32 protein-coding genes and 2 pseudogenes (1 of these 34 only partly in view) are annotated in these 44,723 nt (G+C 71.4%); 13 read left to right on the forward strand and 21 right to left on the reverse strand.

The window, feature by feature from the left end:
- The 6 genes in view from ACIBK0_RS26770 to ACIBK0_RS26795 are tightly spaced (at most 38 nt apart) and all read right to left on the reverse strand, a layout consistent with a single transcriptional unit that may run on beyond the window.
- On the reverse strand, positions 1-232 hold the start of the coding sequence (locus ACIBK0_RS26770; protein WP_399084997.1) for a thioesterase II family protein. It extends 539 nt beyond the left edge of the window; only the first 232 of its 771 coding nucleotides appear in the window; it begins with the start codon at positions 230-232; its stop codon lies beyond the left edge, outside the window.
- A complete protein-coding gene (locus ACIBK0_RS26775) occupies positions 229-1,422 on the reverse strand; it encodes a Gfo/Idh/MocA family oxidoreductase (protein WP_399084999.1) in 1,194 nt (397 codons plus the stop codon). The genes ACIBK0_RS26770 and ACIBK0_RS26775 overlap by 4 nt, the downstream gene beginning before the upstream one ends.
- Complete coding sequence (locus ACIBK0_RS26780; protein WP_399085002.1) at positions 1,419-2,555, reverse strand: saccharopine dehydrogenase NADP-binding domain-containing protein; 1,137 nt, start codon at positions 2,553-2,555, stop codon at positions 1,419-1,421. The genes ACIBK0_RS26775 and ACIBK0_RS26780 overlap by 4 nt, the downstream gene beginning before the upstream one ends.
- Entirely contained in the window at positions 2,552-8,047 is a 5,496-nt protein-coding gene (locus tag ACIBK0_RS26785) for an amino acid adenylation domain-containing protein (RefSeq protein ID WP_399085006.1), read from the reverse strand. The genes ACIBK0_RS26780 and ACIBK0_RS26785 overlap by 4 nt, the downstream gene beginning before the upstream one ends.
- The gene (locus ACIBK0_RS26790) at positions 8,044-14,922 is read right to left on the reverse strand and encodes an amino acid adenylation domain-containing protein (protein WP_399085009.1); all 6,879 of its coding nucleotides are present in this window, start codon (positions 14,920-14,922) and stop codon (positions 8,044-8,046) included. Before ACIBK0_RS26790 ends, ACIBK0_RS26785 begins: the two co-directional genes overlap by 4 nt.
- A 38-nt stretch (positions 14,923-14,960) precedes the next feature.
- On the reverse strand, positions 14,961-16,256 hold the full coding sequence (locus tag ACIBK0_RS26795; protein WP_399085012.1) for a condensation domain-containing protein: 1,296 nt from the start codon (positions 16,254-16,256) through the stop codon (positions 14,961-14,963).
- A 109-nt stretch (positions 16,257-16,365) separates the two neighbouring features.
- On the opposite strand from ACIBK0_RS26795, the gene ACIBK0_RS26800 reads away from it, so the two are divergent.
- Together ACIBK0_RS26800 and ACIBK0_RS26805 are read left to right on the forward strand one after the other, a co-directional pair.
- Positions 16,366-17,355: a ferritin-like domain-containing protein gene (locus ACIBK0_RS26800; protein WP_399085015.1), complete on the forward strand. Its 990-nt coding sequence runs from the start codon at positions 16,366-16,368 to the stop codon at positions 17,353-17,355.
- Positions 17,356-17,360: 5 nt separating this feature from the next.
- On the forward strand, positions 17,361-18,506 hold the full coding sequence (locus ACIBK0_RS26805) for a class I SAM-dependent methyltransferase (RefSeq protein WP_399085018.1): 1,146 nt from the start codon (positions 17,361-17,363) through the stop codon (positions 18,504-18,506).
- Between the two features lie 259 nt (positions 18,507-18,765).
- On the opposite strand, the gene ACIBK0_RS26810 is transcribed toward ACIBK0_RS26805, so the two are convergent.
- The 8 genes from ACIBK0_RS26810 to ACIBK0_RS26845 form a co-directional block, all read right to left on the reverse strand.
- Positions 18,766-19,599 carry an alpha/beta fold hydrolase gene (locus ACIBK0_RS26810; protein WP_399085021.1) on the reverse strand — a complete coding sequence of 278 codons (834 nt, stop codon included), beginning with the start codon at positions 19,597-19,599 and terminating at the stop codon, positions 18,766-18,768.
- An 82-nt stretch (positions 19,600-19,681) separates the two neighbouring features.
- Positions 19,682-21,112 carry an NAD(P)/FAD-dependent oxidoreductase gene (locus tag ACIBK0_RS26815; protein WP_399085025.1) on the reverse strand — a complete coding sequence of 477 codons (1,431 nt, stop codon included), beginning with the start codon at positions 21,110-21,112 and terminating at the stop codon, positions 19,682-19,684.
- 6 nt (positions 21,113-21,118) lie between these two features.
- Positions 21,119-22,330: an FAD-dependent monooxygenase gene (locus ACIBK0_RS26820; RefSeq protein ID WP_399085028.1), complete on the reverse strand. Its 1,212-nt coding sequence runs from the start codon at positions 22,328-22,330 to the stop codon at positions 21,119-21,121.
- Positions 22,331-22,426: 96 nt separating this feature from the next.
- Positions 22,427-23,242: an ABC transporter permease gene (locus ACIBK0_RS26825; RefSeq protein WP_399085031.1), complete on the reverse strand. Its 816-nt coding sequence runs from the start codon at positions 23,240-23,242 to the stop codon at positions 22,427-22,429.
- Positions 23,239-24,030, reverse strand: coding sequence for an ABC transporter permease (locus tag ACIBK0_RS26830; protein WP_399085034.1), 792 nt, complete (start codon positions 24,028-24,030; stop codon positions 23,239-23,241). Before ACIBK0_RS26830 ends, ACIBK0_RS26825 begins: the two co-directional genes overlap by 4 nt.
- Positions 24,027-24,995 (reverse strand): ATP-binding cassette domain-containing protein, encoded by a 969-nt coding sequence (locus ACIBK0_RS26835; protein ID WP_399085037.1) that lies wholly within the window; start codon positions 24,993-24,995, stop codon positions 24,027-24,029. The genes ACIBK0_RS26830 and ACIBK0_RS26835 overlap by 4 nt, the downstream gene beginning before the upstream one ends.
- Positions 24,996-25,103: 108 nt before the next feature.
- Positions 25,104-25,382: an acyl carrier protein gene (locus ACIBK0_RS26840; RefSeq protein ID WP_399085040.1), complete on the reverse strand. Its 279-nt coding sequence runs from the start codon at positions 25,380-25,382 to the stop codon at positions 25,104-25,106.
- 7 nt (positions 25,383-25,389) lie between these two features.
- Positions 25,390-27,063 carry an AMP-binding protein gene (locus ACIBK0_RS26845; protein ID WP_399085043.1) on the reverse strand — a complete coding sequence of 558 codons (1,674 nt, stop codon included), beginning with the start codon at positions 27,061-27,063 and terminating at the stop codon, positions 25,390-25,392.
- Between the two features lie 220 nt (positions 27,064-27,283).
- On the opposite strand from ACIBK0_RS26845, the gene ACIBK0_RS26850 reads away from it, so the two are divergent.
- On the forward strand, positions 27,284-28,897 hold the full coding sequence (locus ACIBK0_RS26850) for a (2,3-dihydroxybenzoyl)adenylate synthase (RefSeq protein WP_399085046.1): 1,614 nt from the start codon (positions 27,284-27,286) through the stop codon (positions 28,895-28,897).
- Positions 28,884-29,759 (forward strand): 4'-phosphopantetheinyl transferase, encoded by an 876-nt coding sequence (locus ACIBK0_RS26855; RefSeq protein ID WP_399085050.1) that lies wholly within the window; start codon positions 28,884-28,886, stop codon positions 29,757-29,759. Before ACIBK0_RS26850 ends, ACIBK0_RS26855 begins: the two co-directional genes overlap by 14 nt.
- Here ACIBK0_RS26855 and ACIBK0_RS26860 read toward each other — a convergent pair.
- Both ACIBK0_RS26860 and ACIBK0_RS26865 read right to left on the reverse strand, forming a co-directional pair.
- A complete protein-coding gene (locus tag ACIBK0_RS26860) occupies positions 29,726-30,229 on the reverse strand; it encodes a winged helix-turn-helix domain-containing protein (protein WP_399085053.1) in 504 nt (167 codons plus the stop codon). The two genes, ACIBK0_RS26855 and ACIBK0_RS26860, sit on opposite strands and share 34 nt — an antisense overlap.
- Before the next feature lie 522 nt (positions 30,230-30,751).
- On the reverse strand, positions 30,752-31,957 hold the full coding sequence (locus ACIBK0_RS26865) for a cytochrome P450 (protein WP_399085056.1): 1,206 nt from the start codon (positions 31,955-31,957) through the stop codon (positions 30,752-30,754).
- Between the two features lie 186 nt (positions 31,958-32,143).
- On the opposite strand from ACIBK0_RS26865, the gene ACIBK0_RS26870 reads away from it, so the two are divergent.
- Complete coding sequence (locus tag ACIBK0_RS26870) at positions 32,144-33,364, forward strand: cytochrome P450 (protein WP_399085059.1); 1,221 nt, start codon at positions 32,144-32,146, stop codon at positions 33,362-33,364.
- Positions 33,365-33,428: 64 nt separating this feature from the next.
- On the opposite strand, the gene ACIBK0_RS26875 is transcribed toward ACIBK0_RS26870, so the two are convergent.
- Positions 33,429-34,805, reverse strand: a complete 1,377-nt coding sequence (locus tag ACIBK0_RS26875) for an FAD-binding oxidoreductase (protein WP_399085062.1) — start codon at positions 34,803-34,805, stop codon at positions 33,429-33,431.
- A gap of 189 nt (positions 34,806-34,994) precedes the next feature.
- Between ACIBK0_RS26875 and ACIBK0_RS26880 the strand changes: the two genes are divergently transcribed.
- Positions 34,995-35,342: a VOC family protein gene (locus tag ACIBK0_RS26880; RefSeq protein WP_399085065.1), complete on the forward strand. Its 348-nt coding sequence runs from the start codon at positions 34,995-34,997 to the stop codon at positions 35,340-35,342.
- Positions 35,343-35,444: 102 nt separating this feature from the next.
- On the opposite strand, the gene ACIBK0_RS26885 is transcribed toward ACIBK0_RS26880, so the two are convergent.
- Positions 35,445-35,885 (reverse strand): DUF6299 family protein, encoded by a 441-nt coding sequence (locus tag ACIBK0_RS26885; RefSeq protein WP_399085068.1) that lies wholly within the window; start codon positions 35,883-35,885, stop codon positions 35,445-35,447.
- A gap of 252 nt (positions 35,886-36,137) precedes the next feature.
- On the opposite strand from ACIBK0_RS26885, the gene ACIBK0_RS26890 reads away from it, so the two are divergent.
- Complete coding sequence (locus ACIBK0_RS26890; RefSeq protein WP_399085071.1) at positions 36,138-36,332, forward strand: DUF5999 family protein; 195 nt, start codon at positions 36,138-36,140, stop codon at positions 36,330-36,332.
- A gap of 150 nt (positions 36,333-36,482) precedes the next feature.
- Here the strand turns inward: ACIBK0_RS26890 and ACIBK0_RS26895 are convergent, their stop codons facing one another.
- Together ACIBK0_RS26895 and ACIBK0_RS26900 are read right to left on the reverse strand one after the other, a co-directional pair.
- Complete coding sequence (locus tag ACIBK0_RS26895) at positions 36,483-36,881, reverse strand: RidA family protein (protein ID WP_399085074.1); 399 nt, start codon at positions 36,879-36,881, stop codon at positions 36,483-36,485.
- Between the two features lie 22 nt (positions 36,882-36,903).
- Positions 36,904-38,394, reverse strand: coding sequence for an acyl-CoA dehydrogenase family protein (locus ACIBK0_RS26900; RefSeq protein ID WP_399085077.1), 1,491 nt, complete (start codon positions 38,392-38,394; stop codon positions 36,904-36,906).
- Between the two features lie 138 nt (positions 38,395-38,532).
- Here ACIBK0_RS26900 and ACIBK0_RS26905 point away from each other — a divergent pair, with 138 nt between their 5' ends.
- From ACIBK0_RS26905 to ACIBK0_RS26915, 3 genes are all read left to right on the forward strand, one after another.
- Complete coding sequence (locus ACIBK0_RS26905; protein ID WP_399085080.1) at positions 38,533-40,209, forward strand: AMP-binding protein; 1,677 nt, start codon at positions 38,533-38,535, stop codon at positions 40,207-40,209.
- A 15-nt stretch (positions 40,210-40,224) separates the two neighbouring features.
- The gene (locus tag ACIBK0_RS26910) at positions 40,225-41,067 is read left to right on the forward strand and encodes a PaaX family transcriptional regulator C-terminal domain-containing protein (protein WP_399085083.1); all 843 of its coding nucleotides are present in this window, start codon (positions 40,225-40,227) and stop codon (positions 41,065-41,067) included.
- Positions 41,068-41,265: 198 nt separating this feature from the next.
- Positions 41,266-42,324 carry an IS630 family transposase gene (locus ACIBK0_RS26915; RefSeq protein WP_399085104.1) on the forward strand — a complete coding sequence of 353 codons (1,059 nt, stop codon included), beginning with the start codon at positions 41,266-41,268 and terminating at the stop codon, positions 42,322-42,324.
- 102 nt (positions 42,325-42,426) lie between these two features.
- Here the strand turns inward: ACIBK0_RS26915 and ACIBK0_RS26920 are convergent, their stop codons facing one another.
- A complete protein-coding gene (locus ACIBK0_RS26920; RefSeq protein ID WP_095857391.1) occupies positions 42,427-43,164 on the reverse strand; it encodes an SDR family oxidoreductase in 738 nt (245 codons plus the stop codon).
- Between the two features lie 93 nt (positions 43,165-43,257).
- On the opposite strand from ACIBK0_RS26920, the gene ACIBK0_RS26925 reads away from it, so the two are divergent.
- From ACIBK0_RS26925 to ACIBK0_RS26935, 3 genes and pseudogenes are all read left to right on the forward strand, one after another.
- On the forward strand, positions 43,258-44,097 hold the full coding sequence (locus tag ACIBK0_RS26925; RefSeq protein WP_399085086.1) for a LysR family transcriptional regulator: 840 nt from the start codon (positions 43,258-43,260) through the stop codon (positions 44,095-44,097).
- A gap of 218 nt (positions 44,098-44,315) precedes the next feature.
- Positions 44,316-44,621 (forward strand): annotated as a pseudogene (locus tag ACIBK0_RS26930) (adenylyl-sulfate kinase); the annotation flags it as partial.
- 1 nt (position 44,622) lies between these two features.
- Positions 44,623-44,723: pseudogene (locus tag ACIBK0_RS26935) on the forward strand (phosphoadenosine phosphosulfate reductase family protein); the annotation flags it as partial.

Here is a 44,723-nt window from a genome sequence, read left to right on the forward strand (position 1 = left end):
GCTCCGCCATGTCGGTGATGTGAGGTTCCTCCAGGCGGTCCTCGCGCCCGGGGTACTGCACGATGAGCGGTTCGGCCGTGGCCAGGACCCGCTTGGCCAGGGTGCGGTAGAAACTGGCCGAGCCGCCGCCGTGCGGGAACACGACGATCCGTCGCCGCGCCCCCGGTCGTGGCCAGTAGCGGCGGAACCAGGTGTCGTAGGAGGAACTTCCGGTGGTCGTCGCGGTGTTCATGTACGGGTCCTCGGAGTGGGCACGGCGGTACTGATCCGTGGAGTGGGAGCGGCCGTTGCGGCCCTCCCGGCGGGCGGGCCGTCCGTGAGGTCCGCGGCGGCCAGGACCTGTGGTGCGGGCGTGTCGCGGTGCAGCCGGACCGGTCCGAAGCGGTCGGTGATGTCGCGGGTGAGCCGGCACAGCGTCAGGTGGTACTGGCCGTCCTTGCCGGGGTCCGCGCCCTCCTCGATGTCGCGGCGCAGTGCCTGGAGCGCGCGGGCCGCCCCCTGGGGCCACAGGTCGCGCAGGATCTCCCGGTAGTCCGGGGACGTCTCGGGTCCCAGCGGCCCGGCGCTGGGGAAGCCGAAGTGCGCGGCTGCGGACTCCTCCATGCGGACGGTGTCCCGCATGTCGTGCGGCATGTGGGGGCGGGGGCTCCACAGGAGCGGGCCGTGGGTGTTGAGCAGGGTGAGGTTGCCGCCCTCGGTGTAGAGGGTGATGCGATGGAAGAGGTGGGTGTGGTTGTCGGGGTCGGCGGGGTCCATGTCGTTCTGCAGCCGCAGCGTGCACGGCACCCCGGCGACGACCCCGTCCAGACTGCGGTGGACGGGCTCCGCCGACGCCAACTGCCGTATTTCTTCGGGCATTTCGGCGACATTGCCGAGAGCCCACGGGCGCACCCCGCCGAGTGTGCGGCCCAGAATGTCGAGCAGGGTGTAGAGCACCTGGAATGCGCACGCCGCGTCGATGTGCAGGGCGCGCTGCCGGGCGAGCAGCCGACGGCCCGTCGCGATGAACCGGCGTACGGGCTCGACGTGCACATAGTGGGTGTTCAGCCGGTACGCCACCCGGTGCTCCCGTGCGGTGCGCAGGCAGTCGGTCAACTCCCGTCCATGCAACGGATGTTCCTGGAGTACGTGATGACCGCGACCCATCAGCTGTGCGGCGAGCCGGGCGCCCGGGCCGCCGTTGATGCCCGCGCCGACCACCACGCAGCAGGCCTCGACGTCCTTGGGGATCTGCTCCGGGTCGGTGAACAGCGGTACGCCGTAGTGCCGGGCGATGCGCGAGGAGCGTTCGCTGCCCCGGGCCAGGACTCCGGCCAGCTCGTACGGCGAGTCGGGTCGGGCGGTGGCCGCCAGGTAGATCCGCCCGAACTTGGTGCCGCACACCACGACTTGGGGCCGGTTCCCGACCGTCGGCGGGCTCACAGCTCGCCCTCCTCCGTGCCGCACACCTCTTCGACCGGCCGGTCGAAGACGTCGAGGGCGGACACGGCCGGCAGCGCCCTGAGCCGTTCGACGACCGGACCGGGGTCGAGGACCTCGGCCGCGTAGTGCACTCCGCCGGGCACCCTCCCGGTGAGCACGGCGGTGGTGGCGACGGCGGCGACCGTACCGGTCAGCTCGTAGGTGTCGGAGCCGCGCAGCACCAGGCTGCGCACCGCGGGGCGGCCCGCGTGCCGACCGGTCAGCTCCAGCACGAACAGCTGGTACGGGTCCCGGCCGAACAGGTCGAGGGCGGCGGCCTCCATGAGCTCCCGCGCGGCGGGTTCCAGCGCGCTCTGTCCGGACATGGCGCCCTGAAGCCGGCCGAGGGCCTTCAGCATGCGCGAGCCGCCGTCGAAGACGTTGTACCAGTCGACCGTGGTCAGGCCGAGGGCGCGGGCCAACCGCTCGACCTCGTAGCTGAGGTAGGGGTACGCGCTCACCGTGCCGGGGAAGAAAGGCAGTTCGGTGTCGGCGAGCGGGACGAGAGCGCGCAGCACGCGGGCCCCGTCCCGCCATGCAGACTGGGCCTCGCCGTAGGCGCCGCCGAGGCTGAGCAGGTAGTCCCCCGCACCGGCGGGCGTGAGCCGGTCCATGGTGCCGACGTAGCCGAGCAGCCGTTCGGGTGCGTCGACGCCCTGGGCCGCGAGCCAGCGCGGCAGCAGTCCGGTGAGGCCGGGCATCATGCCCGCGGTCAGCACGGCGGTACGGCCCCGGGCGGCCAGGTCCCGTGCGGACAGCGCCTGGTGGACCGGCTCGTCGCCACCCGCGTCGACGTAGTCGGCACCGGCGGCGAGCGCCGCCGCGGCGACCGTGTCGAGCACCCGGTAGGAGGGCCCCGCGCAGTTGACGACGATCCGGCAGTCCGCGCAGAAGGCGGTCAGGGAGGCAGGATCGGTCAGGTCAACGGCGCGGGGCTCGGCCCGGCCGCCCAGGTGCTCGGCGTACCGGGTGGCCTCGTCGAGGCGGCGGCCGCCGATCCGCACCCTCGACTCGGGGTGGGCGGCGGCGATCTCCCGCGCGGCGACCGCGCCGACCGCGCCGTAGCCGCCGAGGACAGCGATCGTCGTGGTCACGTGTGGTCCTCCTGGTGTGCGGTGAGTACGGCGGTCAGATCCGGCACGTGCTCGGCGGACAGACAGCCGAAGTGATCCCCGGCGATGTCCCGCGTCCGGAGCCGGCCCAGGCAGAGGTCGCCCCAGTACCGGGTCATGTCCGCGCGCAGCGAGGGCCACAGCGGGGTCGCGTCCCGATGGACGAGCAGGGTGATGTCACCGGTGTAGGGGTCGGCCTCGTGGTGAGCGGCCGCCTCGGCGAGCCCGCGCTGGGCGGTGTACCGCGCCCGCACCGCGTCCGGGGTGAGGCCGAGGGCAGCGGCGATCTCGGCCAGTCGGTCGGCCGCCGGCAGCGCGGCGCGGCGGGCGAACACCTCGGCCACATCGGCCAGTTCGCCGTCGAGGCGGGCCGCCGCGTCGGCGGGAACACGGCCCGGGGTCAGGGCCAGCACCGCCGCCAGGGCCGCACCTGCGCGCTGCTGGTCCGGGAAGCCCAGGGTGCGCGGATCGAGTCCGCTGCCGAGGACGAAGAGGTACTCCGCGAAGACCGGGTCCTCGACCAGTGCGGGCAGCGGATAGCTGCTGATCACGGTGAGTTCCACGTCGGCGCCGCCCTCGGTGAGCTGCCTGGCGGTCTCGGCGGCGAGCAGGGCTCCGCTGTGCGCGCCGACGAGATGGAACCGGGTGTATCCGGTGCCACGCAGCAGCCGGGCGCGGTCGTGGGCGACGCGCGCGATCAGGGCGGACGGAGCGACTTCCCCGTAGGCCGTGAGCGGGTGCGCGGCACAGGCGTCGACCAGGGGCCCGGCGTCCTCCAGGGCCTCGCACAGCTCGGCGTAGCCGCCGGTGGCGGGGAAGCCCTCGCGCTGTGGTGCCCACAGCCAGTCGTCCGCGCCGTCGGCGGGCGCGACCGGACCCGGCGCGAGGACGGCGGACAGCGGCATGTCCCGCGTCGGCTCGGGAGCGGCGGGCGACGTGCTCAGCGTCTCGGCGAGCCGGGAGACGCCGGCTCCGTTGAGGAGTTCGCGCAGCAGCTCGTCGAAGAGGGCGTGTTCCGCCTCCGGGATCTCCTCGCGCAGGCTGCCGACCAGCTGCGCCGCGAGCAGGGAGTCGCCTCCGGCCTCGTAGAACGTCTCGTTCCTGCCCACGCTCTGGGTACCGAGGACCTGGCACCACAGCGTCATGATCCGCCGCTCCAGGTCGCTCATCGGCGACGGGTCTACGGTGCGGGCCGGCTGCGCGGCCCGGCGCGAGGCGAGCCAGGACCGCAGGGTGCGGCGGTCCACCTTGCCGTTGTCGGTCAGCGGCAGTGCGTCGACGACCTGGACCTGCGCGGGGACCATCTCCTCGGGCAGCCGCTGCGCCGCGTGCGCGAGCACGTCCGCGGGACGCACCGCGGCGCGGTCCGCCTTGAACCGGGCGGCGAAGACATGCATGCCGATGGCGGAGAGCGGGTCGTCCGCCCCGGGCAGGCACAGGACGGTCTCCCCGCCGGCACCGGTGATCAGGTCGAGCCATTGGTCCCGGGCCACGAATGTCTGGTCCTTGCCCTGGCGCACGTCCTCGAAGTCACCCGCGGTGGCGTCGAAGAGAAACTCCATCGAGGTCAGGATCTGGTAGTTGTCGCGGGTCGTCTCGATGAACACGAGCCAGCCGCCGGGGGCGAGCATCTGCCGCATCCGGTCCAGGACCGTGGCGGCGTTGCGCGAGTAGTGCATGACGTTGCCGCACAGGATGACGTCGAGGGAGTTGGGCTCGATGCCCTGGGCGCGGAAGTCGTCGTTCATGTCGAACAGGGCGTAGTGGACCCACGGGAAGTCCGTGAACCGCTCGGCGGCCTTGTTGAGGAAGAACTGCGACACGTCGGTGAAGAGGTAGGAGCAGTCGGTTCCGGCCAGCCGGGGCACCGCCTCCACGCTGACACCGCCCACGCCGGCGCCGACCTCGAGCAGTCGTACGGTGCCGCGGTGCGCGCGTTCGTCGGCGATGCGGCGGACCACGGAGGTGGCGATGCGGTTGAGGTAGGAGTTGAGGAATCCCTGCGTGTAGGCGGCTTCCTGGATGTCCAGGCTGCCCTCGGGGAAAAGGAGCTGGACCGGGTCCTGTTCGTCGCGCAGGAGTTGCGGGAGGTGGGCGGTGGCCTTGCGGAAGTACGCGAGGAGTTCCGAGCCGTCCTGGGCGGAGGGCAGCAGTTCGTCGACTCGGCGCCAGGCCCGCTCGACGTCGCCGGGAGCCGCCCGGCGCAGCGCGCGGTAGCCGCCCTCGCCCGGCCGGTGTTCGAGGAACCCCTCGCGCTCCAGCGCCCCGAGCCAGCGGCGTACCAGGCGGTGGTGCTTGGCGGCCACCTTCGCGGAGGCGAGGATCTCGGCGAGCGGATGGTGGGCCTCGGAGGTCGCGAAGAGCCCGCTGTCCTGCAGGACGTCCATCATGGCGAGCAGCGCGGCCTCGTCCAACTGCCGGGCGAAGATCACGACTTGCGTCGCGTCGACGCCGGAGCGGACCTCCTCGCCCTCCTCCGCGACGGCGGACACGAGCGCGGTGCCGTCCTTTCCGGGCTGCGCGCCGGTTCCCGTGCGAGCGGTCTCCACGAATCCCACCAGCCGCCGCTCCAGGGGCCGTTCACCCTCTGCGACGACAGCGCTCGCGGCTACGGCCGGGTGGGCCTGGAGCGCCGCCTCGACCTCGGCCGCCTCGATGCGGTGGCCGCGGATCTTGACCTGCCGGTCGTCGCGGCCGAGGAACTCGATCTCACCCGAGGGCAGATAGCGGCCGAGGTCGCCGGTGCGGTAGAGGCGTTCGCCGGTGCGCGGATGGATGACGAAGCGCTCGGCGGTCTTCTCCTCGTCGTGGAAGTAGCCCGCGGCGAGCCCGGCTCCCGCGATGTGGAGATCGCCGGCGACCAGGTCGGGGCAGGGTTCGAAGTCCGCGTCGAGCACATGGAAGCGCTGGTTGGCGAGGGGCTTGCCGTACGGGATGGACCGCCAGGTGTCCGGGACCTCGCCGACCGGGTGCAGGATCGACCAGATGGACGCCTCGGTCGCCCCGCCCAGGGACACGACCTGGAGTCCGGGCGCCTTCGCGCGGATCGCGTCGGGCAGTGCTACGGGTATCCAGTCACCGGACAGCAGGGCCAGGCGCAGCCTGGGCAGCGGGGTGGGGGTGCTGCCCAAGTACTCGTTGACCATGTGGAGTTGGGCGGGCACGGAGTTCCAGAGTGTGACGCCGTGCTCGGCCAGGAGGGCGACCCAGTGGGAGGGGTCGGCGCGCCGGGCCGGGTCGGGCAGGACGAGAGCGCCGCCGGCGGCGAGGACGCCGAAGACGTCGTAGACGGAGAGATCGAAGCCCAGGTTGGCGAGGGCCAGGACGCGGTCCTCGGCGTCGATCCGGAAGCGATGGTTGATGTCGTCGATGGTGTTGACCGCACCCCGGTGCGTGATCATCACGCCCTTGGGACTGCCGGTGGAGCCCGACGTGTAGATGACGTAGGCGAGGTCGTCGGGGTCGCGCAGCCGCTCCGGGAGCCGGTCCGGCACCGGTTCCGGCGCGAGGGTGTCCACGGCGATCGCGGTGATGTCCCCGGGCAGTTCGGTGGTGCCGGACCGCACCAGGGCGTGCCGGGTCCCGGCGTCCTTGAGCATGCGCTCGCGGCGGGCGGCCGGCTGGTGGGTGTCGACAGGGATGTACACGGCGCCCGCGATCAGGGTGCCGAGCACGGCCGCGATCTGCTCCCAGCCCTTGTCCGCCACGACGGCGACGCGGTCGCCGGGCGCGCATCCGCTCTCGCGCAGCGCGCGGGCCACGGCGGCAGCGCGCGCCGCCAGTTCACCGTGGGTGAGACGGTGGGTTCCGGCGATCACTGCTGGAGCATCCGGCATGCGCAGCGCGGCGGTGAGCGCGCCCTCGTGGAGCAGCGCCTCGGGCAGCGGAGCCTCGGTGGCGTTCGCCCGGGCCCGGCTCTCCGCCTGCGCGGCGGGCAGCCGCACGGGGGCCGCGAGGTCCCAGACCTCGTCGCCGTCGGCCATGCGCTCCAACAGGTCGCGGAACGAGGCGAACATGTCCTTGACGACCGAATCGGCGAGAACGCCGTCGCGCACGTCCCAGTTGACGCCGAGCGTCCCACGGTTCTCCATCGCCTGGCAGTCGATCCACACCTGCGGGGTCTGGCTGATGCCGTGCACCAACTCCCCGTCCGGAAGCGGCTGTTCATGGCCCTGCGCAGTTGCCTGCCCGTCACTGCCGCTGTCGCGGAGCCCGATGGCGCTGGTGAAGACGACCGGCATCAGGGCCGCCTCCTGGCCCCGGCGGCGGGCGAGTTCGCGCAGCACCTCCACTCCGGAGAACAGCCGGTGGTCGAGGTCCTCGAAGAGCTGCTCCAGGACGCCGGTGGCGCGTTCGGCGAAGCTGGTGCCCTGTCGGCGGTCGACGGCGAGCAGCTCCACCGAGGTGAAGTCGCCGACGAGGGAGCCGACTTCGGGATGCAGCGGCAGCCGGTTCAGCACGGTGAGGTCCAGGGTGAACCGCCGGCGCCCGCTCCACCGGCCCACCACCTCGGCGTACGCGGCCAGGACCGCGCCGGACGGGGTGAGGCCGCGCTGGACGGCACGCTCGCGCAGGGCGCGCCAGCGGTCCGCCGCGAGGGTCAGCTGATGGCGGTGGAAGCGGGCGGGGCCCTGTGCCTTCGGACCCTCGCGCAAGGGGAGGGCGGGGGCGGGCGGCAGGTCGTCGACGCGGTCCAGCCAGTAGGCGCGGTCGCGTTCGTAGCGGGGGCCCTTACGCAGTCGGCGTTCGGCGAGCAGATAGTCGCGGAAGGTGATGGACGGTTCGGGCAGGGTGGCGTCCGGGTCGGCGTACAGGGTGCGCAGTTCGTCGAGGAGCAGATGGATGGAGACGTAGTCGGCGATCAGGAAGTCGAGCGAGAGATGCAGCAGCGCATGGTCCGCGAAGTGGCTGATCCGCAGGTCGAACAGCGGCCAGGTACCGGTCGGCAGTACCTGGTTCTCCATCTCCTCGCGCACCGCCGCGAGCGCCGCCGTACAGGCGGCGCGTGGCGCGTGGCGCAGATCGGTGACCTCGATGCGGTAGGGCGGCACGGAGGGCAGAACCCGTTGCGCCCCCTCGTCCTCGACCACGGCGCGCAGCATGTCGTGCCGGTCGACCAGCACCTGCCAGGCGGCTTCGAGGCGGGCCGGGTCGAGGCCGGCGAACCGCAGCTCACCGTAGGCGTGGCAGGCCACCGAGCCGTAGTCGAAGACGTCCCTGCGCCCCAGCAGATAGGCGGTCTGCACATCGGTGAGCGGGAACGGCGTGTGCCGCTCGGCGGGGACCGGGGTCACCGTGGCGCGCTCGCGCTCGGCCCTGAGGTGGCCGAGCACGGCGCTCTTGTGGGCGCTGAGGGTGGCACGCTGTTCGCCGGTCAGTGTGCCCAGCGGCGCACGGAAGCGAAGCTTGCCTGATTCCTCCCACAATTCGACACCACTGGCCTCCAGTTCGGCCAAGAGCCCGGCGAGGTTCATAGGACTCCTTCTTCCATGGGGATCAGGGCAGTTGCGCTGCGTAGTTCCTCGATGAGCCGGGCGAGCGCCTCGACCGTCGGCGCCGAGAACAGCCGGCGCAGGGTGAGGCGGACCCCGGTGATGCGGTGCAGTCGCTCGGTGGCGCGGGTCGCGGTGAGGCTGTCGCCGCCGAGGGCGAAGAAGCTCTCGCCGCGGCCCACCCGTTCGACCCCGAGCAGTTCGGCGAAGAGGGCGGCGACGGCGGTCTCCAGCTCTCCCCTGGGCGGCTCGTCGGCGACCGGCACCTCGTCGCCGAGGGCGGCGGCCAGCGCCGTGCGGTCGACCTTGCCGTTCGCGGTGAGCGGCAGCCGGTCCACGATCTCGACACGGTCCGGGATCATGTAGCCGGGCAGCCGCTCGGTGAGAGCGGCGCGTACGACGGCGGGTTCGGGGGCCGGTGCGCCCGCGACGGCGAACGCCACGATGCGGTGGCGGGGCCGCTCCCCCACGGTGAGGGCGACGGCCCGGGCGATCCCGGGGTGGTCCAGGAGCGCGGCCTCGATCTCGCCGAGCTCGATGCGGTGACCGCGGATCTTCACCTGGTGGTCGGCCCGGCCGAGGAACTCCAGGATGCCGCCCGGGCGGTAGCGGCCCAGGTCACCCGTGCGGTACCAGAACCGTCCCGCGTGCTCCACGAAATGCTCGGCGGTGCGCTCCGGGTCGCCGCGGTAGCCGCGGGCCACCCCGGAACCGCCGATCCACAACTCTCCCGGTACCCAGTCCGGGCAGTCCCGGCCGAGACCGTTCACCACTCGGAAGCGCTGGTTGCGCAGCGGGTGCCCGTACGGGATGGACGGCCAGCCGGGGAGCGGCTCCGCCACGGGGTAGGCGTTGGACCAGATCGCGGCCTCGGTGGCGCCGCCGAGGGCCACCAGGCGGCAGCCGGGCGCCTGGGCCGCCAGCCGTCCCGGCAGGTCGAGGCCCACCCAGTCGCCGGAGACCAGGGCGAGGCGGAGGTCGGCGAGGGCCTCTGGATGGTTCCCGCCTCCGCCTCCCCTACCGCCCCCGCCTCCCCTACCTGTCCCGTACCTGGGGGCTGCCGCGCCCGGCCCCCCGGCGGCGGCCTCGACGGCCTCGTCCTCGAACGCCGGACGGGCTGCGATCAGCAGCATGTCCAGCAGCGCGGGGACCGTGTTCCACACCGTCACACGGTGCGTGTGCAGCAGGTCCAGCCAGCGGCGCGGTTCACGGCGGTCGCGTTCGTCCACGAGGACGAGGGCGCCGCCGGCCGAGAGGAGGCCGAAGATGTCGTACACGGAGAGGTCGAAGTCGAGGGCGGAGAGGGCGAGTACGCGGTCGTCGGGTCCGACGCCGAAGCGTTCGCCGATGTCCTCGACCGTGTTCACGGCGGCGCGATGGGTGGTCTCCACGCCCTTGGGTTCGCCGGTGGAGCCCGAGGTGAAGATGGTGTACGCGAGGTCCGTGTCCTTGACGGAGACCGGTGCGCGCAGGGCCGGTCCTGCCGTACGGGCGACCTCGGTGTCCAGGGTGCGCAAGCCGTCAGGCCATTGCGTACGGGCGATCAGGTCGGCGTCGGTCAGCACGGCCACGGCTCCGGAGCGGCGCAGGATGCGGTCGCGGCGGGCCGGCGGCTGGTCCACCCCGACCGGCACATAGAAGGCGCCCGCGGCGAGGGTGCCCAGCACGGCGGTGATCTGGTCGGGCCCCTTGGGCAGGGTGACCGCCACCGGGTCGCCGGGTTGTACGCCCGCGGCCCGCAGCGCACCGCCGACCCGCAGTGCCCGCCGGGCGAGCTCGCCGTGGTCCAGCCGGCCGCCCCGCCACAGCAGCGCGGGCCTGCCGGGGTCCGCCGCGGCCCGGGTGAAGAAGGGCTCGTGCAGCAGCCGCCCGCTCATGGGTGCGTCCGTGGCGTTCACGGCGGCGCGCACCACCGCCTGATCGGCGGGGAGTTCGGGGTGGTGGGGCCGGTTCCAGTCGGTTCGGGCGAGGCTGTCGAGGAGCCCCTCGTAGGCGGCGAACATGGTGGGCAGAAGACCGGCGGGGAACAGCTCCTCCACGGCGTCCCAGTTCACCGAGATGCCGCCGTCACGTTCCACGACCTGGCAGTCGAGCCACACCTGCGGCGTCTGGGACAGCCCGTGCACCTGCTCGCCGAAGGGCATGGTGAGATCCGCGAGCCGGTCGGACACACCGAGAGTGCTGGTGAAGACCACCGGCATCGCGACTTCCATGGTTCCGTCGCGCTGGGCGAGTTCGCGCAGCACCCACAGCGCCGAGACGGAGCTGTGCTGCAGCCCCTCCCAGATCTGCTGCTGGAAGCGGCGCGCCGAGCCCGCCCAGCTCTCCCCCGCCCGCGGCCGGTGGCCGACCAGCAGCAGCGAGGTGAAGTCGCCGACGATGTTGTTGATGTCGGGGTGGACCTCGCGTCGGTCGAACAGCGTGAGGTTGAGGGTGACGTCGGGCTGTGCGCTCCAGGCGGAGAGCACGTCGGCGAACGCGGTGGCGAGTACCGCCGAGGGCGTGAGTCCCGCGGCGCGGGCCGCTTCCGTGATCGCCCGCCAGGTCCTGGGCGGGACGATGAACTCCCGTCGGGTGAACCGGGGCTGGTCGATCCTCTCCGGGTCGACGGCGAGCGGGAGCGCGGGGGCTGGCGGCAGCGTGGGCAGCCTGCCGGTCCAGTACTCCTTGTCCCCGGCGAGTTCCTCGGGGTCCGGGGCGGCCTGGAGGACGTAGTCGCGGAACGAGACGTCGACGGGCGGGAGTTGGGCCCCGGGGTCCTCGTAGAGCCGGGACAGTTCCCAGAACAGGGTCATGATGCTCAGCGCGTCGAGCACGATGTAGTCGAAGCCGAACGAGATACGGGTCCGCTCGCCGTCGTAGCGGGTGGCCGCGACATGAAAGAGCGGCCAGCTGCTCACGTCGAAGACCCGGTGGTCGAGAGCCGCGCGCTGCGCCCGCAGGGCCTCTTCGGAGCGGCCGGGCGGCGCGTCGGTGACGTCGAGGACGAAGCGCGGGACCTCGGGCAGGATGCGCTGGTTGCCGTCGTCGTCGAAGACGGCCCGCATCATCTCGTGCCGCTCGACCAGCCGGTTCCAGCAGTTCTCCAGCCGCTCCAGGTCCACCTCTCGGCCGTCGAACTCCCAGTACCAGTACGACCCGACACCGCCCAACGTGAAGTCCGCGCCGCGGCCCAGCCAGTAGGCGCGCTGCACGTCGGTGGCGGGGAACGGCTCGTGACGCCGGTCGGGGTCGGCGGTGACGAGCGGCAACCGGGTGGGCCGGCCGAGGACGAGCCCGGCGGCGAAGTCACGCAGGGCCGGGGCGGCGAACAGTCGGCCCAGGTCGGCCCCGTGCAGCCCGGCCGCCCGCAGCCGGGTCAGCAGCCGGGTGGCGAGCAGGCTGTCCCCGCCGAGCACGAAGAAGCCGTCCGCGCGTCCCACTCGTTCGATGCCGAGCAACTCAGCCCACAGTTCGGCCACTTGCTGCTCCACCGGGCCCTGCGGGGCCTCGTGCTCGACGGCCGACTCGGCGCCGTCCCGGACCTCGCCGGCGAGCAGTGTCCGCAGGGCGCCCCGGTCCACCTTTCCGTTGGCGTTCAGCGGCAGCGCGTCCAGCACCTTGAACCGGTCGGGGACCATGGCGGACGGCAGACGCCGAGCGAGATGCTCGCGCAGGACCTCCGGCCATGGCTGCGGCGGGGGTTCCGCCGGCCGCACAGACGGCTCTGCCGCCCGCGTCGGAGACCCCTCCGCCGCCCGCCGCGCAGACGGCTCCTCGCCCCTCAGTACCACCGCCGCAGCCAGCCGTGGCGCGGGTCCGCCCACTGCGACCACCGCGGCCGCGGCCACCGCGGGGTGCTCCTTGAGCGCGGCCTCGATCTCGCCGGGCTCGATCCGGTGGCCCCGGATCTTCAGCTGGAAGTCGGCCCGGCCGAGGAACTCCAGGCAGCCGTCGGGCCAGTAGCGTGCCAGATCGCCGGTGCGGTACCAGCGCAGCCCGGCGCGCTCCACGAACCGGTCGGCGGTGCGCTCCGGATCCCCGCGGTAGCCGGCGGCCACCGAGGCGCCGCCGATCCACAGCTCGCCCGGCACCCAGTCCGGGCAGTCGCGACCGCGCGGGTCGACGACCCGGCAGCGCTGGTTGGGCAGCGGCACGCCGTACGGCACCGAAGTCCACTCCACGGGAGCCCGGGCGACCTCCTGGACCGTGGAGTGGATCGCGGTCTCCGTGGTGCCGCCGAGCCCGGCGAACCGTACGGAGGGGAACACCTGCCCGGCCCGCTCGGGCAGATCCGCACCCACCCGGTCGCCGCCGAGCAGGACCACCCTCACTCCGGCCGTGGCCCCGGCTCCCTCGGCCGCCTCCAGGAGCATCTCCAGCAGCGTCGGCACGCAGTTGACGACCGTGGCACCACGGCCGCGGACGAGGTCGAGCCACACCTGTGCGTCGCGCCGCTCCTCCTGCCGTACGCAGACCACGGCTCCCCCGGCCGAGAGGGGGCCGAAGATGTCGTACACGGACAGGTCGAAGTCGAGCGCCGAGACGGCGAGGCTCCGGTCGTCGGGGCCGATGCCGAAGCGTTCGTTGAGGGCCAGCACGGTGTTCACGGCGCTGCGGTGGGAGACCTCCACGCCCTTGGGCTCGCCGGTGGAACCGGAGGTGTAGATGACGTACGCGATCCGGGCCGGCGGCACGGCGCAGGGCTCCGGCAGCGGGGACGCCAATCGGGCCTGGCCGATGGTCTGTTCGGTCACGGTGAGGCAGGCGCCGCAGGACGCGGCGATCCTGGCCCGGCGGTGCTCGGGCTGGTCGACACCCACCGGGACGTAGGTACCCCCGGCCGCGAGCACGCCGAGTACGGCGACGATCTGGTCCGGGCCCTTGGGCAGCGTGACCATCACGGCGTCGCCCGGGCTCAGCCCCTGGGAGCGCAGCAGTCCGGCGAGCCTCAGGGCGCGTTCGGCGAGCTCGCCCCGGCTGAGCGAACCGTCCGCCCAGAGCAGCGCGGGCCGCCCCGGGTCGGCCGAGGCGGCGGCGAAGAAGGGGGCGTGCAGGGTCCGCGCGGGGTACGTCCGGTCGGTGGCGTTGACGGTGGCGCGGGTGTCGCGCTGGGCCGGCGGCAACAGGTCGGGCATCGGGTCGGTCCAGCGCGCGACCGGGTCGGTCAGCCGGTCGAGCAGGGTGCGACAGGCCGCGAACATGCCGTCCACGACGCCGTCGGGGAACAGCGCCTCGACGGCCTCCCAGTTGAGCTGGATGCCGCCGTCGTGTTCCACCACCTGAAGGTCCATCCACACCTGCGGGGTCTGGGAACCGAGCCACACCGGCTCGCCGAGCACCTGACGCACCTCCTTCTCGAACAGTTCGCCCATGCTCAGCGCCGAGGTGAAGACCACTGGGGCGAGCGCGGCACCGGGGCGGACGCGCGACAGGGCGCGCAGCACGTCGGTGCCGGAGAAGTCGCTGTGCGCGGCCGCCTCGCGGAACTCCGACTGCACCCGGCGGGCCCGGTCGGCGAAGGACTCCTCGCGGGTGGCGTCGACGTCGAGCAGCAGCAGGCTGGTGAAGTCGCCCACCATCGCGGGGACTTCGGGGTGCAGGGGCTCGCGGTCGAACAGCGGGAGGTTCAGCAGGAACCGCTTCTCCGTGCTCCAGGCCGCGAGGGTCTCGGCGTAGCAGGTGGCCAGCACCATGGACGGGCTCAGACCGTGCTCGCGGGCGCGGGCGGACAGCACTTCGCGCCGCTCGGGCGGCAGCCAGTGGGTGCGGCGGGTGGTGCGGGGGTGGTCGAGGCGCTCCGGGGGTCCGGCGAGTGGGAGTTGGGGGCCGCCGGGCAGGGTGTCGAGGCGCCCGGTCCAGTAGGCGCGGTCGCGCTGGTGGTTCCGGGGCGGCCGGGCGGTGCGGTCGGCCAGGTAGCGCGGATAGCTGTAGCCGAGCGGGGCCGGCTGCCCGCCGGGGTGTGCGTAGAAACGCGCGAGGTCGGCGAGGGCGATCCGGAAGCTGAGCGCGTCGCAGACCAGCATGTCGACGTCGATGTGCACACGGCCGGTGCCGTCCGGCAGGAGGCTGAGCCGGACGTCGAGCACCTGGCCGCCCGCGACGTCCAGCTTCTGGTGGGAGAGCCGCTCGCGCAGCCGGTCCAGTTCGGCCCGGGCGGCCTGCTCGGTGTCGCCGCGCAGGTCGTGCACGGTCCCGAGACCGGTCGGCCGGTCGGTGATCCGCTGGGTGCCGTCGGGCAGGAAGCGGGCGCGGAACATGGCGTGGTGAGTGGTCAGCGCGCGCACCGCCGCGTCGAGCCGTACGGGGTCGAGCGCGGGTCCGTCGAACTCGAAGTAGAAGTGACCGGCCACGCCACCGAGCACCTGTCCGTCGCCGCGGCCCACCCAGTAGGCGTGCTGCATCGGGGCGAGGGTGAAGGGGGCCGACTCGTCGAACGGGGAGGCCTCCTCGGTGAGTTCCTCGACTGATGCCGACACAGCTTCGCCGCCCGATGCCGGTGCAGAGTTGTCGACTGATGCCGGCACAGCGCCGTCGACCGATGCCGATACAGAGCCGTCGCCGGACACGGGCACCGAGCCGTCGGCAGATACCGGCACAGCGCCGTCGCCAGATACAGGCACAGCGCCGTCGGTCGGCGCTGTGGCGGCGTCACCCGTATGCCCGTTGTGGCCGGTACGCCCGTCCACGAGGGCCCACCAGTCACCCAGCCGCGGCTGCTCGACCAGGTCGCCGAACCTGATCTCCGCGCCCTGCCTGCGCCATTCGCCGGCCAGCCGCATGATGCCCATCGAATCCAGGCCCAGGGAGGTCAGGTCGTCCTGGTCGCCGATGCTTTCGGGCGCTTCGTCGAGCAGTTCGGCGACAGCCCTGCGCATTCCCTCAAGCGTTATTCCCATGAAATTCCCCGCGGTGCTCAACAGACACGGCTGATGGACAGGGCGGCATCCTTGGAGACGAGTTCGGCGGCCGCGACATAGCGTTCTGCGAATTCCCTGGCGAAGTTTTCGTCGAGCCGCCCCTCGTTGTAGAAGAGCAGAACGTGGAATCCCTCTTCGTGGGGCACCAGGACCAGTTCGAGTTCAAATCTGCTGCCCACTCCGTCGGGCACCAGAACCTCCAGGTCGAGACCGCCCGCGGTGGTGCTGTAGACCGGCTCCGCCAGCATCTGGAAGACGATGTCGTCGGCCCGCCCGCCGGCGCTCTGCGCCTCGCGCAGCGGCAGCAGCTGGTAGGGGACTCCCTGGTTCAGGAACCCGCCGACCACGGTCTCGTGCGTGGCGCGCACCGCGTCGAGGACGCCCGCGCGTGGATCGATCCTGGTGCGCAGCACCACCATGTTGGCGAGGAATCCGACGGTCCTGCGAACCTCCGGTCGCGTCCGGTTCGCGTACAGGGAGGCGACGGCGAGATCGGTGCGGCCCGTGGTGCGGTGCAGCACGGCGTAGTACAGAGTGAGGAGCGCGGTGAAGAGCGTACTCCCGCCGCCGCGCGCGACCTCGCGCAGTCCGGCGACGGTCGCCGCGTCGAGCCCGCTGCGCACCAGCGCGGTACGCCGCTCGGTGGGCGCGTCGCGGGTCGGCAGCGGTGGCAGCGTGAGGCCGGCCAGCCGGTCGCGCCAGTACGTCTGCTGACCGCGCAGGTCGCCGCCGTCCAGGGCTCGGCGCTGCCAGTCGGCGAACTCCCCGAACTGCCAGCCCGGTTCGGCCGGTTCGGCGACGGCTCCGGACGCCTTCTCCAGTACGGCGCACAGGTCCTGGAAGACGATGCCGCAGGACCAGGAGTCGGTGACCAGGTGGTGCATGTTGAGGCAGAGGACATGGTCGGACGGGGCGACCCGCCACAGTGTGGTGCGGATCGTGCCGCGCGAGGCGTCGATGCGGGTGGCGAGTTCGGTCGCGACGGCGGCGTTCAGCGCGCCTTCAGGGTCCGGATCCCCGGACAGGTCGTACACCTGAATGTCGATGGGCTCCGATCCCCGCACGACTTGCCGCAATCCCCGGCCGCCGCCCGTGAATACCGAGCGGAGCGATTCATGACGGTCGATCACGGTATCCAGTGCACCGTGCAGAACGGCGATGTCCAACGGCCCGCGAATACGGCACATCATCGGGCAGTTCAGCGCGCCGTCGTGTCCTCGATATCGGTCGAGGAACCACAGCAGCCGCTGCCCCACGGAAGGCTCGATCTCTCGCTCTTCTATGCTGCCCACGGCGCTCAAGCTACCGGCGGGCCGCGCACACCCCGCCGACGCTGAAAGATACTTGGCGGCATTGAAAGAATTACGGCCCGGACCGTTAGCCGTTGCTAGCCTCGCCCGCATGCAGCACCTCGATCTGCGGGCTTCGGTGCACACCCGGCTGTCGTGGGACTACACGCCTCGCGTGCCACGGCTGGGGTCCCTCAGCCGGCGGGGACGCGACGGACAGTGGGACGCCGAGGCCGACATCGACTGGTCGGCTCCCGTGCCGTTCGGCGCGCCGCTCGCGGACGGCACCGACTTCGCGCGCGCCTCGTTCGAGGCCTCGCCGATGGCCGGGCGCGGTCGCCCCATGTGGGACACCTTCCGCTGGGAGTTGCAGGCCTGGCTGGTCAGCCAGTTCCTGCACGGCGAACAGGCCGCCCTCGTGGTGGCCGCCCGGCTGGTGGAGTCCTTGCCGACCGTCGAGGCCAAACTGTGCGCCGCGAGCCAGGCGACCGACGAGGCCCGGCACGTGGAGGTCTTCGCACGCTATCTGCGGGAGAACGTCCCCGATCCGTATCCCGTCAACGCGGACCTTCGGGAGCTGCTGGAGGACGTGCTGGGCGACTCCCGCTGGGATGTGACGGCCCTGGGCATGCAGATCATGGTGGAGGCGCTGGCGATGGCGGCCTTCCGGCTGGCCGGCACCACCTTCCACGACGCTCTGATCCGCCGGATCACCACGCTGGTGGCCCGCGACGAGGCCCGGCACGTCTCGTTCGGCGTGGTCTCTCTGGAGGAGGTCTACCGGGAGCTGTCGAGCACCGAACTGGCCGACCGCGAGGAACTCGTCCTGGACGCGGCCTCGTTGATGCGCCGGCGTTTCCTGCTCTCCGACGTCTGGGAGCGGCTGGACGTCGACAGGGACGCGGGTGTGGCGTATGCCGCCGCGGATCCGGCGATGGTGCTGTACCGCCAGACGGTGTTCGCCCGCGTCGTGTCCGCGCTGGTGCGCATCGGACTGATGACGGACCGGGTACGGCAGGGGCTCGGGGACCTCGACCTGCTGAGCTACGGCGTGGTGCCCCGCCGGCTGAGCCGGCGCGACGACCGACTGCGGAGGGCGTGAGGCCGATGACCACGGGAGCGACGGGTGCGATGGGAGCGACGGGCGCGACGGGTGCGACGGGTGCGACGGGTGCGATGGACACGGCGGGTTCGGCGCAGGCACTCTCGGTACGGCTGTTCCTGGCGGGTCTCGGCGCGGCGGAGTTGATGACCGCGTATCTCGGCATCCGCCTCGGCCTGTACGACGAGCTCGCCAAGGCGCCCGCGACGGTCGGCGAGTTCGCACTGCGGGCCGGCATCGACGGACGATACGCCCGCGAATGGCTGGAACAGCAAGCGGCGGCAGGCATTTTGATGACCGATCAGACGGAGGAGAACCCGGAGCGACGGGTCTTCACCCTGCCCTCGGGACATGCCGAGGCCCTCACCGACCTGGACAGCCCCTTTTCCATCGCCCCGCTCGTGCTCCTGCCGATCGGCGGGATGGCATCGGTGCTTCCCCGGGTCGCCGACGCGTTCCGCACCGGGCAGGGCATTGCGTACGCCGAGTACGGCGCCGAACTCCGCGGCGGACAGGCCGGTTTGAACAAGCCGGTCTTCCGACACCAGCTTGCGGGCTGGATCGCGGCGACACTGCCGGACGTGCATGCCGCGCTCGGCGGCGCGGGCGGCAGGATCGCCGATGTCGCCTGCGGATCGGGCTGGTCGTCGATCGCGCTGGCCCAGGCGTATCCGCGGGCCCGGGTGCACGGCCTCGACCTGGACGAGCGGTCGGTGGCGGACGCGCGGCACAACGCGGAGGGGGCCGGGGTCGCGGACCGGGTGGAGTTCGAGGTGCGGGACGCGGCCGATCCGGACCTGGCGGGCCGCTACGACCTGGTGTGCGTCTTCGACGCGCTGCACGACATGGCCCGCCCGGTGGACGTGCTCCGGGCCTGCCGATCACTGCTGGCCCCGGACGGCACCGTACTGCTGATGGAGCCCAATGTCGGCGAGCGCTTCACCGCGCCGGCCCCGGAGACCGAGCGCTTCCAGTACGCGGTGAGCCTGCTGCACTGCCTCCCCGTCGGCATGGCCGAGGAGGGCTCGGCGGCCACGGGCACGGTCATGCGGCCCTCGACGGTGCGGGCGTACGCCGCCGAGGCGGGGTTCCGGCAGGTCAAGGTACTGCCGGTGCGGCACACGTTCCACCGCCTGTACCGGCTGCGCTGACGCCTGCGGCCTGCCGCCCGTCCGGTTGCCCGCCCCGAAGCACCCGGCCCACCCTCTCTGCCCGTGCGCCGAGCACCCGGCCCACCGTCTCTGCGCGGTGCGTCGACCACCCGGCCCCCGTCTCTGCGCGTGCGCCGACCACCCGGCCCCCGTCTCTGCGCGTGCGCCGAGCACCCGGCCCACCCTCTCTGCCCGTACGCCGAGCACCCGGCCGCTCGGCCGGGGGCTCGGACAATCGGGCTCTCGGAAACCGAGACTCTCAGCGTGCGGTCGGGGCCTGCGCCTTGACCCCGAGGTATTCCGCGAGCAGCGTGTTCACCTCGGTCGGCTTCTCCAGCAGCGCCGCGTGACCGCTGTTCTTGATCTCCCGGTACTCGGCCCCGGGGATCAACTTGGCCAGTTCGCGGGCCATCGGATAGGGCGCCATGATGTCGTGCTCCATCCCCACGACCAGGCACGGGACGCTGATCCCGGCGATCCGCGCGGGATCGGGGTCGTACGCCGCGGAAGCCTCCGCGTGCCCCAGGGCGCCGTGGGCCCCGGCCGCCGCGAGCCCGCGCAGGCCTTCGAGGTAGGGCTCGATGAAGGCGTTCCGGTTCAGCGCCCGCGGGCCGAACAGATACATCGCCCGGTAGATGCCCTCCATCACGGGCGGCATCACCACACCCGCCCGCAGCCGCTCCAGGGCGTCCTCACGGATCGCCCGGTGCAGCGCGCTCGGCTTCCACGGCACACCCACCAGGACGGCGCGAGTGAGCAATTCCGGGCGCTCGACGGCGAGTTCCAGAATGATCGTGGCGCCCAGGGAGTAACCGACGATGGCGCAGGGACCCACCCCCAGCTGCTCGATCAGCGCGGCGACGTCCTCGGCCAGGCCCTCCATCGTGTACGGCGGCGCCGTCTCCTCCGACGGCGGTACGCCCCGGTGGTCGAAGGTGATGACCCGGTAGCCGCGCTTGGTCAGATAGGGGACCTGCATCTGGTTGAAGAGGTTGGCCTGGTGCTGTCCGGGGACCAGAATCACCGGGCTGCCTTCAGGGTCCCCGAAGATGTCGTAGCTCAGGGTCACGCCCGTCTTCAATGCGATGTCCACGCTGCCGTCCTTCTTCGGGTGACGATGGGGCTTTCGCGCGATGCGGGGGGCTGCCGCCCCGGCATTTCACGCTAACCGCGGTCTACGGATGCGCTGTTGGAGCTGACAGGTCACGGACGGAATCACCGGCGACCACGGCCTCGAAGGCGGCCCGGTCAGGACCGGGAGTGCGTACCTCGGGCAGCGGATGCTCACGCAGGAACGCGAGGATGCGCCGCGCCACGGTGCGGTCGGCCATCAGCCCCTGGGGCGTCATCAGCATGTTGTAGAGGCGCAGGGCCGCGGTCCTGATCTCCGGGTCGTCCTCCCGGAGCACGGCCATCGCCCGTACGAAACGGTTGGGCAGGTCGTCCGCGGGCGGTGCGTGCTCGCCGCGCAGACCGGCCTTGAGCTGGGCGAACCGGGCCCGGTCGGTGGCCAGTTGGATCTCGAACCACACCCCGAGCCGGCTGTCGGTCCACTCCTCGAACCCTGCCGTGTACGCCGCCGGGTCGGCGGCCGCCTCCTCAGCGGTGCGGGCGAGATGCTGGGCGTGGGTCAGGGCGAGTGAGACACCGCGGCCGAAGGTGGGGTTGGTCTGCAGGGCCGCGTCGCCCACCAGGACCAGTCCGGCGGCCACGGGCCGGCTCAGGTCGTCGCGCAGGGAGCGGCGCCTGTTCTCGATGTGCCCCATGGGGCTCGGATCGTCGAGTGGAGTGCCGCGGTCGGTCCACTCGGCCGTGCGCGGCACCGACGCCAGGAAGCGGCCGTACGCGTCGGGGTCCCGCAGCCGGTGCTTGAGCGGGTCGTCCACCGCCAGGGTCGTGGAGAGCTGGAAGGTGTCGTTGTCCCCGGGGAAGACCAGGGCGGTCCCGTAGTCCAGCTCGGCGACGATCGGCACGGTCGTCGACGGGAAGGCGTGGCCCGGACGGAGCTTGTAGTGCCGGGTCAGGTAGAAGAATCCGCACGGCTGGGCGGTCTCCTGAGGCGCGGGCAGTCCGGCCGCGGCCAGCCAGTGGGCGACCCGCGAGCGGCGGCCACTGGCGTCGACGACCAGGTCGGCGGTGTGCTCGGTGCCGTCCGCGGTCCGCGCACCGATCACCCGGCGGACCCCGTCGGCCTCCTTGCCCGTCACAAGGTCCGTCACCCGGGCGCCGGTGGAGACCGTGACGCTTCCCTCCGCCTGAGCGGCCCGGCGCACCACACCCTCGTAGACGAGTCGGCGGCTGAGTACGGTGGCGTCCTCGGAGCCCGGCTCCAACGGGGTGACCAGGGCGCCGCGTGCGGTGAAGGCGGTCAGGACGTCGGGGGCCTCCTCGCGCAGGACGCGCGTGGACAGGGCGAGGAACGCGTGCCCCTGCCGGGCGTGCGGCACCTCTTTGCGGGACCAGGCCCGTACCTCCTCATCGGGCGTGGCACCGGACGGTGGCGGGCTCCCGCTGTCCAGCACGGTGACCTCGTGGCCACGGCGCGCGCAGAAGAGCGCCACGGCCGAGCCGGCGAGTCCGGCCCCGATCACCAGGACGCGTGCCACGGCCGGTCACCGTGCCGCCGCGGTGACCGTGGAGGACCAGTCGACGCGGTAGCCGTAGACGGATTCGGCGTTCTTGAGGCTGAGCCTGAGGAAGAAGGGCAGCATCAGATCGCGCAGCGCCCGGCCGATGGGGCCCGCGGGAGTCATGTGGCCGCCGGTGCGGCGCGCCTGGCGGATCAGCCCCTCGACCCGCGCCCGGCGTATGCGCTCGAACGCCGCGAGGGCCGACCGGGGTTGAGGCAGGTCACGCAGACACTTGGCGAGTACGACGGCATCCTCCAGGCCGAGGGCCGCGCCCTGGCCCATGTGCGGGGAGATGGCGTGCGCCGCGTCACCGATCAGGCAGACGTTGTCGCGGTGCCAGGTGGGGACGGACGGCAGGTCGTACAGCGGCCAGCGGCCGATCGGCCCGTCGGTCGCCTTGAGGATCTCGCCGACGACCGGGTGGTCGCCCGCGTGGCGTTGCAGCAGTTGGTCGCGCCACTGTGCGTCGGTGATCGACTCGGCCCAGCCGCGTGCGGGTTCCCGGGTCTGCGTGTGGTTCTCGAACCAGTAGACCTCGCCGTCCGGCAGCACCTGGTAGCCGAAGAAGCCGCGCAGCCCGAACATCATCCGCAGTACGCCGTCCGGGCGCCCGAGTGCGGTGGTCTGTGCGAAGCCGCCGGAGCCGATGCCCTGGGTGAAGCTCGGGCGGGGAGCCTCGGGGAACACCGCGGCGCGAGTGGCGGAGTTGATGCCGTCGGCGCCGATGAGCAGCCTGCCCTCGGCGGTGGAGCCGTCGGTGAAGCGGACGGTCACCCCGTCCGGTGCTGCGGTGTTCACACCGGTCAGTCGCTTGCCGAACTCCACGGGTATTCCGGCCTGTTGGGCGGCCTTCCGCAGCCCCTTGTGGAGCAGGCCGCGTTTGATCACGGTGGTGCGCTCCGGATTGCTGCCGATGGTCCTGTTGCAGTGGTTGGCGAAGACCAGCCGGGTGGTCGCGGCACCGTGCCGCAGCACCTCGTCGGCGATGCCGAGGGTCTCCAGGACGGCCCTGCCGTTGGGGCCGAGGTTGAGGAAGGAACCGGCGTGGTCGCCGGGTTCGGGGCGGGACTCGTACAGCACGGGTTCGAAGCCGCACTGGCGGAGGAACATCGCGAGCACCGGGCCCGTGATGCCGCATCCGGCGATGAGCACGCGCCGTCCGCCGGGCATGCTTGTGGGGGGTGTTTCACGCATGACGCAGTTCCTCATTTCTCCACTGTTGCCACGGGGGCTCCACAAGGGAGTCACGGGATGCTCCACAAGGGAGTTGACGGGCGGGGCGAGGCGGACTCAGCCGGCCACGAAGCTCCGGAACTTGCGCACCATGACGACCGCGCACAGCACGCTCAGGCCCACGGTCCAGGCGAGGGTGGACAGTACGGGGACCAGCAGCGAACCGCCGTGCGAGAGGCCGACCAGCGCTTCGACGGCCGTGGACACCGGGTTGGCCGCCACCACGGGTTGCACCGCGTCCGGGAACGCGTCCAGCGGCATATAGCCGGAGGACATCATGGTCAGTGCGAGCGTGGGCATCTGTACCCAGCGCATGATGACCGGCGGATACGGCGCGGACAGGGCCGCGACCACCGCGATCGACGTGCACATCAGGCCGAACAGCGCCACGAGGACGAAGAATCCGATGGCGGCGCCGACGCCCTGCTCGAAGCGGAAGCCGGGAAGGTAGGCGATCAGCGAGACGAGCACGGCGATGCCCATGATCCGGACAAGGTCACCGAGCATCCGGCCGAACAGGATGGACAGGGCGTTGATCGGCATGGCACGCAGCCGGTTGAAGACCCCGCTGCGGATGTCGACCCAGAAGGCGATCGCGCTGGATCCGATCGCCGAGAAGGCGGTGATGAGGATGATCAGGGGCGCGAGCCGGACCACATAGCTCTCGCCCAGGGTGTCGCGGACCAGGATGCGGAAGGTGGCCAGCAGCATGAACAGCTGCAGCAGCGGAAAGCCGAACGTGGCCAGCAGCATCATCGGGCTGCGGACGAAGTGCTTGAGGACCCGGCCGCCGATCAGGGTGGACTCCGCCCACAGACCGGTCGTACCGCTCGTCCGGGTCGCACCATTCGGCTGGGTCGTTGCGGCCGTCACTGGGTCACCTTCCGGAATGCGCGAGCGGTGGTCCATCCGAAGAGCAGGGTCAGCCCCAGACACCACAGCACGGCCGGTACGACATCGCCGGCCGAGGGGGTGCCGGTGGACAGCGCCCGCAAGGCGTCCACCACGGCGGACACCGGCGAGGCACGCACGATGGGCTGCAGCCAGCCGGGGAACAGCGAGGCCGGGACGAAGCCGGTGGAGACCACCAGCAGCGGCAGATACGGCAGGTAGAGTGCGGCCGCCAGCGCCTCCTGGCTGCGCAGGGTCAGACCGAGGGTGGCCGTCGCCGCGGCCAGCGCCACCGTGAAGGCCATCGCCACGAGCAGGAACCCGACGGCCGCCGCCGGTCCGGCGTCGAACCGGAAGCCGGCGAGGTGGGCCACCAGACTGATCACGATCGTCGACGTCAGCGCTTCGGCGGCCACGACCAGCAGCCGGGCCGTGCCCAGGGCGGAGCTGCCGATGGGCATGGTGCGCAGCCGGTTGAACAGCCCGCTGCCGCGGTCCGCCGCCAGTGACATGGCGGACGCGATCGCTACGAACATCAGGGCCTGGACGACCAGCGTCGGAGTGACGAAGCGGCCGTAGTCGATGCCCTTGGCGTCCAGCATCCGGCTGAAGGTCGCGTAGAAGATGCCGAAGAACATCAGCGGCTGGACGACGGTGCCGACGAGCGCGCCCCTGCTGAAGGAGCGCCGGAAGTCGCGCTCGGCGAGCACCTGTACGTCGTGCGCGAGACCGGGTCCGGCGGGCGGGGCGGCGTGGGAGACCGTCGTCATGAACGGGCCTCCGGGACCGGCGCGGCCGTACCGTCCGGGGCCTGGCGGTTCTCGGTGAGCGCGAAGAAGACATCGTTCAGGGTGGGCGGGTGCACAGCGACGTCGTCGGCGTGGACGCCGTCGGCGCCCAGGTCGCGGATGATGCCGGCGAGGTCCTCGGTGCCGCGTACCGGCACCACGACCGCGTCGTCGCGGACGTTCACGCCTGCGAAGCCGGCGAGCAGGGCGGCGGCGCGGGTCCGGGTGGCCGCATCCCCGATCGTGACCTCGCAGACGGAGCCGCCGGTCTGCTTCTTGAGCTCGCGCGGTGTGCCCTCGGCGATGACCCGTCCCTCGTCGATGACGACGATCCGCCCGGCGAGCGCGTCGGCCTCGTCCAGGTACTGGGTGGTGAGCAGGATCGCCATGCCGTCGGCCGCGAGCCTGCGGACCGCGTCCCACAGGGTCTCGCGGCTGCGCGGGTCGAGTCCGGTGGTGGGCTCGTCGAGCACCAGGACCGGGCGCGGTACCACCAGGCTGGCGGCGAGGTCGAGTTTGCGCCGCATGCCGCCGGAGTACTGTCCCGCGGGTCGGTCGGCGCTCTCCGTGAGCCCGAACCGGTCGAGGAGTTCAGCGGCCCGGGCGCGGGCGCCGGACTTGGACAGACCGAGCAGCCGGGCGAAGAACACGAGGTTCTCGCGGCCGCTGAGGGCTTCGTCGACGGCGGCGAACTGCCCGGTCACCGCGATGGCGGCGCGCACCCCGCGCGGATCGGTGACGATGTCATGGCCTGCCACGGTGGCGCTGCCGCCGTCGGGAACGAGCAGAGTGGTCAGGCAGTTGATCAGGGTGGTCTTTCCGGCTCCATTGGGCCCGAGCAGTCCGACAACGGAGCCTGGGGCGACGCAGAACGAGACGTCGTCGACCGCTGTCTTGGGTCCGAAGCATTTGCGGAGCCGATCGATCTCGATCACCGCGTCGGCCACAGGAGGCCCCTCTCTTCGGTGGGGACGTTCGCTCTCGGAAAGAGAGCGCGGAGCACTCCGACGGTAGCCAGGCGCGCATGTCCGCACCCGTCTCCTGTCAGAGATCTTTCAGTGCGACACCAGCTGGTTCTGCTCACGCAACTGGCCCACCACATAGGCGACCACGTCGTCCGAGGTGGCGATCCCCCGGCCCGTGTCCTCGTCGATGGGCGGCAGATCGAAGTCGTCCTCGATCGCGAAGGCGAGTTCCAGGAGAGCGAGCGAGTGAAAGCCCAGGTCGTTCACCAAATGGGCGGCCCCTTCGGCGGGGAAGCCCTCGGGATCCGGCGCGAGTTGGCGGACGAGCGACAGTATGGTCTCCCGGACCGCGCTTTCGGTGTGGGCCATGTCTCTCCTAGGACTGAGGGTAGGGGGCCGTACTGTCGACGAAGGTGCGCCAGATCATCCGCCTGCGCGGCTTGCCGCTCGGGGTACGGGGCAGTGCGCCGCGCGGCACTCTGCGCACGACGGCTTCGGCACCGGGAGCGGCGTGGCGCAACAGCCTCAGTACGTCGGCGTCCCGGGGTTCACCCGGGGCGTGCGTTCCGTCTTCGATGACGGCGGCTGCGACGGGGCCCGCCGCGTCCTCGCCGAGCACCACGGCCGCCCGTGGAGGCAGGCCGCCGGCACCTCTGAGGCTCTGCTCCACGTCCTCGGCGAAGATCCGCAGCCCGCGCAGTTTCAGGCTGTCGCCGATCCGGCCGTGCACGAAGAGCTGCCCGTCCGCGACGAACCCGGCGTCACCGGTGCGCAGTTCGCCGTTCTCGGTACGGGTGCCGCCGGCACCGTCACCGAGGTGGCCGACCGCGAGATAGGGACTGCGTACGGCGATCTCGCCCACCCCGCGGTCCGGGAGTTCGTCGCCGTGGTCGTCGACGATCCGGACCGTGATGCCGGGCAGCGGAGTACCGCATCCGACGACCGACTTCTCCTCGGCCCAGCCCTGCCCGTGCCGCAGCCCGGTGACCGCCAGCGCGGCCTCCGCGAGCCCGTACGCGGGCAGCAGCGCGCGGCGGCTCAGTCCGCGTGGGCCGAGCAGCGCGTGGAACCCCCGCAGCGTGCCGGGCGGGATGCGCTCCGCTCCCACGACCAGCGATCGCCAGCCGGAGAAGTCCAGCCCGGACAACTCCTCGGGCCGGACCTTGCGCAGCATGTGGTCGAGCCCGAAGGCGGGCGTGGCACTGATCGAGGCACCGCGCCTGCCGAAGCACTCCAGATACTCCAACGGCCGTCGCACGAACGTCTCGGGCCGCATCAACCAGAGCTCGTCCTGCCCGAGTACCGCTCCGAGCAGACATCCGACCAGCCCCATGTCGTGGTGAACGGGGAGCCAACTGGCCCAGACGGACCCGGGCGCCGCGTCGAGCCAGCCGCGGATCGCCGCGACATGGGCGGCGAGGGCGGCACTGTCGAGATACACCCCTCGGGCACGCCCACTCGAACCCGAAGTGAACTGCACGAGGCCTCGTACGGCGGCCGGGTGGGGTGAGCCAGTGATCTCCGGGCTGCCCGGAGCCGTTGTGTACCCGCCACCCCGGCCCGTCGGGGCGGGGTGGGCTGAGGCAGTCTCCGGGCTGCCCGGAGCCGTTGCCTGCCCGCCGCCCCGGCCCGTCGGCGCCAGCAATGCCGCGCCCCGCACCAGCGCCGCATCCCGCGGCAGCGGGCCGGACGGCGGTGCGTCGGCGACGACCGCGCGGGGCCGGGCCGCGGTCAGCAGGCCGGTCATCCGGTCGTCGTAGCCGGGTGTGGCGGGCGCGCCGGCGATCGGGGGTGCCAAGGGTGCCGGGGTGGCGCCGGCCAGGACGGTGCCGAAGAAGGCGGCGAGGAAGGCGGGGCCCGAGGGCAGGACGAGGGCGACGATGTCGTCCTGGCCGACCCCCGCCGTGGTCAAGGTCCGGGCGGCACCGTGACTGAGCCGCGCCAGCTCGGCATAGGAGTACCGCTCCCAACCGCCCTCCGGCAAACGGAAGTTGACTCCGGTGTCTTCGCTCGGGGCGTCGAGCCAGCTCACCAACGAAGGGGCGCTCACGGTCCGTTCACCTCCAGCCGCCGTGGTCATCGGGGAGCCTAGGCGCCGGGCGGGCGGGGTCGGATGATGCTGTTGAGTGTCTTTCACCCGCCCCTCACGTCCCTGCGGCCCGGTGGATCCTGATGGCCCCGCCGCGCGGGCACCCGGCGCGGAACGCGACGCCCACAGCGGGCACCGACCGCGCACTGGGGACCGCACCGCACCGAGAGGGAGGCGATCCATGCTGGAAGGCTGTGTTCCGTGGCCCGCCGAGTTCGCCGAGCGCTACCGGAGGGAGGGCTACTGGCAGGGCCGTACCCTGCACGACCTGTTGCGGGCCGCCGAGCGGGAGCACGGCGGCCGGACCGCGGTGGTCTCCGGCGCGCGGCGCCTGACCTTCACCCAACTCCTCACCCAGGCCGAGGAGTTGGCGGCGGGACTGTACAACGCGGGGATACGCGCGCAGGACCGGGTGGTCGTGCAGCTGCCGAATCAGGACACCTTCGTCGTCCTGTGCTTCGCGCTGTTCCGGCTCGGCGCCGTACCCGTGATGGCGCTGCCGGGGCACCGCCGCAACGAGATCGTCCATCTGTGCCGACACGCGGACGCCGCAGCCTATGTGGTGCCGGACCGCTTCCAGGGTTACGACTACCGCGCGCTGGCCCGCGAGGTCCGCGCCGAGGTGCCCGGGCTGCGTCACGTCCTGATCGCCGGTGACGCGGGCGAGTTCACACCGCTGGCCGCGCTGCGGGCTGCGCCGATGGAACTGCCGCCGGTGGACCCCGGTGAGGTGGCGCTGCTGCTGCTGTCCGGCGGGACCACGGGGCTGCCCAAGCTGATCCCCCGTACGCACGACGACTACGCGTACAACGCGCTGGCCTGCGCCCGGGCCCTGGACGTCGACCGGCACAGCGCCTATCTCGCGGCCACCCCCGTGGCCCACAACGCGGCGCTCGGCTGCCCCGGCGTGCTGGGCACGCTCTTCGTCGGCGGCAAGGCCGTGCTCGCCGCGAACCCGAGCCCCGAGGAGGCCCTGCCGCTGGTGCTGCGCGAGGGGGTCACGCTCACCACGCTGGTGCCGCCGCTGGTCATGATGTGGCTGGCGGATCCCGAGGTCGCCAAGGCGGATCTGTCCGGACTGCTGCTGCAGGTCGGCAGCTCCAAGTTCCAGCCGGAGGTGGCCCGTCAGGTGCGTGCCGCGCTCGGCTGCCGGCTCACCCAGTGGTACGGCATCGGCGAGGGGCTGCTCACCCATACCCGGCTGGACGACCCGGACGACGTGGTCCTCACGACGGAGGGCCGCCCGCTGAGCGGGGCCGACGAGATCCGCGTGGTGGACGACGCCGGAAGGGACGTGTCGCCGGGTGTGGTGGGCGAGTTGCTGGCCCGGGGCCCGTACACGATCCGGGGGTACTACCGGGCCGCCGAACAGAACGCGAAGGCCTTCACCCCGGACGGGTTCTTCCGCACCGGTGATCTGGTCCGACTGACACCCGAGGGGAACCTGGTGGTGTCCGGACGGGTCAAGGACATCATTCACCGAGGCGGGGACAAAGTGTCCGCCGAGGAGGTCGAGAACCATCTGCTGGCCCATCCGGCGGTGCGGGACGTGGCGGTGGTCGGCCTGGCCGACGACTCGCTCGGGGAGCGGGTCTGCGCGTACGTGATCGCCGAGTCGGCCCCGGACGCGGCACCCGGGGAGCGGCTGCGGCTCAGCCGCCTGAAGGCGTTCCTCAAGGAGCGCGGTCTGGCCGCCTACAAGCTCCCTGACCAGCTGGAACTCGTCGACTCCTTTCCCAAGACCCCGGTGGGCAAGGTCGACAAGAAGGTGCTGCGCGCGCGTGGCGGGGCCTGATGGAGCACGACCGCGGGCCGCACTGCCCACCTCGGCATGCGGGGCACTGCTGCGGCATGTACTCCCGTCCTGGGCGTGCGGTGCGGACCGCGCCGGGGACCTCGTCCCGTCGGCGGAGCTGTTCCCCGAGGAGGAGGCGCAGTGCGCGCAGGCCGGCCCGCGCCGGCGGGCCGAGTTCACCGCCGGCCGCTGGTGTGCCCACCGGGCGCTCGCCGCGCTGGGCGCGGGGCGGGTGGCCGTGCCGCGCAGCGCGCGGGGCATGCCGGTCTGGCCCGACGGTGTCGTCGGCAGCATCACGCACTGCGAGGGTTACCGGGCGGCCGCCGTGTGCCGCAGCCAGGACGCCCGGGCGCTGGGGATCGACGCGGAGCCGGCGGCGCCGCTCTCGGAACGGGTGCGCGCCGGTCTGTTCGGGACCCGATCCAGGAACGTATCCGGGGACATGTCCGGGACCCGGTCCAGGGACGTATCCGCAGACGAGTCCGGGGCCGAAGAGGACGCGTTCGCCACCGACTTGGCGCGACGACTGCCGGGCCTTCCCGTCGACCGGCTGCTCTTCAGCGCCAAGGAGGCGGCCTACAAGGCGTGGTCGTCGTACGCCGACCGGCCACCGCCGTTGCGTGCGGTGCGCGTGGTGTCCGCGCCGGCGGACAGGGCAGCGGTGGCTCACGCCCTGCCGGCTCTGCCGGCTCTGTCGGGGAGCTTCACCGTCCGCGTACCGCGCGGGTTCGCCCTGCGCCACGGCGATCACCTGTACGGCAGTTGGCACGCCGACGCGGGGCTGCTGATCTCGTCCGCGCTGATCGTCCACGGGGCCGCCGAGCGGCTTCAGGGCGGGTCGGCGTGGGTTTCGAGCACATAGCCGCGACCCCAGACGGTGCGGATGGACAGCCCGAGTGGCTGAATTCGGTCCCTGATCCGCATCATGTGCAGATCGAGGGCGTTCCGTGTCCTCGACCCGTTGACCTGGCCGAGGCGGAAGCGCAGCGCCTCGCGGGGGACGACCTCGCGATAGCGCGGGACGAGCAGTTCAAGGAGTTCCGCCTGCGTCGGCGAGACGGTGACGGAGCGCGAGCAGAAGCGCAGGACGCCGCTCTCGTCGAGATACGGCAGCCGATTCATGTGGTAGCGACGGCTGAGGGCGTCAACCCGGGCCTGGAGATCGTGCGGAGGTATCGGCGCCCGCACCCAGTCCTCGCACACGTCCTCGCAGATGGGTGCTTCCGCACCGGCTTCGACGACCAGGATTCTCGGTTGGCCCGTCGATCGACATCGATCACGCAATTCCCGCTGTGCCGGCCACCGCAGGAGCCGGACTTCTTCACGTGACAACTACGCGCTCCCTCCACGCGCCTGAAGTTCTACGCCGTGCCGGCCCCCGTACTCCTGCCACCGGATGCCGCGCATGTCCCCATCGGCGAGCTTCGAGCACATATCAGATTGGCATGCACAACTTTTTCGCCGCAACCGATCGGCGCGGGGCTTTCGGTGAACTCTTGCAGCAAGCGTCCGACGTGCACACATGCGTCGGACGATCACTTCACCGGAGCACTGATCACGGGGTACTGGTTGATTTTCGAATGAAATCGAACCGGTCTGCAGCACTCCCGCTTCGTGGTACCCACGCTCTCGTTGAAGTCTTGACTTCGCGCTCACGCGACAACGCGTGCACAGCCATCACTCCCCCGTAAACAGCAGACGATTAACCTCGCCCTTTTTCGAATTCCTGGACCGGACCGCCCTGGCCGGCGGTGCGCGGTTCGCGCCTCTCAGTCCCCCGGAAATCCGCAGCTCCAATGTACGGTTCCGAGCGCGCGATCACGGTCAAATCTGTCAGCTATGTTTCGGCCAGGTTCAGCGCAGTGACACGGGCACACTGCGGTAGGAGCGAAACGTTACGCTTGGCCTGCGCACGACATCTCCGGCCGCCTCCAGGGCGGGCGCGTTGCGCAGCAGCCAGCCGAGCGCCGCCTGCCCCTCGATCCTGGCCAGACCTGCCCCCAGGCAGTGGTGGGCGCCCCCGCCGAAGCTGAGGTGGGCGTTGGGGGTACGGCCGACATCGAGCCGCTCCGGATCGGGGAAACGCCGTTCGTCGTGATTGGCCGAACCCAGCAGCAGGACCAGCACCCGCCCGGGCCGCACGGTACGCCCCCCGACCTGCACCGGTTCCTTCACCAGGCGCGCGGTCGCCTGGATCGGCGCGTCGTAGCGCAGGAACTCGTCGACGGCCGTCGGCAGCAGCCCCGGATCATGGCGCAGCCGGGCCAGCTCCGCCGGGTGGCGCAGCAGGGCCGCGACGCTGGTGGCGATCAGATTGGTGGTGGTCTCGAAGCCGGCGAAGAAGAGGAAGATGACGTTGTCGACGATCTCCTCGCCGCTCAGCCGCGCCCCCGGTTCCTCGGCGACCTCGGCCGTGATCATCTGTGAGAGCAGATCGTCGCCGAGCGCGGCGCGCCGCTCCGCGAGCAGGCCTGCGATGTATGCGCGCAGCCAGGCCACGGCCTCATGCGCCGCCTCCCGGTCCTCCTTCGCCACATACAGGGCGAAGGCCTTGGCGAGGTCGATCGCCCGCGGCCGCACGAGGTCCCGGTCGACCGAGGGGATGCCCACCAGTTCGCATACGACGGTGACCGGAAGCGGAAAGGCGAGTCCGGTCACCGCGTCGAACGACCCGCGCTCGAGTGCGGGGGCGAGCAACTCGTCGACCTGCCGCTCGATGTAGTCGTGCATCCGCTGCACCAGACGCGGACTGAACGCCTTGGCCATGAGCCGGCGCAGCCGTGTGTGGTCAGGTGCGTCGCGATCGAGAATGATGCGCTGGAAGAAGGAGTTGGCGGGCCCGTCCCCAATGCTGAATTCATGGTATTCCGGGGGATATTCGTGGCTGAGCCGCCGGTCACGCAACAGTGGCGCGACATCGTCGTACCGGCTCACCACCCACTGCCCTGGGCCGCCCCGGCTCAGCCCCCCGGAGGAACGCAGTTCCTCATAGATCGGATACGGGTCGGAAAGCACCGCAGGATCCCTGGAATCAAATTTAAGAGGCAGCTCGGAATTCACGTCCACTCCCCCAGGAAAGGAAATTGGCCCTAGAAAACGCACCGTCCCGCAGCGTACCATTCCGGCAGCCAGCGCCCACAGCTGTCGGACTCGAAATGGAGCCTCACTTCAGCAGTGCGCTTATTTCCTGTCAGGGTCCTTTCAGAATTTCTCCGTACCCGCCCGCCGCAAGGCATCCTCACCCCTGTGACCGACGCCATGGACACACGACTGCCCCGATTCGTTCTGGACGATCCCGAATTCCTTCGCGACCCTTATCCGGTCTACCGGGAACTACGGGCACGGGGACCGCTGTGCCGGGGCGGTCCGGCCCAGTGGGTCGTGACCCGCCATGCGGAGGTGTCCGCTCTGCTGCGCGACCGGAGACTCGGCAGGGAATTTCCCGAGGAGTTCCAGAACATCTCGGTCGGTCCCGGTCCCGCGGTGGACTTTCTGCGGCGCATCGTCATCGACCGCGACCCGCAGGAGCACACCCGCCTGCGCCGCCTGCTCACCAGGGCACTCACTCCGGCGACCGTACGGTCTCTGGCCGCGCCGATGGCCGCGATGGTGGACGGCCTGCTGGACGAGGCTGTCGAGCGCGGAACCTTCGACGCGGTGACCGACCTCGCGCAACCGCTGCCCGTGCTGGTGATGAGCACCCTGCTGGGGATACCTCCGCAGGACCGCGCCGATGTCATGGAGCGGTCGATCGACGTCGCCAAGGCCTTCGCCGTCTTCATTCCGGAACAGGAGCGGGCAGCGGCGCACGACGCGGTCGTCTGGCTGCGCGCGTACTTCCGCACTCTGCTGCGCCGGCGACGAGCGGCGCCCGGGAACGACCTGCTCACCACCCTCGCCACGGTGCGGGACGGCGACTGGTCGCTGTCCGAGGAGGAGGCCGTCGACAACGCGCTCTTCCTCTACTACGCCGGCTTCGAGACGACGACGAACCTGATCGCGACCGGCTGCGCGGCCCTGCTGCACCATCCGGGCGAACAGCGCAGGCTGCGCGCCGACCGCTCGCTGCTGCCCACCGCGCTGGAGGAGTTCCTGCGCTGGGACGCCCCGATCCACACCACGACCCGGCTCACTCTGGAACCCGTCGAGGTCGGCGGCCGCACCCTGCGCAGGGGCCGGGTCGTGGTCCTGTTGCTGGCCTCGGCCAATCACGACGAGCGGCAGTTCGCCGACCCGGGCGGGCTCGACGTGGGCCGGCGGCCCAATGCCCACCTCAGCTTCGGCGGCGGTGTGCACCACTGTCTCGGCGCGATGCTGGCCCGGGTGGAGGCGACGGCCGTCTTCGATCGACTGCTGGACCGGTTCACCGCACTGGACCCGGCGGGTGAGGAGGACTGGCGGCCGAGCGGGGGAGGATTCCGCTTCCCCTACTGCGCCTATCGATCCCTCCCTGTGCAGATCCGCTGAAAAGCGCCGCGCGCAGCCGCCCGTTCGCGGGTGCGCGCGGCGCTCAATCCGCCTTCGGCCGAGTTCAGTCGGCCGGAAGGATGTTGTGGTTGACGCGGAAGAGGTTCTCGGGGTCGTACTTGGTCTTGAGTGCCCGGAGTCGCGGATAGTTCACTCCGTAGGCATCGCTCACTCGTTCGGGGCCGTCGTCCCCGAGATGATTCACATACACCCCGCCCGTGGTGTACGGAAGGATGCGCTCGTATACGTTCTGGGTCCAGTCGATGTTCTGCTGATCCTCGCTCTCGTCCTCCCATTGGCTGAGAACGCTGACCAGATATCCGTCGCGGTGCGGAAAAGCCGTTGCGTCCGGGGGAAGTTGGGCCATCACTCCGCCCATGAGACCGCCGCCGACGAGAGAAAGCGGAGAGGGATTGCTCGCGTAGCCGTCGCCCAGGATGTCGAGGGCTTCCGGATGGAGTTCGTCCATGTGGAAGGAGCGGGCATACAGCCGCCGCCCCGCCACGGTGTTGTCGTCCAGCATCCGCTGCACGGCGAGATAGGGCATGGCGCCGACGTGGTTCAGCAGCGGCTTCCTGCCCAGGCCCGCGAGCGGTGCCACCGCCTCCTCCGCGCCGGCCGACGGGTCGGCGTGCACATAGCCGAGACCGACCGCCGGTTCGCCGTCCACGGTGAGGAAGGCGAACGAGGTGGTGAGCGCGTCCGGCGCGCTCTCGTTGAACTCGCCCAGCCCGCGGGCCACGGCACCCGTCTCGGCGACGGGGAAGGCCAGCAGCCCGGCCAGGCAGTCGCCCTGTGGGTGGAGCTTGTACTCGAAGGAGGTGGCCACACCGAAGTTGCCGCCACCGCCACGGATCGCCCAGAACAGGTCGGGGTCGTCCTGCAGACTGGCCCTGCGGATCTCGCCGTCGGCGAGGACGATGTCGGCGCAGAGCAGATTGTCGACGAGCAGCCCGCGATAGCGGCCCAGCCACCCGAGGCCGCCGCCCAGCGTCATGCCGCCGATGCCGATGTACGACTCCTGGGAGCCGGTCACCGCCAGCCCGAAATGCATGGTCTCGGCGTCGAAGTCGCCCTGGAGGAGTCCGGGTTGGGCCTGCACCGTGCGCCGGCCCGGGTCGACCCTGATGCCGCGCAGCGCGGAGGTGTCGATGACCAGTCCGCCCTCGCAGCTGCCGGTGCCCGCGAAGCAGTGCCCGCCGCCGGTCACCGCGAGCAGCACCCCGTGCTCCTTCGCGAACCGCACGGCGGTCATGACGTCCGCGGCGCCCTGGACCCGGACGATCGCTCCGGGACGGCGTTCGAAGTAGGCGTTCCAGATGGCCTTCGCGGCCGGGTACTCCTGATCCTCCTCGGTGATGACGGGGCCACGCAGCCGCTGCCGCAGCTCAGTGACAGCACGCTCCGGCACGCTCTCGCCCTGGGATGTGGTCAACCGCATCGCGCCTCCCGTACGCCTGGGGGTCTCGGTTCCGGGACCATCCAACTCCCGCGCGGCGCCCCGTCGGCGTCCCCGGACAGACCGTCGAAAGATCCACGCCGGACGTCCGCCGCGGCTGCGTCGGGCAGGGCGCTCCGATACGCTGACTCGGTCCTCAGACGCATCCGACCTGACCACCGGAGCCGCGAGATGTACGTTCGACGGGTCGTACCCAACGTCCAGTCAGTCGCCCTGAAGGAAAGTTCCGAGTTCTACGGCCTGCTTGGCTTCGAGGAAATCATGAACCACGGCTGGATCGTGACCCTGGCCTCCACCGACAACCCCGCCGTGCAGGTCAGCCTGATGACCGACGACGCGACCGCCCCCGTGGCACCGGACATGAGCATCGAGGTCGAGGACGTCGACGCGGTGTATGCCGAGGTGCGTAGGAGCGGTGCCGAGATCGTGCACCCGCTGACCGACGAGGAGTGGGGCGTACGCCGTTTCTTCGTCCGGGACCCCAACGGCCGCGTGGTCAACGTCCTCAGCCACAGCTGACGCCGTCGCGCACAGGTCCTCCGAGCGGTGGGGCCGCGCCCCCTCCGTCGGACATCACGGGAGCCGCCGCCCCTTCCCGGGCGGCGGCTCCCGTGTCCGTACTCACCCCTCGATCAGGGTGATGTCCTGCTCTCGGGTCGCGTGGAACTTCGGCAGCGGGAGGCCCGACTCGGTGCTCATTTCCATCAGGACGGCCTCGACGTGGGCGTTGCCCGCCGTGAGGGTGCCGAGCTCGCGCTTCTCCGAGTTGGTCCAGCGGTGTGCCGCGCCGTCGCAGACCGCCACGGTGCCGCCGATGCCGTGGCGCACGCGAGGATCACCCTGCGACACCGAGGAGGAGACGAACACGGGCCCGGTGGCGCTCGAACAGCGGTAGGTGCCGGAGAGGGTGATCGTTCCATCGGCCGCGACGTGACCGGTCGGGTCGACGGTCACCTGCTCGTACGGGTCGTACGAGGGGGAAACGGCCACGGCGGACGGGGCGACCGGCACAAGCAGGGCGACGCCGGTGGCCGCCGCGCCGATGACCTGGCGCAAGGACATGAGAGTACCTCCTGGAACGGGGGCTGAAAGGGGCGCTCCATGCGTACCGGTCCGGCGTCCCGAGGCCGGTGATCGTCACCCCTTCGGTGGCGAGTTGGCACCGTCCGTCCCGACGAGGTCCGAGAGTTGTCCTCGTGTTGTCACGCTTCACGGCCGACTGTTCCGATGAGTTCGCCGCACGCGCATGGTCTATATGTGCGAGGGCGGCGACACCGCCGCCGAGACCCATCGCATCCGACGTGGAGGTGCGCCATGTGTTCACACCAGTCTTCGTGCCCGTCCGCGGACTACAACGCCCCGCACATCGTGGCGGCCCACCCCGAGCAGGGCTGGAGCCTCCTGTGCAACGGCGCGATCGTCTTCGACGACAGCGGTGAGCTGCTGCCCGACGGCAGCGTGGTCGCTCCGCACCGGGTGTTCGTCGAGCAGCTGGCCGTCGCGGCCTGATCCTTCGCCGGGCCCTAGTGCCGCGTCAGCGAAGGTTCGCCCCGTCGCGACGCCCGGCACGCTCCCCCACTGCCTTAAGGGCGTGGGAGGTGCCCCCACTCGCCGCACCGGCCGCCGATCCTTAACGGGCAAACCTTGGCTGACGCGGCACTAGCTCAGCACCGCGAAGCCGTCGAGTTCCACCAGGGCCTGTTCGTCCCAGAGGCGGGCGACGCCGATGACGGCCATCGCGGGGTAGTCGCGACCCGCCGACTCCCGCCAGATACGGCCGAGTTCGGGGGCCTGGGCCCGATAGTCGGCGACATCGGTGGCGTAGACCGTGACCCGTGCGAGGTCGGCCGGGGTGCCCCCCGCGGCCCGCAGCGCGGTCAGCAGATTCGTCAACGCCACCTCGAACTGCTCCGGCAGCGTCTCGCCGACCACCTTCCCGTCCGTGTCGAGCGCGGTCTGACCCGCCAGGAAGACGAGGCGGCCGCCGGTGGCGACGACGGCGTGGGAGAAGCCGGTGGGCGGGGAGAGGCCGGGCGGATTGACGCGCTCGGTGCTCATGGGGCCTCCACGGTCTCGATGCTCACGGGGCCTCCACGGCGGAGTTCGGATGCGTGGGCGTCCTGCGGTACAACTCCTTGGCGATGACGGCCCGTTGGACCTCGCTCGCGCCCTCGTAGATCCGGGGTGCGCGGACCTCGCGGTAGAGGTGTTCGAGGAGATGACCCCGGCTCAGGGCACGGGCGCCGTGCAGTTGGACCGCGGCGTCGACGACGTACTGGGCCGTCTCGGTGGCCAGCAGCTTCGCCATCGCCGCGCGCTCGGGTACGTCGGGGGCCCCTTCGTCGTACGCCGCCGCGGCCGCGTACACCATCAGGCGGGCCGCCTCCGTGCGCAGCGCCATCTCGGCGACCTGGTGGGCCACCGTCTGAAGGTCCTTCAACTTGCCGCCGAACGCGTCCCGCCCAGCCGTGTGCGCGAGGGTCGCGTCCAGCGCCGCCTGTGCCATGCCGACGGCGAACGCGCCCACGCTCGGCCGGAAGAGGTTGAGGGTGTGCATGGCGACCCGGAAGCCACGGTCAGGCTCCCCGAGCACATCGTCCGCCGTCACCGGTACGGCGTCGAAGGCGAGGGCGCCGATGGGGTGCGGCGAGAGCATGTCGAGCGGGGTGCCGCTGAGGCCCGGCCGGTCGGCGGGGACGAGGAAGGCGGTGACGCCGCGGGCCCCGGCACCGGGGGTGGTCCGCGCGAAGACGGTGTAGAAGTCGGCCTCGGGCGCGTTGGAGATCCAGCACTTCTCACCGGTGAGCCGCCATCGCCCCGAGCCGTCGGGCTCGGCAAGGGTCGCCGCGCCGGGCACGGCGACGGGGGCGTCCCCCGCCCCCGGGCCGCCGGGTCCTGCGACCGCCGGGCCGCGCCCCTCGCCGAGGCCGTCGAGTCCGGCGACCTCCGTGGGCGAGCCGGGCGGCTCGGTGATCGGCGGGTCTTCCGCATCCGGGCCGTCAGACCCGGCGGCGTACGAGCCGGCCGATCCACCGACCGGCGAGCCGCCCGCTTCGGTGACCGGGCAACTGCCGGCCGCCGGGCCCAGCACCGCGCTGACGGGCGAGCCGGCAGCCTCCGGGCCGTGCCGCTCGCCGACCCGCGAACCGACCCCCGCCCCGCGGTCCGGTTCCGCCCGCAGCGCCAGCGCCGCCGCGTCCGAGCCCGCGCCCGGCTCGCTGAGGGCGAAGGCGGCGACGAGTGCGCCGTCGCGGACGCCGGGCAGCCAGCGGTCGCGCTGGGCCGCCGTGCCGTACGCGTGCACGGGATACGCGCCCAGGCCCTGAAGGGCCAGCGCCGTCTCGGCCTCGGTGCAGGTCTGGGCCAGGGACTCGCGCATCAGGCACAGGTCGAGCGCGCCCGAGGTGAACAGCCGGGCGAGCAGACCGAGGCGGCCGAGTTCGGCGACGAGGGGGCGGTTGACGTGCCCAGGCTCGCCCTTCTCGGCCAGCGGGCGCAGCTGCTCCGCGGCCAGGGTGCGCAGCTCGGCACACCAGGCGGTTCGCGCCGGATCGAGCGAGAATGCGGTCATTGCCGGTCCCCTCTCCCCCGCCGGGCCACACATCGGGGCCTGCCGGGTCACCCTCCACGTTATCGCGAACTGTTGACTGTCGTCACCAACACGATACGCTCCTGGTGCGAGCCCACCACGACAAGGGGGCGAACCGCCATGGACCCCAGGGACACCGCGGAGCCGACGACCTCGGCCCACGTCGACACCTTCCCGCGCGATCACCTGCCGCCCCCCGAACTCTGGCCCGAGCTCCGGTTCGATCTGCCCGAGCTGCGCTACCCCGACCGGCTGAACTGCGCCGCCGAGCTCCTCGACCACGCCGGCCCCGACCGCCCCGTCTTCCGCACGGCCTCCGGCGACCTGTGGACGTACGGACAGCTGCGTGCCCGGGTCGACCGCATCGCCCATGTGCTGACCGGCGAACTGGGCGTCGTCCCGGGCAACCGGGTGCTGCTGCGCGGGCCCACCACACCGTGGCTGGCCGCGTGCTGGCTGGCGGTACTGAAGGCCGGCGCCGTCGCCGTCACCGTGTTGGCGCAGCAGCGGCCGCACGAGCTGACCACCATGTGCGAGATCGCCCGGGTGACGCACGCGCTGTGCGACGTACGGGCGGTGGACGACCTGGTCAAAGCCGAGATCCGGGGGCTGCGGGTCACCACCTACGGCGGTGACGCACCCGACGACCTGCTGCTGCGGATCACGGGCGCGCCCGACGAGCCGTTCGCCGCTGTCGACACCGCCGCCGACGACGTCGCGCTGATCGCCTTCACCTCGGGCACGACCGGTCGGCCCAAAGGCTGTATGCACTTCCACCGCGATGTGTTGGCGATAGCGGACACCTTCTCGAAGCATGTGTTGCAGCCACATGAGGACGATGTCTTCGCGGGCAGTCCCCCGCTGGGTTTCACGTTCGGACTGGGTGGTCTCGTCGTCTTTCCGATGCGCGTCGGCGCCTGCTCCCTGCTGCTCGAACAGGCGGGCCCCAAGCAGCTGTTGCCCGCGATCGCCGAGCACCGCGTCTCCGTACTGTTCACCGCGCCGACCGCGTACCGGGCGATGCTGGCGGAGCTGGACGGGCACGACATCGGGTCGCTGCGGCGCTGTGTGTCCGCGGGCGAGAACCTGCCCGCCGCGACCTGGCGGGCCTGGCACACCCGCACCGGTCTGCGCATCATCAACGGCATCGGCGCCACCGAGCTGCTGCACATCTTCATCTCCGCCGCCGACGAGCACATCCGCCCCGGCACAACCGGCATCCCCGTACCGGGGTGGCACGCGCGCGTGGTCGACGATTTCGGCGAACCCGTACCGGACGGCGAGCCCGGGCTGCTCGCCGTGCGCGGCCCGGTCGGCTGCCGCTATCTCGCCGACCCACGACAGCGGGAGTACGTACGCGGTGGCTGGAACATCACCGGCGACACCTATGTGCGCGACCCCGACGGCTACTTCCGCTATGTCGCCCGCGCCGACGACATGATCATCTCGGCGGGGTACAACATCGCGGGCCCGGAGGTGGAGGACGCTCTGCTGCGTCATCCGGACGTGGTCGAGACGGCGGTCGTGGGGCAGGCCGACGAGGCACGCGGGCAGGTCGTCGTGGCGTACGCGGTCCTCAGGGAGGGTGCGCGCAAGGACCCGGAGGCGCTGCGCGCCTTCCTCAAGTCCGAGCTGGCGCCGTACAAATGCCCCCGCGAGATCGTGTTCCTGGACGCGCTGCCGCGCACCGCCACGGGGAAACTCCAGCGGTTCCGGCTGCGCGAGGACGCCGGCCCCGACGTCACGTCACCGCCCGCCCCGGAGAGTGACTCGTCCCCTGGCGGCGATCCCAAGTGATCTTCGCGGACTAGAGTGATCAACGTGTCAGAGCAGCACGCCCCCCGGTCCCTCATCGTCACGTTCTACGGCGCGTACGGCCGATTCATGCCCGGCCCCGTGCCGGTGGCCGAGCTGATCCGGCTCCTCGCCGCGGTCGGCGTCGACGCGCCCTCCGTACGGTCGTCGGTGTCGCGGCTCAAGCGCCGCGGGCTGCTCGAACCGGCACGCACGGCGGCGGGCGCTGCCGGGTACGCGCTGTCGACGGACGCGCGGCAGCTGCTCGACGACGGCGACCGGCGGGTGTACGCGACGGTGCCTCCCGAGGACGAGGGCTGGGTGCTCGCCGTCTTCTCCGTGCCGGAGTCCGAGCGCCAGAAGCGGCATGTGCTGCGCTCGCGGCTCGCCGGTCTCGGCTTCGGGACGGCTGCCCCCGGGGTGTGGCTCGCCCCGGCCCGGCTCTACGCGGAGACCCGGCACACCCTGGAGCGGCTGCGGCTCGCCCCCTACGTGGAGCTGTTCCGCGGGGAGCACCTGGGCTTCGCGGCGACGGCCGACGCGGTCGCCCGCTGGTGGGACCTGGCCGCGATCGCCAAGAAGCACGAGGAGTTCCTCGACCAGCACGCGCCCGTGCTGCACGCCTGGGAGCGGCGCGCGGACACCCCGCCGGAGGAGGCGTACCGCGACTATCTGCTGGCTCTCGACTCCTGGCGCCACCTCCCGTACACCGACCCGGGGCTGCCCGCGGCCCTGCTGCCCCAGGACTGGCCGGGCGCCCGCTCGGCCACCGTCTTCCGGGCGCTGCACGAACGGTTGCGGGACGCCGGGGCGGTCTTCGCGGGCGTGCCCGGCCACTTCCGCCGCCCCGGTGAAGTGTGACCTCCCTTACATCATGAGGTGCTAAGGGAACCCTCAGGCTCCTCCGTCCCTCTTCTCGTGTTTCTTACCTAGTGGCTCGGCTCGATTGGTCGACCGGGAAATTGATCAGCCGCTGGTAGTCCGTCAGGCTGTCTCCGGGACTTGATCTTGGAGGTGGTTGTGGGGCGTCGTCCGGGAGTGTTCGTCCGGTCGGTGAGCATGGAGGAGGGCCGGCGGCTTCAGCGGATCAGCCGGACGTCGAAGGACCCGGTGAGGCTGCGGCGGGCGATCGTGGTGCTGATGTCCGCGCAGGGCCAGCCGGTAGGGGACATCACCTCGTTGCTGCAGGTCGGCGAGGACTACGTGCGCGATGTCATCCACGCCTTCAACGAGCGGGGGTTCGACGCGCTGGACCCAAAATGGAGCGGGGGGCGGCCGAAGACGATCGGTGACCAGGTGCGCGAGCGCATCTGCCTGATCGCCCGAACGTCCCCCGGTGACTGGGGCATCAAAGCGTTCTCCACCTGGAGCCTGGCCAAGCTCGCCGAGCACCTGGTCAAGCACAAGGTCGTCGCCGCCCTCAGCCGGGAGACCTTGCGCCGGATCTTGCGCGAGGGCAAGGTCTCCTGGCAGACGACGACCACACGGAAGGCATCCACCGACCCGGCTTTCATAGCCAAGATGCACCGGGTCCTGGAGCTCTACGACACGCCGCCCGTCGACGGCCGGGTGGTCTGCGTGGACGAGTTCGGCCCGCTCGGTCTCCAGCCGCGCAAGGGCAAAGCGTGGAGGCCACTTCGTGCTCCGCGCCGGCTGAGGGCCACCTACAACCGCTACGAGGGCGTGATGCACATGCTCGCCGCCCTCGATCTGGCCACCGGCAAGATTTACTACCGCATCCGCGAGCGCAAGCGGTGGCACGAGTTCCTCGGCCTGCTGAAGGCGCTGCGAGCCCGCTGGCCCAAGGAGAAGCTGTACGTCGTACTGGACAACTTCTCCCCGCACAAGCACGCCGAGGTCCGCACTTGGGCCGCCGACAACGACATCGAGCTGGTCTTCCTACCCACCTACGGCTCCTGGCTGAACTGGATCGAGTCCGAGTTCGCCGCGCTGCGCTACTTCGCACTCAACGGCACGGACCATCGCACGCACGACGAGCAGAACGCCGCCATCGCCGCCTACATACGCTGGCACAACGCCCGCGCCGAGCCGAAAACGGGCTTCGCACCCGAGTCACCCATCCGGCATTGGACCGAATACCCAGCCAAGGCTGCGTAAAGCCATGGGACGTCGTCCAGCCCAGCGACAGCGATCTTCGCAGGGTGCACGTGGGTCCGACCGGCGGCGGCCTGATCGACGAGGACGTATCCGAGGGTCAGGTCACCAGGGCACGACCCCGTTGTCGTCGAACAGTTGGCCGGTAGGGCCGTCGTCCGGCAGGGTCGCCAGCCTGATGGCGATCGCTGCGCCCTGCTCGGGGGTCTGGGTCCCGCTGAATCCGTTGAGGTCGGTGGCCACGTAACCGGGGCAGGCGTTGTTGATCAGGATGTTGGTGCCGATCAGCTCCTTGGCGTACTGGATGGTGACGGCGTTGAGGTAGGTCTTCGTCGGCGCGTAGCCCCCGCTGATCCCCCCGAGGTCGACGCCGGGCGTGGTCTGCAGTGTCAGGGAGCCGACGTGGCTGGACTGGTTGACGATCCGCGGGTGCTCCGAGCGGCGAAGCAGCGGCAGCATTGCGTTGGTGACCCTGATGACGCCGATGACGTTGGTCTCCACCAGTCGCCGCACGGTCTCGAGGTCGATGGTCGTGGGTTCCTCCGGCCAGCCGCCGGCAACGCCGGCGTTGTTGACCAGTACGTCGAGCCGTCCTGCCCGCTCCTCGATCAGTTGGACTGCGGCGGTCACGCTCCCGCTGTCGGTCACGTCCAGGGGTACGCCGAACGCGTCGGCGCCGGCCGCGCGCAACTTGGCCACGGCGTCCTGGCGGCGTTGCTCGTCCCGGGCGCCGACACCGACACTCCAGCCCCGTGCGCCCAGCCCGGCCGCGATCTCATACCCGATTCCCTTGTTCGCGCCGGTGACCAGCGCGATCGTCTTCTCGCTCATGACAGCGAGCATGCTCGTGCTGCGGCCGGGCACCAACACCATCTCGGTAGTGCAGCGATACCTGGTCGGTATCGATCTGCCGTCTGCCGTCATTAGCCTGGACTCATGGAAATACGCGAGCTGCGGTACTTCGTCGCCGTCGCCGAGGAGCTGCACTTCGGCAAGGCTGCCCAGCGCCTCGGGATGGCCCAGCCGCCCCTGTCCCGCGCGATCACCCAGCTCGAACGGCGGCTCGGAGTCGCATTGCTGGAACGCACCAGCCGCAAGGTGACCCTCACCGAGGCCGGAGGCGTGCTTCTGGCCGAAGGACGCGCGATCCTCAGCGCAGTGACCGCAGCTGAGCGGCGTACCCGTCGGGCCGCGACAGCGCACCCCAGCCTTGTCCTCGCCGTGAAGTCCGGCACCGCTGGCGAACTGCTGACGAAACTGCTCGACGCCTACGCCGCGGAACCCGGCGCAGCCACCGTCGAGCTACTGCTCTGCGAGGCACACCAGCACCAGCTGCTGCTGCAGGACGGGCAAGCCGACGTAGCTCTGCTGCACCTGCCCTTCGACTCAGCAGCCGGGCTCGACACCGAAACCCTGTACACCGAGGGACAGGTCGCGATCCTGCCGGCCTCACACCCGCTTGCCAGCCGCTCTCAGATCCGGATGGCCGACGTCACCACGCTGCCAGAGCTCCCGATGGCGCGCTGGCCCGGTCCCAGCGGCAGCTACCCAGAGGGACCGGGCGCAGAGGTACGGAACCTGACACAGCTCTTCCAGCTGATCGCGCTCGGCCGTACCACCGTGGTCCTTCCCGAGTCAGCCAGCGCCGACCTGCGCCGGGACCTCGCCGCCGTACCGGTCCTGGACGCTCCGCCCGTGGCAACGGCGATCGCCTGGCCGCCGCACAGCCGCCTTCGTACAGTTGCTGACCTGATCCGCGTTGCAACACGTCTTTGAACTCGGATTAAGAGGGCGGCCATCCAACGGCAGCCCCGATCAAGCAACTGGCAGCTCAAACGCCTCCCCTGTCCGCTGGCACAAGGCCCGCGCCGAGCCGACGACCCGCTTCGCACCCGAGTCACCCACCCGGCAGTGGACCGAATACCCGGCCAAGGCTGCGTGACAAGCCACTAGCGTCGTGAGCCGCACGCCAGGACAGGAAGAGGACAGTACGTATGACCACCACGGCAAGGGCTCAGGGAGCCACCGTCTGGCTCACGGGCCTGCCGAGCGCGGGCAAGACAACCATCGCCCGCCTTCTGGGCAGTCGTCTGAAGGCCGAGGGGCACCGCGTGGAGGTCCTCGACGGTGACGAGATCCGCCGCTTCCTCTCCTCCGGCCTCGGCTTCTCCCGTGCGGACCGCAACACCAACGTGCAGCGCATCGGCCTGGTCGCCGAGGTCCTGGCGCGCAACGGCGTCCTCGCCGTGGTGCCCGTCATCGCCCCGTACGCCGACAGCCGCGAGGCCGTCCGCAAGCGCGCGGCCAGTGATCCTCTTCTCCGGCGGCAAGGACTCCATCGTCATGCTGCACCTCGCGCTGAAGGCGTTCGCCCCCGCGGCGGTCCCCTTCTCACTGCTGCA

It is taken from the genome of Streptomyces sp. NPDC050564, from assembly GCF_044457265.1.
Classification (GTDB): domain Bacteria; phylum Actinomycetota; class Actinomycetes; order Streptomycetales; family Streptomycetaceae; genus Streptomyces.

Coding starts and splice junctions, on each gene's coding strand:
- ACIBK0_RS26785 (WP_399085006.1), bottom strand. CDS start 8,047: ATGAACCTCGCCGGGCTCTTGGCCGAACTGGAGGCCAGTGGTGTCGAA.
- ACIBK0_RS26790 (WP_399085009.1), bottom strand. CDS start 14,922: ATGCGCAGGGCTGTCGCCGAACTGCTCGACGAAGCGCCCGAAAGCATC.
- ACIBK0_RS26800 (WP_399085015.1), top strand. CDS start 16,366: ATGCAGCACCTCGATCTGCGGGCTTCGGTGCACACCCGGCTGTCGTGG.
- ACIBK0_RS26805 (WP_399085018.1), top strand. CDS start 17,361: ATGACCACGGGAGCGACGGGTGCGATGGGAGCGACGGGCGCGACGGGT.
- ACIBK0_RS26820 (WP_399085028.1), bottom strand. CDS start 22,330: ATGCGTGAAACACCCCCCACAAGCATGCCCGGCGGACGGCGCGTGCTC.
- ACIBK0_RS26830 (WP_399085034.1), bottom strand. CDS start 24,030: ATGACGACGGTCTCCCACGCCGCCCCGCCCGCCGGACCCGGTCTCGCG.
- ACIBK0_RS26840 (WP_399085040.1), bottom strand. CDS start 25,382: ATGGCCCACACCGAAAGCGCGGTCCGGGAGACCATACTGTCGCTCGTC.
- ACIBK0_RS26850 (WP_399085046.1), top strand. CDS start 27,284: ATGCTGGAAGGCTGTGTTCCGTGGCCCGCCGAGTTCGCCGAGCGCTAC.
- ACIBK0_RS26875 (WP_399085062.1), bottom strand. CDS start 34,805: ATGCGGTTGACCACATCCCAGGGCGAGAGCGTGCCGGAGCGTGCTGTC.
- ACIBK0_RS26880 (WP_399085065.1), top strand. CDS start 34,995: ATGTACGTTCGACGGGTCGTACCCAACGTCCAGTCAGTCGCCCTGAAG.
- ACIBK0_RS26885 (WP_399085068.1), bottom strand. CDS start 35,885: ATGTCCTTGCGCCAGGTCATCGGCGCGGCGGCCACCGGCGTCGCCCTG.
- ACIBK0_RS26890 (WP_399085071.1), top strand. CDS start 36,138: ATGTGTTCACACCAGTCTTCGTGCCCGTCCGCGGACTACAACGCCCCG.
- ACIBK0_RS26895 (WP_399085074.1), bottom strand. CDS start 36,881: ATGAGCACCGAGCGCGTCAATCCGCCCGGCCTCTCCCCGCCCACCGGC.
- ACIBK0_RS26900 (WP_399085077.1), bottom strand. CDS start 38,394: ATGACCGCATTCTCGCTCGATCCGGCGCGAACCGCCTGGTGTGCCGAG.
- ACIBK0_RS26905 (WP_399085080.1), top strand. CDS start 38,533: ATGGACCCCAGGGACACCGCGGAGCCGACGACCTCGGCCCACGTCGAC.
- ACIBK0_RS26915 (WP_399085104.1), top strand. CDS start 41,266: ATGGAGGAGGGCCGGCGGCTTCAGCGGATCAGCCGGACGTCGAAGGAC.
- ACIBK0_RS26920 (WP_095857391.1), bottom strand. CDS start 43,164: ATGCTCGCTGTCATGAGCGAGAAGACGATCGCGCTGGTCACCGGCGCG.
- ACIBK0_RS26925 (WP_399085086.1), top strand. CDS start 43,258: ATGGAAATACGCGAGCTGCGGTACTTCGTCGCCGTCGCCGAGGAGCTG.